This window comes from Bacillus sp. MN7755 (assembly GCF_054771475.1).
The window spans coordinates 1-57,231 of sequence record NZ_BTRL01000007.1 but is presented as its reverse complement, the minus strand read 5'-3'; the positions used below and the strand labels follow the sequence as shown (position 1 = coordinate 57,231).

General features: G+C 34.7%; 66 protein-coding genes and 3 pseudogenes (1 of these 69 only partly in view). 19 read left to right on the top strand and 50 right to left on the bottom strand.

The annotated features are described in order from the left end of the window. A protein-coding gene (gene hutP, locus ACYVEC_RS05530) for a hut operon transcriptional regulator HutP (RefSeq protein ID WP_000926516.1) crosses the window boundary here: on the bottom strand, positions 1-270 show its 5' portion. The gene continues 171 nt to the left of window position 1, outside the view; only the first 270 of its 441 coding nucleotides appear in the window; it begins with the start codon at positions 268-270; its stop codon lies beyond the left edge, outside the window. A gap of 194 nt (positions 271-464) precedes the next feature. Here hutP and ACYVEC_RS05525 point away from each other — a divergent pair, with 194 nt between their 5' ends. After that, on the top strand, positions 465-1,412 hold the full coding sequence (locus ACYVEC_RS05525; RefSeq protein ID WP_063221309.1) for a class I SAM-dependent methyltransferase: 948 nt from the start codon (positions 465-467) through the stop codon (positions 1,410-1,412). Between the two features lie 13 nt (positions 1,413-1,425). Here the strand turns inward: ACYVEC_RS05525 and ACYVEC_RS05520 are convergent, their stop codons facing one another. Together ACYVEC_RS05520 and ACYVEC_RS05515 are read right to left on the bottom strand one after the other, a co-directional pair. Next, positions 1,426-1,998: a DJ-1/PfpI family protein gene (locus ACYVEC_RS05520; RefSeq protein ID WP_063221310.1), complete on the bottom strand. Its 573-nt coding sequence runs from the start codon at positions 1,996-1,998 to the stop codon at positions 1,426-1,428. Next, positions 1,995-2,573: an AAA family ATPase gene (locus tag ACYVEC_RS05515; protein WP_063221311.1), complete on the bottom strand. Its 579-nt coding sequence runs from the start codon at positions 2,571-2,573 to the stop codon at positions 1,995-1,997. The genes ACYVEC_RS05520 and ACYVEC_RS05515 overlap by 4 nt, the downstream gene beginning before the upstream one ends. A gap of 254 nt (positions 2,574-2,827) precedes the next feature. On the opposite strand from ACYVEC_RS05515, the gene ACYVEC_RS05510 reads away from it, so the two are divergent. Then, positions 2,828-3,124, top strand: coding sequence for a hypothetical protein (locus ACYVEC_RS05510; protein WP_063221312.1), 297 nt, complete (start codon positions 2,828-2,830; stop codon positions 3,122-3,124). A gap of 103 nt (positions 3,125-3,227) precedes the next feature. Then, positions 3,228-3,659, top strand: a complete 432-nt coding sequence (locus ACYVEC_RS05505; RefSeq protein WP_000889382.1) for a DUF2621 domain-containing protein — start codon at positions 3,228-3,230, stop codon at positions 3,657-3,659. A 128-nt stretch (positions 3,660-3,787) separates the two neighbouring features. Here ACYVEC_RS05505 and ACYVEC_RS05500 read toward each other — a convergent pair whose 3' ends face one another. From ACYVEC_RS05500 to ACYVEC_RS05490, 3 genes and pseudogenes are all read right to left on the bottom strand, one after another. Next, positions 3,788-4,294, bottom strand: coding sequence for a CcdC family protein (locus ACYVEC_RS05500; RefSeq protein WP_001028639.1), 507 nt, complete (start codon positions 4,292-4,294; stop codon positions 3,788-3,790). Between the two features lie 90 nt (positions 4,295-4,384). Then, the gene (gene ccdA / locus ACYVEC_RS05495; protein ID WP_001152684.1) at positions 4,385-5,092 is read right to left on the bottom strand and encodes a cytochrome c-type biogenesis protein CcdA; all 708 of its coding nucleotides are present in this window, start codon (positions 5,090-5,092) and stop codon (positions 4,385-4,387) included. Between the two features lie 16 nt (positions 5,093-5,108). After that, a pseudogene (locus tag ACYVEC_RS05490) lies at positions 5,109-5,251 on the bottom strand (peptidase T). 326 nt (positions 5,252-5,577) lie between these two features. Here ACYVEC_RS05490 and ACYVEC_RS05485 point away from each other — a divergent pair. Both ACYVEC_RS05485 and ACYVEC_RS05480 read left to right on the top strand, forming a co-directional pair. After that, a complete protein-coding gene (locus ACYVEC_RS05485) occupies positions 5,578-6,486 on the top strand; it encodes an EamA family transporter (RefSeq protein WP_060631865.1) in 909 nt (302 codons plus the stop codon). Between the two features lie 87 nt (positions 6,487-6,573). Continuing rightward, the gene (locus ACYVEC_RS05480; RefSeq protein WP_063221313.1) at positions 6,574-7,719 is read left to right on the top strand and encodes a M20 peptidase aminoacylase family protein; all 1,146 of its coding nucleotides are present in this window, start codon (positions 6,574-6,576) and stop codon (positions 7,717-7,719) included. A 34-nt stretch (positions 7,720-7,753) separates the two neighbouring features. Here the strand turns inward: ACYVEC_RS05480 and ACYVEC_RS05475 are convergent, their stop codons facing one another. The 3 genes from ACYVEC_RS05475 to ACYVEC_RS05465 all read right to left on the bottom strand — a co-directional run bounded on the left by ACYVEC_RS05475 (position 7,754) and on the right by ACYVEC_RS05465 (position 10,268). Then, positions 7,754-8,698 (bottom strand): ABC transporter permease, encoded by a 945-nt coding sequence (locus ACYVEC_RS05475; RefSeq protein ID WP_063221314.1) that lies wholly within the window; start codon positions 8,696-8,698, stop codon positions 7,754-7,756. After that, positions 8,691-9,602, bottom strand: a complete 912-nt coding sequence (locus ACYVEC_RS05470; RefSeq protein ID WP_063221315.1) for an ABC transporter ATP-binding protein — start codon at positions 9,600-9,602, stop codon at positions 8,691-8,693. Before ACYVEC_RS05470 ends, ACYVEC_RS05475 begins: the two co-directional genes overlap by 8 nt. Before the next feature lie 90 nt (positions 9,603-9,692). Beyond that, on the bottom strand, positions 9,693-10,268 hold the full coding sequence (locus ACYVEC_RS05465; protein ID WP_063221316.1) for an FtsX-like permease family protein: 576 nt from the start codon (positions 10,266-10,268) through the stop codon (positions 9,693-9,695). Between the two features lie 176 nt (positions 10,269-10,444). On the opposite strand from ACYVEC_RS05465, the pseudogene ACYVEC_RS05460 reads away from it, so the two are divergent. Beyond that, positions 10,445-11,034: pseudogene (locus tag ACYVEC_RS05460) on the top strand (histidine kinase); the annotation flags it as partial. Positions 11,035-11,104: 70 nt separating this feature from the next. On the opposite strand, the gene alsR reads toward ACYVEC_RS05460, so the two are convergent. Next, complete coding sequence (gene alsR, locus ACYVEC_RS05455) at positions 11,105-12,010, bottom strand: acetoin biosynthesis transcriptional regulator AlsR (protein ID WP_063221317.1); 906 nt, start codon at positions 12,008-12,010, stop codon at positions 11,105-11,107. A gap of 152 nt (positions 12,011-12,162) precedes the next feature. On the opposite strand from alsR, the gene ACYVEC_RS05450 reads away from it, so the two are divergent. Together ACYVEC_RS05450 and ACYVEC_RS05445 are read left to right on the top strand one after the other, a co-directional pair. After that, positions 12,163-12,528, top strand: a complete 366-nt coding sequence (locus ACYVEC_RS05450) for a CidA/LrgA family holin-like protein (protein ID WP_000872364.1) — start codon at positions 12,163-12,165, stop codon at positions 12,526-12,528. Beyond that, positions 12,525-13,202 carry an LrgB family protein gene (locus ACYVEC_RS05445; protein WP_063221318.1) on the top strand — a complete coding sequence of 226 codons (678 nt, stop codon included), beginning with the start codon at positions 12,525-12,527 and terminating at the stop codon, positions 13,200-13,202. The genes ACYVEC_RS05450 and ACYVEC_RS05445 overlap by 4 nt, the downstream gene beginning before the upstream one ends. 11 nt (positions 13,203-13,213) lie before the next feature. On the opposite strand, the gene ACYVEC_RS05440 is transcribed toward ACYVEC_RS05445, so the two are convergent. Beyond that, entirely contained in the window at positions 13,214-13,627 is a 414-nt protein-coding gene (locus ACYVEC_RS05440; protein WP_063221319.1) for an NUDIX hydrolase, read from the bottom strand. 142 nt (positions 13,628-13,769) lie between these two features. Between ACYVEC_RS05440 and ACYVEC_RS05435 the strand changes: the two genes are divergently transcribed. Next, on the top strand, positions 13,770-13,970 hold the full coding sequence (locus ACYVEC_RS05435; RefSeq protein ID WP_063221320.1) for a DUF3903 domain-containing protein: 201 nt from the start codon (positions 13,770-13,772) through the stop codon (positions 13,968-13,970). Positions 13,971-14,285: 315 nt separating this feature from the next. Here the strand turns inward: ACYVEC_RS05435 and ACYVEC_RS05430 are convergent, their stop codons facing one another. The 14 genes from ACYVEC_RS05430 to ACYVEC_RS05365 all read right to left on the bottom strand — a co-directional run bounded on the left by ACYVEC_RS05430 (position 14,286) and on the right by ACYVEC_RS05365 (position 29,420). Then, the gene (locus ACYVEC_RS05430; protein ID WP_142332739.1) at positions 14,286-15,089 is read right to left on the bottom strand and encodes a sulfite exporter TauE/SafE family protein; all 804 of its coding nucleotides are present in this window, start codon (positions 15,087-15,089) and stop codon (positions 14,286-14,288) included. A gap of 60 nt (positions 15,090-15,149) precedes the next feature. Next, positions 15,150-15,296: a BC1881 family protein gene (locus tag ACYVEC_RS05425; RefSeq protein WP_000644411.1), complete on the bottom strand. Its 147-nt coding sequence runs from the start codon at positions 15,294-15,296 to the stop codon at positions 15,150-15,152. A gap of 238 nt (positions 15,297-15,534) precedes the next feature. Further along, positions 15,535-17,262, bottom strand: a complete 1,728-nt coding sequence (locus ACYVEC_RS05420; protein ID WP_063221344.1) for an S-layer homology domain-containing protein — start codon at positions 17,260-17,262, stop codon at positions 15,535-15,537. 215 nt (positions 17,263-17,477) lie between these two features. After that, positions 17,478-18,044 (bottom strand): hypothetical protein, encoded by a 567-nt coding sequence (locus tag ACYVEC_RS05415; protein ID WP_080468273.1) that lies wholly within the window; start codon positions 18,042-18,044, stop codon positions 17,478-17,480. Between the two features lie 7 nt (positions 18,045-18,051). Further along, positions 18,052-19,071, bottom strand: a complete 1,020-nt coding sequence (locus ACYVEC_RS05410) for a nuclease-related domain-containing protein (RefSeq protein ID WP_199677870.1) — start codon at positions 19,069-19,071, stop codon at positions 18,052-18,054. Between the two features lie 118 nt (positions 19,072-19,189). Next, positions 19,190-20,953: an ABC transporter ATP-binding protein gene (locus ACYVEC_RS05405; RefSeq protein WP_063221323.1), complete on the bottom strand. Its 1,764-nt coding sequence runs from the start codon at positions 20,951-20,953 to the stop codon at positions 19,190-19,192. After that, positions 20,953-22,704 carry an ABC transporter ATP-binding protein gene (locus tag ACYVEC_RS05400; protein WP_098555804.1) on the bottom strand — a complete coding sequence of 584 codons (1,752 nt, stop codon included), beginning with the start codon at positions 22,702-22,704 and terminating at the stop codon, positions 20,953-20,955. Before ACYVEC_RS05400 ends, ACYVEC_RS05405 begins: the two co-directional genes overlap by 1 nt. A gap of 123 nt (positions 22,705-22,827) precedes the next feature. After that, positions 22,828-23,049 (bottom strand): YneF family protein, encoded by a 222-nt coding sequence (locus ACYVEC_RS05395; RefSeq protein WP_001123317.1) that lies wholly within the window; start codon positions 23,047-23,049, stop codon positions 22,828-22,830. A gap of 78 nt (positions 23,050-23,127) precedes the next feature. Further along, positions 23,128-23,568, bottom strand: coding sequence for a sporulation inhibitor of replication protein SirA (gene sirA / locus ACYVEC_RS05390; protein ID WP_000860645.1), 441 nt, complete (start codon positions 23,566-23,568; stop codon positions 23,128-23,130). A gap of 156 nt (positions 23,569-23,724) precedes the next feature. Continuing rightward, a complete protein-coding gene (gene tkt, locus ACYVEC_RS05385; protein ID WP_063221325.1) occupies positions 23,725-25,725 on the bottom strand; it encodes a transketolase in 2,001 nt (666 codons plus the stop codon). 305 nt (positions 25,726-26,030) lie between these two features. Beyond that, on the bottom strand, positions 26,031-26,834 hold the full coding sequence (gene phnE, locus ACYVEC_RS05380) for a phosphonate ABC transporter, permease protein PhnE (protein ID WP_063221326.1): 804 nt from the start codon (positions 26,832-26,834) through the stop codon (positions 26,031-26,033). Next, positions 26,834-27,628 carry a phosphonate ABC transporter, permease protein PhnE gene (phnE, locus tag ACYVEC_RS05375; RefSeq protein WP_063221327.1) on the bottom strand — a complete coding sequence of 265 codons (795 nt, stop codon included), beginning with the start codon at positions 27,626-27,628 and terminating at the stop codon, positions 26,834-26,836. The genes phnE (ACYVEC_RS05380) and phnE (ACYVEC_RS05375) overlap by 1 nt, the downstream gene beginning before the upstream one ends. Further along, positions 27,625-28,398 carry a phosphonate ABC transporter ATP-binding protein gene (gene phnC, locus ACYVEC_RS05370; RefSeq protein ID WP_063221328.1) on the bottom strand — a complete coding sequence of 258 codons (774 nt, stop codon included), beginning with the start codon at positions 28,396-28,398 and terminating at the stop codon, positions 27,625-27,627. Before phnC ends, phnE (ACYVEC_RS05375) begins: the two co-directional genes overlap by 4 nt. Before the next feature lie 83 nt (positions 28,399-28,481). After that, the gene (locus tag ACYVEC_RS05365; protein ID WP_000915049.1) at positions 28,482-29,420 is read right to left on the bottom strand and encodes a phosphate/phosphite/phosphonate ABC transporter substrate-binding protein; all 939 of its coding nucleotides are present in this window, start codon (positions 29,418-29,420) and stop codon (positions 28,482-28,484) included. Positions 29,421-29,605: 185 nt separating this feature from the next. On the opposite strand from ACYVEC_RS05365, the gene ACYVEC_RS05360 reads away from it, so the two are divergent. Then, the gene (locus tag ACYVEC_RS05360; RefSeq protein WP_063221329.1) at positions 29,606-31,189 is read left to right on the top strand and encodes a bifunctional metallophosphatase/5'-nucleotidase; all 1,584 of its coding nucleotides are present in this window, start codon (positions 29,606-29,608) and stop codon (positions 31,187-31,189) included. Between the two features lie 40 nt (positions 31,190-31,229). Here the strand turns inward: ACYVEC_RS05360 and ACYVEC_RS05355 are convergent, their stop codons facing one another. Continuing rightward, positions 31,230-31,469, bottom strand: a complete 240-nt coding sequence (locus ACYVEC_RS05355; RefSeq protein WP_063221330.1) for a DUF896 domain-containing protein — start codon at positions 31,467-31,469, stop codon at positions 31,230-31,232. Between the two features lie 45 nt (positions 31,470-31,514). After that, on the bottom strand, positions 31,515-32,171 hold the full coding sequence (locus tag ACYVEC_RS05350; RefSeq protein ID WP_060631882.1) for a YneB family resolvase-like protein: 657 nt from the start codon (positions 32,169-32,171) through the stop codon (positions 31,515-31,517). A gap of 141 nt (positions 32,172-32,312) precedes the next feature. Here ACYVEC_RS05350 and lexA point away from each other — a divergent pair, with 141 nt between their 5' ends. Further along, a complete protein-coding gene (gene lexA / locus ACYVEC_RS05345; RefSeq protein ID WP_060631883.1) occupies positions 32,313-32,933 on the top strand; it encodes a transcriptional repressor LexA in 621 nt (206 codons plus the stop codon). 85 nt (positions 32,934-33,018) lie between these two features. Here the strand turns inward: lexA and ACYVEC_RS05340 are convergent, their stop codons facing one another. The 6 genes from ACYVEC_RS05340 to ACYVEC_RS05315 form a co-directional block, all read right to left on the bottom strand. Further along, complete coding sequence (locus ACYVEC_RS05340; protein WP_063221331.1) at positions 33,019-33,825, bottom strand: DUF4097 family beta strand repeat-containing protein; 807 nt, start codon at positions 33,823-33,825, stop codon at positions 33,019-33,021. Continuing rightward, a complete protein-coding gene (locus tag ACYVEC_RS05335; RefSeq protein WP_063221332.1) occupies positions 33,826-34,368 on the bottom strand; it encodes a DUF1700 domain-containing protein in 543 nt (180 codons plus the stop codon). Beyond that, the gene (locus ACYVEC_RS05330) at positions 34,361-34,684 is read right to left on the bottom strand and encodes a PadR family transcriptional regulator (protein WP_001102620.1); all 324 of its coding nucleotides are present in this window, start codon (positions 34,682-34,684) and stop codon (positions 34,361-34,363) included. The genes ACYVEC_RS05335 and ACYVEC_RS05330 overlap by 8 nt, the downstream gene beginning before the upstream one ends. Positions 34,685-35,419: 735 nt before the next feature. Beyond that, positions 35,420-35,569, bottom strand: a complete 150-nt coding sequence (locus ACYVEC_RS05325; protein WP_000721300.1) for a Phr family secreted Rap phosphatase inhibitor — start codon at positions 35,567-35,569, stop codon at positions 35,420-35,422. Next, a complete protein-coding gene (locus ACYVEC_RS05320) occupies positions 35,566-36,654 on the bottom strand; it encodes a response regulator aspartate phosphatase (protein ID WP_063221334.1) in 1,089 nt (362 codons plus the stop codon). Before ACYVEC_RS05320 ends, ACYVEC_RS05325 begins: the two co-directional genes overlap by 4 nt. A gap of 322 nt (positions 36,655-36,976) precedes the next feature. After that, the gene (locus tag ACYVEC_RS05315) at positions 36,977-37,204 is read right to left on the bottom strand and encodes a hypothetical protein (protein ID WP_063221335.1); all 228 of its coding nucleotides are present in this window, start codon (positions 37,202-37,204) and stop codon (positions 36,977-36,979) included. Between the two features lie 555 nt (positions 37,205-37,759). Here ACYVEC_RS05315 and ACYVEC_RS05310 point away from each other — a divergent pair. The 3 genes from ACYVEC_RS05310 to ACYVEC_RS05300 all read left to right on the top strand — a co-directional run bounded on the left by ACYVEC_RS05310 (position 37,760) and on the right by ACYVEC_RS05300 (position 40,317). Then, entirely contained in the window at positions 37,760-38,428 is a 669-nt protein-coding gene (locus ACYVEC_RS05310; protein ID WP_063221336.1) for a hypothetical protein, read from the top strand. A gap of 377 nt (positions 38,429-38,805) precedes the next feature. Then, positions 38,806-40,005, top strand: coding sequence for a WXG100 family type VII secretion target (locus ACYVEC_RS05305; RefSeq protein ID WP_063221337.1), 1,200 nt, complete (start codon positions 38,806-38,808; stop codon positions 40,003-40,005). 12 nt (positions 40,006-40,017) lie between these two features. Then, a complete protein-coding gene (locus ACYVEC_RS05300) occupies positions 40,018-40,317 on the top strand; it encodes a contact-dependent growth inhibition system immunity protein (RefSeq protein WP_063221338.1) in 300 nt (99 codons plus the stop codon). 374 nt (positions 40,318-40,691) lie between these two features. Here the strand turns inward: ACYVEC_RS05300 and ACYVEC_RS05295 are convergent. The 12 genes and pseudogenes from ACYVEC_RS05295 to ACYVEC_RS05240 all read right to left on the bottom strand — a co-directional run bounded on the left by ACYVEC_RS05295 (position 40,692) and on the right by ACYVEC_RS05240 (position 47,742). Then, positions 40,692-41,732, bottom strand: a pseudogene (locus ACYVEC_RS05295) (N-acetylmuramoyl-L-alanine amidase). Continuing rightward, a complete protein-coding gene (locus ACYVEC_RS05290; protein WP_063221339.1) occupies positions 41,729-41,968 on the bottom strand; it encodes a hypothetical protein in 240 nt (79 codons plus the stop codon). Before ACYVEC_RS05290 ends, ACYVEC_RS05295 begins: the two are co-directional and overlap by 4 nt. Then, a complete protein-coding gene (locus ACYVEC_RS05285; protein ID WP_063221340.1) occupies positions 41,968-42,204 on the bottom strand; it encodes a hemolysin XhlA family protein in 237 nt (78 codons plus the stop codon). The genes ACYVEC_RS05290 and ACYVEC_RS05285 overlap by 1 nt, the downstream gene beginning before the upstream one ends. A 69-nt stretch (positions 42,205-42,273) precedes the next feature. Next, on the bottom strand, positions 42,274-43,119 hold the full coding sequence (locus ACYVEC_RS05280) for a M23 family metallopeptidase (protein ID WP_275719112.1): 846 nt from the start codon (positions 43,117-43,119) through the stop codon (positions 42,274-42,276). A 167-nt stretch (positions 43,120-43,286) separates the two neighbouring features. Then, entirely contained in the window at positions 43,287-44,276 is a 990-nt protein-coding gene (locus ACYVEC_RS05275) for a lysozyme family protein (RefSeq protein ID WP_199678263.1), read from the bottom strand. A gap of 238 nt (positions 44,277-44,514) precedes the next feature. Further along, a complete protein-coding gene (locus ACYVEC_RS05270; protein WP_063221354.1) occupies positions 44,515-44,901 on the bottom strand; it encodes a DUF1492 domain-containing protein in 387 nt (128 codons plus the stop codon). Then, on the bottom strand, positions 44,894-45,022 hold the full coding sequence (locus ACYVEC_RS05265) for a hypothetical protein (RefSeq protein WP_257148981.1): 129 nt from the start codon (positions 45,020-45,022) through the stop codon (positions 44,894-44,896). The genes ACYVEC_RS05270 and ACYVEC_RS05265 overlap by 8 nt, the downstream gene beginning before the upstream one ends. 285 nt (positions 45,023-45,307) lie before the next feature. Then, positions 45,308-46,195 (bottom strand): DnaD domain protein, encoded by an 888-nt coding sequence (locus tag ACYVEC_RS05260; RefSeq protein ID WP_063221353.1) that lies wholly within the window; start codon positions 46,193-46,195, stop codon positions 45,308-45,310. A gap of 20 nt (positions 46,196-46,215) precedes the next feature. Then, complete coding sequence (locus ACYVEC_RS05255) at positions 46,216-46,371, bottom strand: hypothetical protein (protein ID WP_180230832.1); 156 nt, start codon at positions 46,369-46,371, stop codon at positions 46,216-46,218. Beyond that, positions 46,361-46,555, bottom strand: a complete 195-nt coding sequence (locus ACYVEC_RS05250) for a hypothetical protein (protein WP_063221352.1) — start codon at positions 46,553-46,555, stop codon at positions 46,361-46,363. The genes ACYVEC_RS05255 and ACYVEC_RS05250 overlap by 11 nt, the downstream gene beginning before the upstream one ends. A gap of 11 nt (positions 46,556-46,566) precedes the next feature. Then, positions 46,567-47,325: an ORF6C domain-containing protein gene (locus ACYVEC_RS05245; RefSeq protein WP_098557320.1), complete on the bottom strand. Its 759-nt coding sequence runs from the start codon at positions 47,323-47,325 to the stop codon at positions 46,567-46,569. A gap of 204 nt (positions 47,326-47,529) precedes the next feature. Then, positions 47,530-47,742: a hypothetical protein gene (locus ACYVEC_RS05240; RefSeq protein ID WP_000283430.1), complete on the bottom strand. Its 213-nt coding sequence runs from the start codon at positions 47,740-47,742 to the stop codon at positions 47,530-47,532. Positions 47,743-47,944: 202 nt separating this feature from the next. Between ACYVEC_RS05240 and ACYVEC_RS05235 the strand changes: the two genes are divergently transcribed. Then, positions 47,945-48,604 (top strand): LexA family protein, encoded by a 660-nt coding sequence (locus ACYVEC_RS05235; RefSeq protein WP_063221350.1) that lies wholly within the window; start codon positions 47,945-47,947, stop codon positions 48,602-48,604. Between the two features lie 329 nt (positions 48,605-48,933). Here ACYVEC_RS05235 and glnA read toward each other — a convergent pair whose 3' ends face one another. From glnA to hflX, 4 genes are all read right to left on the bottom strand, one after another. Then, entirely contained in the window at positions 48,934-50,268 is a 1,335-nt protein-coding gene (glnA, locus tag ACYVEC_RS05230; protein WP_063221349.1) for a type I glutamate--ammonia ligase, read from the bottom strand. 48 nt (positions 50,269-50,316) lie between these two features. Then, positions 50,317-50,706, bottom strand: a complete 390-nt coding sequence (gene glnR / locus ACYVEC_RS05225) for a transcriptional repressor GlnR (RefSeq protein WP_000656783.1) — start codon at positions 50,704-50,706, stop codon at positions 50,317-50,319. 176 nt (positions 50,707-50,882) lie between these two features. Continuing rightward, positions 50,883-52,154 carry a methionine gamma-lyase family protein gene (locus ACYVEC_RS05220; RefSeq protein WP_048525536.1) on the bottom strand — a complete coding sequence of 424 codons (1,272 nt, stop codon included), beginning with the start codon at positions 52,152-52,154 and terminating at the stop codon, positions 50,883-50,885. Continuing rightward, complete coding sequence (gene hflX / locus ACYVEC_RS05215) at positions 52,147-53,421, bottom strand: GTPase HflX (RefSeq protein WP_048525537.1); 1,275 nt, start codon at positions 53,419-53,421, stop codon at positions 52,147-52,149. The genes ACYVEC_RS05220 and hflX overlap by 8 nt, the downstream gene beginning before the upstream one ends. A 92-nt stretch (positions 53,422-53,513) precedes the next feature. Between hflX and ACYVEC_RS05210 the strand changes: the two genes are divergently transcribed. After that, complete coding sequence (locus ACYVEC_RS05210; RefSeq protein ID WP_000312265.1) at positions 53,514-54,137, top strand: trimeric intracellular cation channel family protein; 624 nt, start codon at positions 53,514-53,516, stop codon at positions 54,135-54,137. A 99-nt stretch (positions 54,138-54,236) separates the two neighbouring features. Continuing rightward, positions 54,237-54,371 carry a hypothetical protein gene (locus tag ACYVEC_RS05205; RefSeq protein ID WP_000181496.1) on the top strand — a complete coding sequence of 45 codons (135 nt, stop codon included), beginning with the start codon at positions 54,237-54,239 and terminating at the stop codon, positions 54,369-54,371. A gap of 35 nt (positions 54,372-54,406) precedes the next feature. Here the strand turns inward: ACYVEC_RS05205 and spoVK are convergent, their stop codons facing one another. Then, positions 54,407-55,363, bottom strand: coding sequence for a stage V sporulation protein K (spoVK, locus tag ACYVEC_RS05200; RefSeq protein WP_063221347.1), 957 nt, complete (start codon positions 55,361-55,363; stop codon positions 54,407-54,409). A 113-nt stretch (positions 55,364-55,476) separates the two neighbouring features. Between spoVK and ACYVEC_RS05195 the strand changes: the two genes are divergently transcribed. Together ACYVEC_RS05195 and ACYVEC_RS05190 are read left to right on the top strand one after the other, a co-directional pair. After that, complete coding sequence (locus tag ACYVEC_RS05195) at positions 55,477-56,442, top strand: tyrosine-type recombinase/integrase (RefSeq protein ID WP_063221346.1); 966 nt, start codon at positions 55,477-55,479, stop codon at positions 56,440-56,442. Between the two features lie 113 nt (positions 56,443-56,555). Then, positions 56,556-57,231 (top strand): collagen-like repeat preface domain-containing protein (locus ACYVEC_RS05190; RefSeq protein WP_460505838.1); only part of this gene is annotated, 676 nt, incomplete at its 3' end.

Here is a 57,231-nt window from a genome sequence, read left to right as displayed (position 1 = left end):
CTGAATTTGACCTCTCGTCACTCCGTACAAAGCTTCCATAATTGCATGATAAAGTGCATGTGTTTCTCTGTAAACGTCTGTTTCAATAACTTGGTTGCTCTTAGCCGCTGTTTCCATTGCTGCGACAACCTTTTGCGAATTCATCGAACCCACTTTCCCCGTACAATACTTCCAACCTTTTGGGATAGATAATACAGGGCTTTCATTCTCATCCGCAAGTGCCAACAGCATGGCCATACGACCAATTCGATGTGTCCCTTGAAGAAGCATGTGACTCTCTCATTTCTTTTAATTATTTGAATATTTCTTAATTTAAGAATATATGAAAACGGTTAAATCGTCAATAGTTTAAACTCACATTCAAACAATTTTTTCATCTCCTCCATTTGTGTACACAAATTATTTACACAAATTTTCCAGGCATGCTATAGTCTCACTAACAGATACAAAGGGGCGAGATTTCAATGACAAAGCGAAAAGATATTCATTTTCGAATTGAAGAAAAATTACTTGAAAGGTTTGAATCTGCACTCCATTACGAAGGTTTAAAGAAAACCGACGTATTAACACATGCAATTCAGCAATTTTGCACGAAGGTGGAATGTGAAAAAATGAATGATGTAAAACGCCAATACAACGTAAGTAACCATTTACAAACACGTATCGATACACATAAACATTACGAAGAAAAACAAGTGAATTTAGATAAAGTCGTCATGGAACATTTACAACTTCAAGGAGACGAAAAAATATTAGAGGTTGGGTGCGCTGATGGGAATTTTCTTTCCGTTTTACAAACTAGCGGTCATAAAGGACAACTAACCGGTTTTGATCAATCGAAAGCTATGCTTTCTGAAGCTGCAATAAAGAATAACATAATTGAATGGAGACTAGGTGATGCTGCTAAACTCCCTTTCGAAGTTAATTGCTATGACTGGATCGTCGCAAGACATATGTTATATCACATGAAAGATGTCGAAAAAACAATTCAAGGATTCCATAAAGTAATTCGTCCCGGTGGCTCACTTTTAGCTACAACAAATTCTAGCGTTACATTACCTCGTATAGTTGAAATGTGTAACCGCATGTTAGACGCATTTGATTTACCGAAAACAACATCATCAGTCACTCCATTTTGTTTAGAAAATGGTAAAGAGATATTACAGTCTGTTTTTCCAGCAGTTGAAGAAGAAGTTATTCATAATGCTCTCATTTTTCATCATGCTACTCCGATTTTAAACTATATTTCTAGCATGTTTCCGTCGCTAAATATACCTGATAATACATATCTTCAAGCGGAAATGAAAGAATGGCTAAAAGAAGAAGTAGAAAATGAATTATCACTTCATAACGGTATATGGCGCGATCCGAAAACGTTAGCCATTTATCGATGTCAAAAAGAAAAAAGCTAGCATTTGCTAGCTTTTATACATTCTCAGGCAAAAGCTCCTCCATCATCACATTCCCCTTACCGCTGTAAAAATTTATATTATGTTCGTTCGCTATCCCAAAATAAGAGGCAATCGCTATTCCAAATGGTACAAATGCATGCCCCTGTGCTGTAATAATATTTGAATGTTGCACAACTTGTTCATACACAAAATTTTCTACTGGAAAACAATCTAATTGTTTATAATCCATAGTCACTGTATACGATATTCCTTTGAGTAAGCCTGCTTTTGCTAGCGCATACGGTCCTGCACAAATAGCTGCTACTAATTTCTCTTTTTCGTGAAATTGACGAATGACTGAAAAGAGTCCTTCTGCATCCTCCATATGTATTGCATCTCCGCCTGGAATAATAATTCCCTCATATTCTTCTACATGCACTTCCCTTAATTCTATATGTGGTTGCACTTGCAAACCTGTTTCACTTATAATCATTTCTTTTGTTAAACCTGCTGTAATGATTTCATATTTGTTTTTCAGCAATGCCGTTGCTACTGTTATTTCAAACTCCGCAAATGTTGGGTATACAAATAAAATTATTTTTTTCATAGCCCTCTCTCCTTTAACCAGTCCATAAAATATACCTCTAAATCGTCTACTGTTAATCTATTCGTGTCCACATAAGTTACAGGAAATCGTTTATACCAGCCTTTTTCAGTTTCTACTAATTTAAATCGCTCCTCAAATGTACTTCTGTTTCTTGTTCTATCACTGTTTTTTCTATCATATACATTCTTTTTCGTAACATCTAAGTAAAAAATCGCATCCGAACGGCACTCTCTTAATTTATATAATTCACCTTTCAGTTCAGTTTCTATATCCCACGCTTCTCCTATAATCGTTGGGTAAAAAAGTGTATAAAACTCAATGTCTTCTGGTCCACGATCAAAAATTACGACTGAATCTTTCACATTTTGAAACTCCTTTATTTTAGCTTCTATAAACATTTTTTGATTTGCTATAAACCCTTCTTTTGAATTCATATCCAAATTTAATTCTTTTCGTTTTTCTACAATTGGATAAGGATTTTCATATATAACCGATAACCCATGTAGCTCTAGCCTTTTAGCTAAGGTGGTTTTTCCACTTGCCATCGGCCCTTGGAGTGAAATTACGTATACCATCTCTCTCATTCCCTTTTCCTATAATACATCGATAATATACAGAATTTTAAAAACTATCAACGAAATATATATCATCTTGTTTCTTATTCTTATCTAACTTATAATAAAAAATAGAGATTATGACGGACGCATCAATAATGTAAGCTTGGAAATCCAAGCTTACATTATTTTTTGCTTTCCCTTTTCTATTAAAAAGAGTATACTAGATTAGAACGTATGTTCTTAATAATTACATACAGTAAGGAGATAGAACAATGGTATACGACACAAAAGCAATTTCTTGGAATGAGTCTTTAAAACAACTTCAACGCCGCTATACAAACAAACAAGTTGACCGAAAAGAATTTGAGGATATTGAACTAATGGAATTCTTCAGCGATAACGACTACATTTCTTTACCTACACATATAAGCGGCCTATCAACAGCACGTTTTACTTCTTACTCTATTTTCACAACTGAAGATAAAGATCGTAAAGTTGGCACATTAATTATTGAATATGTAGAAGATGATAATAATAATTTATGTGTTGAACAACTATACTTCGTTTAAATGATAACGCTTGGTCAAAATGACCAAGCGTTCTTGCTTTCTATGAATCTCACTGTTTATAATATGAATAAAAGAAAACCGCAATCATTAAGGGGGGATACACTTGCTCGAAGGATGGTTCAGTTGGTTTATTGTGCTATGGACTGTTATTTTACTGGGACTTATGTCTATTGGTGGATACTTTATGTTCAGAAAATTTTTAAAACGATTACCAAAAGAAGATGGTATGTCTATTTTAGATTGGGAAGAGCACTATATTAATAAAACGAGGCATTTATGGGATGACGAACAAAAACAATTGTTAGAAGAGCTCGTAAGTCCTGTTCCTGAACTATTTCGCGATGTTGCTAAATCAAAAATTGCTGGTAAAATCGGAGAACTTGCATTACAAGAAAAAGCCTCTCAAATTACACAAGACTTAATTATTAAAGGATATATTATTGCTACACCAAAGCGTGATCATAAATTTTTAGTAAAAAAACTACAAGAAAAAGAAATTGATTATTCAAATTATAAAACTTTATTAGCAAAATAATCTTCATTTTTCAAACAAGTTAACCGCAAGACTAAACAATTTATAAGTTGAAATTGGAACAAAAAATTATTAATAATATCAAAAAAAACAGCGTCTTTGACGCTGTTTTTTCTGTACAGATATATACTTCAAGTTAGTTTCATATCTTTTTCATTATAAAAGCCATCTTCTTTTTCCATTTCCTTCTGTAATTTCGTAAAGGAACGGTACATCGCAATTCTCCATGACACAATCATCGCAAATGCCAGTAAGAAGAACATGCCACTAAGTTGTCCTAAATCAAGAGATTGGCTTAAGTATGTTTTAAATACAATACGCACGACAAGTAATCCAATTAAAATAAAGACAAATGCTTTTGAACGCTTCAAATAAATCTCTTGTCCTCTAATTTCAAATTTAGACGTTTTAATAAGAAAAATAGAGAAAAACAAACCAACTCCAATTGCTTCTAACATTTCTGCTGGAGTTAATCGAAATTCAGGAAAAACATACATCAATGCTCCCGTGCTCATAAAAAATGGCGGAAGTATAATTTTTTTCAATGTTGCAGGTTTCTTAGCTGCTTTTAAACGAATAAACATCGCACCAACAGCCATACAAACAGCAACGATACTGGATAAAACAACTATGTTCATATTTTCTCATCCTTTTTTGTGGCTATATGCAAAATATACTTTCATTATATGCTTTTCCGTTAGTATTTCCAACATTTTCACAGAATAATACTAAAAACCGGTAAAACCACCAAATAAACTTGAGAAATATACGATAATTTTCGTCATCCAGTTAAAATATAGGAAGATACCCATAACAATCATAACGTATCCCCCGATTTTCATGAACTTCATACTATTTCTTTTAATCCAAGACATTTTCGTAATAAAGAATGATAGCACAAAGAACGGGATAGCGAATCCAAGTATGTATGCAATCATATAAATCATTGCTGATTCTGGATTTGTTGCCGCTAATCCGATTACAGACACTAAAATAGGTCCTGTACAAGGCGTCCATCCTGCAGCAAATGCTAAACCAATTAAAACAGATCCAAAATAACCACTCGGACGATTTTTAAACGTAAATTTACGGTCTTGCATTAAAAACTTCGGCTTAAACACGCCGACAATAATAAGACCGAACACGATGATAAATATACCACCTAACTGTCTAATTAAATCTTTATAATTTGTAAAGATACCTCCAATAAAACTTGTACCAAATCCAATTGCAATAAATATAATTGAAAATCCAAGTAAGAAAAACGCTGTATGTATCATACTTCTTTTGCGAAGCATTGCATTTTCTTCTTTCAGCTCAGAAACCGACATACCTGTTATGTACGATAAAAATGCCGGATAAAGCGGTAAGCAACATGGGGAAATAAATGATAAAAACCCGGCGCCAAACGCTAAAAAAATACTAATATCTTGCATTATTCCACTCCTCTCCTTACATATTGTAGCAAAAACACGTAAAAATACTATGAACAATTCGTGAAATCACTTTTCCAACATGATAATAAGAAAAACTAACCTTTCACACAGTTTTTAAAAAACGTTTTCATTTCCTTCTATTATATAGAAAAATCTCAATTAAACTACAAAACCTCTCTAATGTTATCAACATAACAAAGGTACCCTAGTTTCTCAAATGATTAGCATGTTACTAGTACGTCTATATACATATTGATTAAAAAATATTTTTTTCAAATGCTGTCTTTATACAATACAAACCTGATTTTACAATACTTCTATTATTATTAATTTCAAGATTATGCATAAATATGATACTTTTATTATTATTCTATAAAATGTCACACTTTTCTTTTATTTGACCCTTTATTTTTAATTTTGTATACTTCCCTCTAGTTATATATGTCCGTTACGGAACAATTTCATATAGATGGGAGGAATTTTTCATGCTTCGTTATTCTCTTTTAGTTTTATTAGGAGCGTGTAGTTATGGGATTTTAGCTATTTTCGTTAAACTTGCATATGCAGAAGGATTTTCACTTGGAGAGGTAATTGGCAGCCAATATATGTTCGGTTGGATTATTTTGCTTGCTATTACACTTCTATTTTCTAGACACCGTGTCCCATTAAAACAAGCGTTAATTTTATTCGTTGCAGGAACATCTGCAAGCTTCACTGGAATTTTTTATTATGCATCATTAAAAACTGTACCAGCATCTATTGCAATTATACTTTTATTCCAATTCGTTTGGGTCGGAATTATTATTGAAGCAGTCTCAACAAAAACATTACCTTCAAGAGAAAAAGTTATTTCCGTTATTTTCTTACTTGCAGGTACATTTTTATCAAGTGGTTTACTAGAAAAATCAGCAGGTGATTTCGATACGACTGGAATCATACTAGGTTTATTATCTGCTGTTACATTTGCAACATACATTTTTGTGAGCGGAAAAGTTGCTGTTGAAGTACCTTCATTACCACGTGGTGTTCTCTTAATGGCTGGAGCTTTAACTTTAGTAATGATTGTATTCCCACCCACATTTATTTTTAACGGTGCAATTTCTGAAGGACTTTGGAAATACGGTTTAGGTTTAGGAACATTTAGTATCGTTATTCCTTCTATCGCCTTTACAATTGGTATTCCAAAGATTGGTTCTGGCTTAGCGACTATTCTTGGCGCAGCCGAACTACCAGTTACAACAATTATGTCTGTATTCGTTTTAAAAGAAGCTGTACTATCTTCACAATGGTTCGGTGTATCACTTATTTTAATTGGTATTGCAATCCCGCAAATTGCCTATGCAATGCGTGGACGTTATCGTAAACATCATACACACAAAAAACTGGCAGCATAAACGAGAGAGGATTTTCATTTGAGAATCCTCTCTTTTATTATTGTATACTTAATGTAAATACTTTATTTAAGAAAGAGGTCATTCTAAGTGGCAGCCAATCTAGAGCAATTAACTGAGACGCTGATTTCTATTCGTCGAAATTTACATGAGCATCCAGAATTATCATACGAAGAATTTGAAACGACGAAAGCTATAAAAAATTGGTTAGAAGAAAAAAACATCACGATTATAAATTCTAGTTTAGAAACAGGCGTTATTGCTGAGATTTCGGGGAATAATAGTGGACCACTTATAGCAATCCGTGCTGATATTGATGCCCTTCCTATTCAAGAGGAAACAAATTTGCCGTACGCTTCAAAAATTCACGGTAAAATGCATGCTTGTGGGCATGATTTTCATACAGCTTCTATTATAGGGGCCGCTTATTTATTGAAGGAAAAAGAATCTTCTCTTAACGGAACTGTACGCTTTATATTCCAGCCAGCTGAAGAAAGTAGCAATGGTGCTTGCAAAGTAATTGAAGTCGGACATTTACATGGCGTGCAAGCTATTTTCGGTATGCATAATAAACCTGATTTACCAGTAGGTACAATCGGTATTAAAGATGGTCCACTGATGGCCGGCGTTGATCGATTTGAAATTGAAATTCACGGAGTTGGTACACATGCAGCTGTACCAGACGCTGGGGTAGATCCTATTGTCGCGTCCTCTCAAATTGTTATGGCACTCCAAACAATTGTAAGCCGAAATATAAGTTCTTCTCATAATGCCGTAGTTAGCGTTACAAACATCCATTCAGGAAATACGTGGAACGTTATTCCTGAAAAAGCTACGTTGGAAGGAACCGTTCGTACTTTCCAAGCAGAAACACGCGAAAAGATTCCAGCTCTAATGAAACGTATTATTCAAGGAGTTTCTGATGCATTAGGTGTAAAAACAGAATTTCGCTTTTATCCAGGTCCTCCTGCTGTTCATAACGATACATCTCTAACAAATTTATCGACTCAAGTTGCAGAAAAAATGAATTTAAATATTATCTCCCCTACCCCGTCAATGGCTGGAGAAGATTTTTCTTTTTATCAACAAGAAATACCTGGTTCATTCGTCTTTATGGGAACGAGTGGTACACATGAATGGCATCATCCAGCTTTTACAGTAGACGAGCGAGCTTTACCTATAAGTGCAGAATTCTTCGCTTTGTTAGCTGAAAAAGCACTTAAACAATTTGCATAAAAAAGGAGCCGTTAAGACTTAACGGCTCCTTTTATTAAGTTAAATCACGTTTTAAAAATACTGTATAAGAAATGCTTAAAAATACAAATAAATACAGTAATAACATACATGAAGCAAACGGGAATGTTACTCCATCAATAAAACTTCCATTCTTTGAAATACTATATAAATCTGTATTTGCTGGCAATAAATATTTCGCCCAATCGTATCTAGTTGCTGCTAGTAATGCAATGTTTCCTGATAAAGCAAGAAATAGTGAAATACCAATTGCGCCTCCGCTAGATCTTGTTAACACAGAAATCATAAATGCAAACGCTGCGTACACAATAGTCGGCAACCACGATAAAATATAATACTTACTAGCTTCTACAAAAATATTTTGTTTTATAATATTTCCATCTTGGAATATAAACTCACTCCATGCAGGCTGCTGGAATTTATAAATAACAAGTCCACATAAAATGGAGAAAATCATATTAAATATAAACAATAACGCTGCAAATATCACGATTGCTAAAAATTTAGCTGTTAAAATTTTAAATCGACTCGCTGGTCGTATCGTTAAAAATTTATATGTTCCCCAGCTATATTCATTCGCAAAAATTGTACTTGCATACACAAGGATAAATGGAAGCAATATTGGAAATACGATAAAACCTGTATCTCTCATGAAAGAAAGCGGGGAACTACTTGCCGGTGCAGTATCTGTATCTAAATGCTTCATCTTAAGTTGATATTCATTTACAAGCTCGTCTCCAGATCGTTCTGCTAAAATAGCTTCTTTTTTCATGCCTAACTTTTTCTCTATTTCTACAGTTCGTTCTGTATAATCGGCTTTCCATCCTTTTGTTTCCGGTTCTAAATACTTGACCGTAACCCACCCTAATCCAATTATTAATACTGCAATAACTGCAAATGGAATAATCGTTCGCTTTCGCTTAAATATTTTATACAGTTCGTTATATACTAAATTAAACAATATCTTTTCCCCCTGTTAATTCTAAAAATTGCTCTTCTAACGTTTTTCTTTCTTCATATACACGATAAACTTGAATATTTTTCTCAAGCAATGTACGAATAACATTTGGGATTTCTTCATCTTTTACATTAATAAGTAGATCATTACCTTTTATTAAAACATCTTGTTCTAATATTTCTGCCGCTTTATTCGCATCATCTACTCGTATACGAATTGTCTCCATCTCTTCGCTTTGATTATGCTGAATATTTTGCGTCGCCACATATTCTCCGTGCTGAATAATGATAACTCTGTCACACATTAATTCAACTTCTGAAAGTAAATGACTAGATACAAGTACCGCTTTCCCTTGTTCATGTGCAATTTTCTTTATGTACATTCTCATTTCATGTATTCCACTAGGATCTAATCCATTCGTTGGTTCATCTAATATCAATACATCCGGATCGTGAATAAGGGCTTGAGCAATTCCTAATCGTTGTCTCATGCCGAGTGAATATGCTTTTACTTTGCGATCAATTACTTGTCCCATCCCTAACAATTTCACTACTTCATCGATACGTTCTTCTGTCACGTTACCATTCATTCGTCCGAAATATGTTAAATTTTCATAGCCGCTCAAAAAAGGATAAAATTCCGGTGTCTCAATTACTGCTCCAATTTTCGCAGCAGTATTTTCAAATTGCTGTTTGACAGATTGACCGTCAATCCAAACTTCGCCCTCTGTCATGCGAATCATGCCGACCATCATTCTCATTAAAGTCGTTTTTCCAGCACCATTTGGTCCGAGCAAACCAACTACTTCACCTTTTTTAACTTCGAAACTAATATTTTCTACAAGTGTCTTTGAACCGATTCGTTTCGTTAACCGCTCAACTTTTACAATTGATTGTTCTTTTGTCATTCTATACAACCTTTCCTTCCCATTCTTTGTCAGGTCTTTACACTGTAACATGATTATTTTTATGTGTAAAATAGAAAAAGGCATGATTTCTCATGCCTTTTCCTTGAAATGAAATGGATTTTTATCTTGTAAACTTTGAATAAATCGAAAACATTGCAGCATCGATAATAGGAAGATAACGATCATAATTATACTAACAACTACTATTGCATATATTGTAATCGGTGCACTATTTATCCCTTGTATTCCTGCTATTTTCATAAAGATAATCGTAAATAATTTCAAAAATAACATCCCATTAACTAACCCAAAAACAAATGCTGCTCCATAAATAAATAATTGCTCCTGACATAATAAACATAGTACGTCATTTCTCTTCCTATTCCTTGCTACATATGTTTGGAATTCCTCTCTCCTCACTAGCAGAAAAGAATACGTCATTTTATATATAATAAACATACATATTAAAATGACTACGATAAACAGCGTGTAAAAATACATTTGAAATAAAAGTGTAGTCCCTAATCCCACAGCAACTACTTCATTAAATTGTAGCGATATCATAAAAAATAAAATCATAGTACTCATAGCAATCCACATGAATTGCTTCATCCTTTTGGCAGCAAATGTTCTTATATTTTTTCTCACTAACCGACATACAGACATACATTCTTTCCCCTACCTTACTTCATAACAAACTCATTCTATACTACTAGTGTATAAAAATATGACATTATTAACATCGCACTACAATAGGAGTTTTTTCTAAGTCTTTAGTCCTAGAAAACAAAAGGGTAAATAGATCATATTTAGAATATAATTGTAAAAAAGGGGGGGATTGCATGCGTATAAAATTACTAGCAATCTTGTCTTTATTATTTCTTACAAGTTGTAGCCCACTAAAAAACAATGAAGTTTCCATTGTTGAGCCCTACAAATTAACAAAAGAACAATCTGCTATTTTACAAATAACTCCTTTTAAAGAAGGAAATAGCATGTCTTATTGTGTTACGCTTAAAAGTGAGAAAGATGAAATAAACGCTACGATTGATTATTATCAAAACGGTAAAAAAACAAACGAAATTGCCAATATAGCTACCTCACATTTTCAAAAAAGAAAGTAAAACTTTCTTTTTTACCACCACATTTCCAACTCGATAAAGATGTACAAAAGCAAAAACATTGGTATGTTAATATTGAAGGTAGTTCAATGCTCGTTCCTGAAGAATTGCCTCCAAGTGTAAACAGCTCTGCATCTACTACGATTCAATCTGCTATAAACTTAAAATACAATCAAAAAAAGCCTTTAGCCGCTATAATAAAAACAAATAAAGAAACCGTAAGAGTGCCAATGCTTGAAGAAAAAAAAGCTATTGATCAATTATTACAAGAAAATGAACATATTTATCTCTTTAGTATAGAGCTAAAAAAGCACAATAAAGCGGAAATGCGCTTCAGTGCATTTCCGCTTTATTGTTTAATGAGGTGTACTTTTAAATTAATTAATTATTCTCATCCTCAACTTCTATTCTTTTCTTCTCTCTTGCAATTTTTAAAAACTCCAAAAGCTCGGGATTGCTATTCATTTTTTTGTAAGCTACTGACATTTCTGCAACAAAATTAGAATCATATAGCTCTTTATATACAACTTCTGTTTTATATAATTTATTTGCCGATACGGGTATTACTGTAATTCCAATCCCTGCTGCTACAAGTCCCATAACTGTTTGATATTCCGTTGCTTCTTGCACAATACGCGGGCTAAATCCAACTTCTCTACAAAGGGATAAAATTGTATCATACAAAGCTGGCCATACTGGTCTCGTAATAAATACAAACGGTTCATCCCGTAAATCTTCTATATGTATTTCATCTTTCTCTGCAAGTGGATGAGCCTTCGGTAAACATAACGTACAAGATAGTTTTTGAATTGGCTCTAATTCTAATAATTGTGTTGGGATTGGTGGACGCAAAAATCCAATATCAATACGATTATCATGAAGTGCATGCACTTGATCTGGAGTAGATAATTCATGTAATGCAACAGATACCCTCGGAAATTTCTTTCTATACTCCCTTACGATAGATGGTAAAATATCATATATCGCCGCACCTACAAAACCAATTGAAAGTGAGCCCACTTCTCCCCTTTGGGCACTTTGTGCAATCTCTACCGCTTTTTCAATTTGTTCGAACGCTTTTTTTACTTCTTTCAAAAACATTTCTCCAGCTTCTGTTAATTCAACCTTTCTCTTCGTTCTTGAAAATAACATAACTCCCATTTCTTTTTCTAATTGCTGAATTTGTTGACTAAGCGGTGGTTGTGTCATTTGTAAACGAGCAGCTGCTCGTCCAAAGTGTAACTCCTCTGCCACTACAACAAAATATTGCAAATGCCGTAATTCCATTTTGGACACCCTTTTCCATTTCAATTAATACGTCTAATATATTAATAACATATAATTTATATATTAGACAAATTTTTTGAATGAACGTATAGTAGAAATTGTTAATTCTTTTTTACAATTTTTATGTAAAAAAAGAAAGAGGTGGTTACTGTATGAAATGGTGGAAATTAAGCGGACAAATTTTACTATTATTTTGTTTCGCTTGGACAGGTGAATGGATTGCAAAACAGGCACACCTCCCAGTTCCAGGAAGTATAATCGGTATTTTTCTATTGTTAATTTCGTTAAAATTTAACCTAGTGAAAAAAGAGTGGATACAGGACGGAGCAGACTTTTTATTAAAAGAACTTATTTTATTTTTCATTCCTTCTGCAGTCGCTGTTATACGCTACAAAGATACACTATCACAATATGGAATCGATCTCATTTTAATTATTATGATTAGTACACTTTGCGTCACTCTCGTTACAGGACTCTTAACAGAATTGCTACTAAAACGGAAAGGATCCGTGCAATGATTGGCTTCCTTTGTTTATTATTAACACTATTCACATATTGGATATCGAAGAAAATGTATCAACGCTGGAATTGGAGCTTACTTTCTCCTCTTCTCGTCTGTCCTATTATTTTAATTGCTTTATTACTCGGACTAGACACACCTTATGAAACATATGAAACTGGCGGCCAATGGTTAACAGAATTATTAAAGCCTGCAACAGTTGCTTTTGCATGGCCAATCTATAAATACTTTGATTTACTCAAGAAACATGGAATGGCTATTTTACTTAATGTCATTGTCGGTTCGTTTTTATCAGTTATTACTTCAGCACTACTAGCAAATTATTTTCAAATTGATTCATCGTTAGAACATAGTTTAGCGCCTCATATTGTAACAACACCAATTGCAATGGCCATTTCAGAAATGATTGGTGGTATGTCACAATTAACAGCTGTATTTGTTGTTTTAACTGCATTAACAGGAGCATTGCTCGGTCCTTCTCTCATACGTATATGTCGTATTAAAACAGCGCTCGCAAAAGGCATTATGTTAGGCACGAGCGCAAATGGCACCGGTACATCAAAAGCATTTGAAATCGGTCCTGTAGAAGGAACAATCGCCAGTTTATCCATGCTTTTAACAGCAGGAGCTAGTTTAGTTATCGTTCCGCTTTTCTTATCGTGGATACATTAAAAAGCAAGTATTTAAATACTTGCTTTTTTATTTATATATTGGTATATTAACTCGTAATCCTCCGGAAACGCTAATGATAATGTTTCAACTTCATGTATTCCTTTCCAAGCAATTTCATGTATTAACTCATCAGGATCTTGTATTTTCATATTACCGCCTACTTTTTCTACAAAGTAATAATGAACATACACGGGAATTCCATATGTAATACCTTCTTTTTCATATATTTTATTTATAATTTCCACATTGTAGCCTGTTTCTTCCCAAACCTCTCGGATACAACATTCTTCTAATGTTTCTCCTTTTTCAAGTCCTCCACTTGGGATAGACCACCTTTTTTCTTCTCCCTTTTGTCCTTGCAATACCATTAAGACTTCATTTCTTTCATTTACACATATAGCTGCTGCACCTATCCATCTCTCCATTGTAAATCCCTCCCCTACAAACATTCGCCTTCTTTATTATTTTCTCCTTGAAAAAAAAGGAAAAAAGTCAAACGATGACGAAAGTTTACATGAACTTCATAGACAATCCCTTCTTAGAAATTAAAAATGGAAGGATGAAAATATGATTTCTAAATATGTTGTGGAATGTGTCTTTTGTGAAGAAAATCGAAAACCTCGTCAAGCTATCGTCACAGTTCCCGCCACTACTCAGCTACTAGCCATTGAAAAAGTGCGTATGGAATGTAAACGTCGTTTCGGAAAAGCTTTATTATTACAAACAGAAATTAAAGAAGAAATAGTTTTTGAACAAAAAGAAAGCTGACCATAAATTGGTCAGCTTTCATATCCGATCATATTTTCACATGAAGATTAGGGGCATCCTCTTTAAGGATCGGGATTTTCCCATTATGTACGTTCCATAATGGTCATCGAACAATATATTTCTATGCAATTAAATATTGAATAGAATAGGGCAAAACTTGTTCGCATTTTTAGAAAAGGGATAGGGATATAATTCAAGTAGTACTTCGAATACTCGAACTTTACACTCATTATATTAAAGCAAATCCTTTTATATGGGAAATATGAATTACTTACATAATTCATTCGTAAAACATATTAGTTTGCTATATTATTTTCACTCTATCAATAACATACATCCCGCTAAAACTGGTGTCATAATCATTGAAAGCTTCAAAAGCATACGTGGTGCATAATTTGTAAACTTCGCCCCGATATACGCTCCTAACATCGTCCCAATTAATACTTGCAATAATAATATATAATCTAGGTACCCTTCTGAACTATATCCCAGCCCACCTCCAATCGCAATCGGCAATATAACAAGCATTGTTGTTCCTACAGATTGCTGAATCGTTAATCCTAATAGAACCATTAATCCAAGTTGAATAAATGGTGCAGAACCAATCCCAAATGAACCAGCCATAATTCCAGTGACTAATCCAAGGCATATACATTTCATTATGTTTTCTTTCGAAAAATCTTTAATTTCTGCTAAAAGTAATTCTTCCCTATTTTGAAACTTAATTAATTTAATACACATAAAAATTGCAGATAAAAATAACATCCCAGCTGTAAACCAATGAAGAAGATGCGGTGGTATAAGTGAACCAATTTTTGAACCGATATAAGAACCCAGTGCTCCACATCCACCAACAATCCCGCCTATAGTAAATACAACATTTCCTTCGCGATAATGACTTATAACCCCAGATAATGTCGTAAATGCCATGGCAGTTAAAGACGTTGCAAGCGCAACGTGAATAGGAATGTGGAATACTAAAGTGAGTATTGCGATAATAAAACCAGCTCCCCCTGCTCCAACAAATCCTAATAAAACTCCCATTACTAACATCGTTATAATAATTGCCACAAACTCTCCCTCCAGTAATCCAATTATCCACCATATTCTTCCTTGCATACAAATAAAAAGCACCCTGGACGGATGCTTTTCGTACTTTTCAAAATTGATAATATGTACTTAATCTTGATTAATCAAAATAACAGCGGGGCCAGCAACTACTACTCCAGCTACTTCTATCTTTTCAAATTCCTTTACTGTAATAGATATAACGCCTTCTCTTTCCATCAATTCTTTACTCAGGACATCAGTCGGTATTGCTTTCACCGTCTTACCTCCTTTTCATTTATACAATATGATAAAGTGAAACTTTAATCAGTAGAGATTGGGTCCATTTCACACTGATTATAATTAGGCTGTTCGTTAATACGCATTAAAAATAACCCAACGCATCTATATATATGCATCACCTCCGCTTTCATTCCTTATTCCACTCAAAACCTTCACTCCCTTCCGTAACATATTGAAAAATAAAAAAGCACTCGCCAAAGCGAATGCTATTTCATTATTTACTTTCTATTACTTTTAACATTCTATTAATAAATGCTGCCGATTCCCCACGCGTTGCAGAACCTTTCGGCATAAATTCATTATTTTCATTTCCTTTTACAATACCTAATCCATAAACACGTTGTACAGCTTGTTTATCATATGCTAAATCTTGATCCGAGAATGGTAGCGGAGCTAAGTTACCTTTAATTTTTTTATATTGCAGTGCACGGTCAATCATAATAACAGCTTCATCTCGTTTAATCGTATCATTTGGAGCAAATATACCATTTCCTCTACCACTTATTATTCCGGCACTTGCTGCACGATTAATACCATCTATTAGCGATGGATGTGCTGTATTTAAATCATTAAAATTCGATGTTCCTTCAGGCAACTGCAATGATCTTGAAATGAAGTTCGCAAATTCACCACGTGTTACGAGACGTTCTGGCCAATAAGAACCTTTTCCATCCCCAACCATAATGCCAAGTTTATCTAATTCACGAATGTCTGCTTCGTACCAGCCACCCGTTATATCATCTTTATGGTTCGCATCATAATAAACTTTTGTTCCTTGTAAGAATGGTTCCCACGCATTGTTTTTAATCATAATAGCAGGACAATTTTTACCACTCCAAAATTGATGCTTCTTCACATTTTCTAAAGGGATATTTAATTCCCCCATTAAATAAGCTGCTAGTTTACGAGCATTTTCAACAGCTTTATTATAATCACCATCTTCGTTTACAGCAATTTCAATCGCAATTGATTCTCGATTTCCAGTTCCTTCTGCTCCATCTCCTGCATGCCAAGCATTTTCGTTTAATGGAAGGTGTTGATAAATCTCTTTATCGTCTACCGTAAAATGCCAAGACGCTGAACGATCTTCCGTTCCCGTTGCTTGGTTATATAAATATAGCGCATGGTTTCTAGCATTTGCCCCAACACTGTAATTATCTGTCTCATGAATCGTAATATACTTCGGATTCATCGCATAACCTGGACGAATATTTTCATTTCCTTTCGGTACAATCATTTCTTTTAAAGGTACACCATAAATATCTGTTGTTTTCTCTTCTAATGGTGCAGCATACATAACTGCTGCACGTTTTGTACGTGTTGGTGCTGCGTCTTGAATAAGCGACGCTTTTGTGCCTTCAAATTTTGCTGAAGGTGAATGAATCCATTTTATCTCATTATTTATTTTTACTTGGAACCATTCTCCCGCCTGTCCAATTGCTTGAATAGTTTGTGGCTCCAGTACATTTTCTTCTTTGTATGATGCAAATGGTTCAGAGTATGTAGAGGTTTCTTCATTTACAACTAACTTTTCACTTAATAACGAATGAATTTCTTTAACTTCTACATTCCCCTCACTATTTTGTATCCATCCAGCTCCAGATGAAGTTTGAACATAGTAAGCGTTTCCTTTTCTCTTCTCAGCTTTTACGACTTGATTCGAAATACGAATCCCTGTCTCTTTTTGAAAATTACTAGAATCGTATAAAGGTACTTCTTTAACTATATGTACAAGAAACTCACCTTGCACTTCATTTCTTACTCCTTTATCTTCTCCTCTACCATCTTCATCTTTCATATGGTTTTCAATACTTTTTAAAGCTTGTTCTTCAGGTGACACTGTAACAGTTTTTTCAAACTCATTAGCATAGGAATAATTCGGAATCGTTACCATACTAAATACAATTGATGCAGCTAAAACATTATAAAATCCTTTTTTCATCATAATACTTAACACGCATATAATTAAATTCGTGTTAAATTTCCCCTCCTCAACCAAAATATAGGTTATCTACTAAACTATTAAGTAACATAACTATTTACAATATAACAGACTCATTCCGATTCGTATAGATAGGAATGACTACTATTTGCCTATATTTACTATATTGGAATATAAAAAAGAAGCTATAATATATAGCTTCTCTCTACGTTTCTTTAGTCCCTTTGCACCTTATATTCTGCAACTTTACCAGCTCTATCAAATTGTAAAACAAGCTGTTCACTATCTATCGAAATAAAACCACGTTCATTTCCAAGATAGTACAAAGTGATAACCCCGTCTTCTCCATTTCTTGTTTGAGTAGGCTCTCCTAATAATTTTATAATTTCCTCATTTGATTTCCCTGTTAATTTATATTTTTGTAGTAGATCATCTACCATATGTACCCGTTTTTCTTCAACATTTAACCACCGATCTTGATTAAACTTGGAAGTGTATGTATTCATACTTAATTGTGCAGTACACACTAACAATAGAATGCCACCTACTATCATTACACCTAGCATTTGCTTCTTTTCTGTATTACGATTTACAGAAGTACGTAAGACGAACTTTTGAATCACGACTAATAAAACAAATGGCATGACTACTACAAACATACCTTTTACACTTAATGACATGTGAATCGCATCAATCACAAAAATAAACGCAAAATACATTAGTATATACAAACAAATATAAACATACAAAATACCCCTTAATATTGCACTCAGAATGCCCACCCCTTTTTTAATTCATTCTATAATTCATCCGACTAATGATTTCTCGAAGTTTTTCTAATTCTTGACCTGTATATATTACTTTCCCCGTTAAGATTTCATTTCTGAAAAACGTTACAATTTGCTCTCTATCCTTTAATCTCGGCGTTTTTTCTTCAGAAAGATCTAGCACTTCTTTCCCACTCTCATTAGAAAAATATACAATCGGTTTTACGTTTTCCTTTACAATATCAACTTGCATTTCTTTCAAACAATTGTATAGAATATGAGATAGTTTCTTCGCTCTATATACTGGATTCCCTTCATTTTTCACTTGTATCGTTAATGAATCTTCACCTGTAATATATTCAAACGTCTCTTCTTTCTCTATCTCTTGTTGATACTTGCCAATTTCATCAATCATAAATGCATATATACTAGCATTTTCTTTCGTTAAGCCATGAATTAATTTCCCGGTCCATTCTTTCGTCTCAAGTAGATACATACCCGTTTTACTTAAGACAAGATGATGAATTCGAAATTCATTTCCTCTATGCTGATTTCTCATAAAAACATTCGGCATAATATGAAATTCATTATCTAGTATTATGCCTTGCTCTACGAAGCCACGCTTCATATAATGTAATGTTTCGTGTGTATTCACTTCAGCTCTATTTTTTGTATACTCTCGCAAATTTGCAATTAAATTTTGAAACATATGTATTTCATTACTATGTTTTTCTTGCATTTCACTACGTTCTTTACTATGCTGTACAGCTAATTGATTTTTCATCATACGCATATTTTCAAGTTCTCGAGCTGCACTTATTTGTAAATCACTGTATTTCTTCTGTTCCATATTTTTTAATGTATTTTGTTGTTCTTTATGCTCTGTAACCGTGGCTGCAATTTCATTTTCATACGTTTCAATTGCTTGTTTCTTTTCAAATTCTACTTGCTGACTCTCTGATTCTAACTGTTTATTTTTATAAAACAGCACGAATACTGCAGCTAATAATAATAAAATCACACCTATTAGCACATAATCCATATTTTTTCTCCTTTATTTCATTCCCTACTATTTTCCATTCACATTTCTACTACATTATACTATGTTATTCCTATATATTTTGTAAAAATTTCACACGCAGTCAAAAGACCTTGTAATTCTACAAGGCCTTTTGCAAACTTCCTTTATTTTGTAGTAAATACATATTATAATACAATCCTTGTTCACTCAGTAATTCTTGGTGTGTTCCTCTTTCTACTATCTCTCCATTATGCATAACGAAAATTTGATCTGCATCTTGAATTGTAGATAATCTGTGCGCAATGGCTATAGTCGTTCTTCCTTTTCGCATTTGCTGTAACGCTGTTTGGATCGCATCTTCAGTTTCTGTATCAATATTAGCTGTTGCTTCATCCAATACTAATATTTTCGGATTCGTTGCTATCGTTCTAGCAAAAGCAATTAATTGTCGTTGACCACTAGAAAATGCAGCTCCTCTTTCTACTACTTCCGTTTCATACTGCTCTGGTAATTTTTCAATAAACGTATTGGCTTGCACAAATTGTGCCGCTTCTTTTACTTCTTCATCCGTAATTTCTTCATTGTACATACGAATATTTTGTTTTACATTTCCTGCAAATAAAAATGCATCTTGCAATACGAGTCCTATTTTCTTTCTAATTTCTTGTTCTTCAAATTTCTCTAAATCTACACCGTCTATTACAATATTTCCGGACTTAATATTATAAAATCGCATTAACAAATTCATAATGGTACTTTTTCCGCTACCAGTATGCCCAACGAAAGCAACCGTTTGCCCTTGTTTCACGTGAAAAGATACATTTTTTAAAACATCACGTTTTCCATCATAAGAAAAAGTAACATTTTTAAATTCAATATCTCCATTAACGACTTGAGGATTTCCCCCCCCTTGTTGAACTGGTGCTAAATCTTTCTCATCCATTAAATGAAATACACGTGATGATGAAACAAGTGCTTGTTGGAAAAATGACAACTTCATCATCATCTCATTTACCGGCTGGAAGAAACGATGTATATAGTTAACAAACGCATATAAAACGCCTACTTCAACAGGACTTTTCAAAGCATCAATTCCAAATAAACCAAGTACTAACGCAATCGCTACAATATGTACTAAATCCGTAGCTGGACGTAAAAGCAATGCATCTAACTTTAACGTACGTCGCCCTGCACTATAATGTTTATTGTTCACTTCTTCAAACTCTCTTCTCATACGCTTTTCTTGTCTAAACACTTGAACAATATTCATCCCTTGAATGGACTCGTTTAACTTTGCATTTAACACGCTTAATTGATTACGCACTTCTAAATAAAAAGCTGCACTTTTCCGGCGATATAGCACCATAATCGCAAACATTATCGGAATTAATACGAGAGAAAATAGCGCTAATTTTACATTTAATAAAAACATCGCTACTAAAATACCTACTAAAAACACGATATTTTTAACAAATGTTGATAATACACTAACATAAAAATCTTTAATTGCTTCCGTATCATTCGTTATGCGCGATACGAGCGTACCAATCGGCGTACGATCAAAGAAACTTAATGACAACTTTTGAACATGCTCATATACTTCAACACGCATATCTTGAACAATTTTAAAAGCGATATTTTGAAAATATAATAAGTCTAAATAAGTAAATAATACTTTTAATAAGTGAGCAACAATATACACTACAAATAGAGTAACAAGTGCTGATTGATCAAAGTTACGTGGTACTAAATGTTCATCAAGAAATTGTTTAATTAAAAAAGGCCCCATCATTTCAGTTACAGTTGCACCAACTAAAAAGATAAATGCTAAAGATAACAACCCTTTATATGGTTTCATATAAGAAAGCAATCTACTTAAATCACTCCGTTTTTTCTCAGCCATCATACGCCTCCTTTCTCGACTAATGCTTCTAACTGCTGGCTCTCATACATTTCTTTATACCAACCATGTTCTTCCATTAATTGTTCATGTGTACCTCGTTGCACAATTCTGCCTTCATCCACAACAAGAATGAGGTTGGCATGCTGAATTGCACTTAAACGATGAGCAGTAATAATCGTTGTTTTCCCTGCTCTTTCCCTCTTCAAAGCATTTAAAATTGTTTCTTCTGTTTTTGCATCTACTGCTGATAAACAATCATCTAAAATTAAAATTTCAGCATTCGTTAATAAAGCACGTGCAATAGAAATTCTCTGTTTTTGACCTCCAGATAAAGAAACACCTCTTTCCCCAACTACTGTTTCATACCCTTCTGAAAATTGAAGGATGTCATTGTGAATACAAGCAATCTCTGCAGCACGGGTAATTTCATTATATGTAGCATCCGCCTTTCCAAAGGCAATATTCTCCCCAATACTCGCTGAAAATAAAAAATGGTCTTGCGGCACATATGAAATGGCAGAACGAACACCGTAGAGTGTTACATCTCGAATATCCCGCTCTCCAACTTTTAATTCACCATTAAAATGATCATACTCACGGATTAAACATTTTAATAAAGTCGTTTTCCCTGCACCTGTACGTCCTACAACCCCAAGCGTTTCTCCCTTCTTCAAATCAAAGTGAATATCTGTTAAATGTAACAGTTCATTTTTCTTATACGAAAACGAATCGACCGCAAATGAAACATCACCGCTCGCTATTGTGTGCACAGCATTTTCTCTATTTACTACATCTGATTTTTGCGAGAGGATTTTTTCTACACGGTCATATGAAGCACGCCCACGCTCCATAATATTAAACAACCATCCAAACGCTAACATTGGCCAAACGAGGGTACCTAAATACGTCGTAAATGTAACGAGATCACCTACTGTTAATTCACCTCTCACAACTAATACTGACCCATAACATACTGCGATTAAAAATGAAAATCCTACGATAAGAGCGATTGTTGGATCAAATAATGCATCAATACGTGCGACTAACATATTTTTATGTACGACATCTTCTGATTTTTTTCGAAACGCTTGTAAATCTTCTTTCTCCTGTCCAAGCGATCGAATTACCTTCATCCCACTCATACTCTCTTGCACTTTATCATTGATTTCCGAAAACGATTGCTGCGCTTTATGAAACCTTTTATGTAATAAAGTGCCGTAATAATTTGTCGATATTGCTACAATCGGCATCGGAATTAAGCTTAACAATGTTAACTTCCAACTAATTGTAAAGCCCATCGCTACGAGTACACATCCCCCAACAGCTAAAGAGTCAACCAGTGTTAAAACACCTGCTCCAGCAGTTTGCTGAATCGCTTGAATATCATTGGTCGCATGTGCCATTAAATCACCTGTGCGATTTGACTGATAAAACGATGGACTCATCTTTGTAAAATGTTCATACAAATTTTTCCGTAATTGGCGAGCCAACTTTAACGAAGACCCAAAAATCATAATACGCCATACGTAACGTAATATGTACATCGTAATACCTACAATTACTAAGAGTACAACCCATTTTAGTAAATTATCAGTCGTTAATGTTCCATCATTAATTTCATCTACAACAATCCCAATCACTTTTGGTGCTACAAGTTCTAAAAGTGCAACGCCAAATAATAAAATAATTCCGATTATGTACGCTCGTTTTTCTTGTTTAAAAAACCACGCTAAATTCATAAACACTTTCATTTTTTTCCTCCTCCCTTAAAATGAGCGATGTTTTCAGTTTATCAAAAATACAGAATTTTTAAAAGTTTTAAACACTGTAACTAACAAAAAGAAAAGACACTCTTAGCGAGTGTCTTTTAGCGCTTATTTCATTTGTTGCTTGTTCATCGCGCTCATCATTTGATTGATTTTCTTTTGGGAAGGTTTTTGTCCCATTTGCATCATCATCATTTTTAACATTTGTTCGTTAATTGGTGGATTTTTTTGTAAGTAATTCATCATGTATTTGCGGGCAATGAAAAATCCTAACGCCACGCCTGCTACTAGTGCTACTACGCCCACTAGAATACCTAACCAAATTGGCATATATTTTCCTCCTTCATGTTGTCTACCTTACAGTGTACTAAAACCTTTTCAATAAGACAAGATACAATTCGACATTTTTTACACATATGTTCGTACTTGTTTTAGAGGATTCAGCCATCCGTACTTTGTATTTTCATAATCCATAGCTAAAAATGTTAATTCACACTTTCTCAACACCTCAAAGAAAGTCGTTTCCATAGAAACATTTCCAGAGGTATTCATACGAATATAGTGTGGTTTCACCATTATTTCGCCATATTCCGCCCCTGTATAAAGTGTATGTGTATGATGTGTTCGATCATATTTACCAAGAACGCGCAAAGCTTGTTCTAATTTATGATGAATTTTCATTACTTGTAATGGCATCGTTATATACATCATTTGTTTATATAACACTTTTTTCTCCGAAAGGGACCCAGATTCTGAAAATCGAGCAAATAAATCAAAAAACAAATATTCACGACCAAAGTAAGCTTTCGCAATATCCTCTTGAATTAAATACAATTCATACGTTTTCATCTTTCGCCTCCCAATCTGGACAACCTTTTCTCTTCATTATATAGAAGAAAATTTGCAATGATTGTCTGACTGCGGAGAGATAAAAAACTTTTTCTGTCGAAAAAACTCATTTACATAGAAAAACCTCTCCATGCCGGAGAGATTTTTCTAAAATCATTAAAGCATTTCTTTTACTTTACGAACAACGTTCTCTACAGTAAATCCATACTCTTCCATAATCTTCTCACCAGGAGCAGAAGCACCGAATGTATCGATACCTAACACATCTCCTTCAAGACCTACGTAACGGTGCCATCCGAATGTAGCACCCATTTCAATCGCGAAACGTTTTGTTACTGCTTTTGGTAATACAGATTCTTTGTACTCAGCTGTTTGAGCTTCAAAGCGATCCATAGATGGCATGCTGACAACAGCTGCGTCAACGCCGTCTACTGCTAGAGCTTTTTGTGCTTCAACAGCTAGACTTACTTCAGATCCAGATGCAAGTAAAATTACATCAGCTGTTTCTTTCTTGCTTGCAGAAACTACATATGCACCTTTTGCTACTTTTTCATACGTATCGTCTTTTGCACCTTCTAATGTTGGAAGGTCTTGACGAGTTAATACTAAAGCAGTTGGTGTTTTTGTAGATTCTAAAGCTAATCTCCAAGCCGCAACAGATTCGTTACCATCAGCCGGACGAATAACAGATACATTTGGCATTGCACGAAGCGCTGCTAATTGCTCAACTGGTTCATGCGTTGGACCGTCTTCACCAACAGCGATACTGTCGTGTGTGAATACATACGTTACTGGCAATTGCATTAATGCTGCAAGACGAATTGCTGGACGTAAGTAGTCAGAGAATACGAAGAACGTACCACCGTAAGTTTTTAAACCACCATGTAGTGCAATACCGTTCATTGCTGCACCCATTGCGAACTCACGTACACCGTACCAAATGTTTTTACCGCTGTAATCATCTCTTGTAAAGTCTTTTTCGTTATTCATGTATGTTTTGTTAGAACCAGCAAGGTCAGCAGATCCACCGAAGAATGATGGTACAGACTCTGCAATTGCATTAATTACAGCACCTGAAGAATTACGAGTTGCTGCTTTAGATCCTAATTCATAAGTTGGTAAGTTTTGCTCCCAACCTTCTGGAAGTTGACCGTTCATTGCTGCTTGCAATTCGTTTGCTAATTCTGGATATGCTTGCGCATATTCGCCTAACATTGTATTCCAAGCTGCTTGCGCAGTTTCACCAACATCTTGTACTGTTTTGCGGAAGTTGTCATATACTTCTTCTGCAACATGGAAGTCTTGCTCAGCAGTCCAAGCATATGCTTCTTTTGTTAATTTCGTTTCGTCTACACCAAGTGGAGAACCATGTGAAGCTGATTTTCCTGATTTGTTTGGAGAACCGAAACCAATTGTCGTTCTTACTTCAATTAGCGTTGGGCGTTTTTCGTCAGCTTTCGCTTCTTCAATTGCTTTCGCGATTGCTTCAATATCGTTTCCATCCTCAACACGGATTACTTGCCATCCGTATGCTTTGTAACGATCTTCTACACTTTCAGAGAATGAACGATTTAAATCGCCATCTAATGAAATATCGTTTGAATCGTATAACACAACAAGACGACCTAATTGTAAATGAGCAGCTAATGAAGATGCTTCAGCTGAAACGCCTTCCATTAAATCTCCATCACCACAAATAGCGTATGTATGATGATCTACTACATTATACGCATCACGGTTATATTTAGCAGCTAAATGTCTTTCAGCCATCGCCATACCTACCGCAGTTGCAATACCTTGTCCAAGTGGACCAGTAGTTGCATCTACACCAGCTGTATGACCGTACTCAGGATGTCCTGGAGTTTTGCTTCCCCATTGACGGAAGTTCTTTAAGTCATCCATTGTTACATCATAACCAGATAGGTGAAGTAGGCTGTATAATAACATTGAACCATGACCTGCAGATAATACGAAACGATCACGGTTAAACCACGTTGGGTTATTTGGATTGTGTTTCATAAATTGAGTCCATAATGTATAAGCCATTGGTGCTGCACCCATTGGCATTCCTGGGTGACCAGAGTTTGCTTTTTCAATCGCATCGATGGATAATGTGCGAATCGTGTTGATAGAAAGTTGTTCGATTGAATGTGACATGCTATTCTTCCCTTCGCTTATATTAGTAAACGTTTTATACATTTATATGATAGCTTCCCACGCAAGATTATACAACATGTATCGACAAATATGTTGATGTTTTTTTGGTTTTTTATAAAAAAATCAATGATTTCGGGAATGTATGGGTATTCAATATGACATACTTTTTCATTATTTTTATTTTAAAAAGAAAGGGAATTATCTGTATATTTATACATGTATACAAATTTCTTCTATACTTACTTTTTTCAATACATTTTAAAAAAACACAAAAAAGCATCTAACTTCGATGCTTTTCAAATAAGTTAAACAATCCGTTTCCGAATCGAACTTGAAATCAAATCAATTATAATTACCATTAAAATGATACCTAACAAAATAATTCCAACACGAGACCAATTCCGTGAACTCAGCGCAAAAATTAACGGTGTACCAATCCCTCCTGCTCCAATAACACCTAATATCGCAGCGGATCGTACATTAATTTCAAATCTGTATAACGTATACGATAGAAAATCCGGTAACACTTGTGGTAACACTGCATACCAAAGTATTTGAAATCGATTTGCCCCTGTTGCTATTAACGCTTCTGTCGGTCCCTTATCTATATTTTCGATTCCTTCTGAATATAGTTTTCCTAACATCCCAATTGAGTGTAATCCTAAAGCTAGAACTCCGGCAAAAGAGCCTGGTCCAACAGCTTTTATAAATAAAAGGGCCATAACTAATTCAGGAAATGTACGAACAAAACTAAGTACAAATTTCCCAGTTCCTGAAGTTAATCTTCCACTGCTCATATTCGTTGCCGCCCAAAAAGCGAATGGAACAGATAAAAAGGCAGAAATAAATGTACCTAATATTGCAATTGCCAACGTATCAATTAAACCATGTAATAAATCTTCACCATCTGGCAAAGATACATACGCCCAATCTGGATTCAATATACCTGTCATAATTGCTTTTGTAATTTCTCCTGCTGTATCCTTGATTCCCTCTAGTGGTACTCCTGAAAAAGCCCATACATAAACAAATGTAAGTGCTATAAAAATAAACCAGCGATATACACTCGATTTCTTCGGTTTTGGTACGATTATCGTCGTTTTACTCATTATAATTTCTCCCGCAACAATGTACTTACATAATCAATTAACAATACAACAACAAGGGTATAGATAATAATAGATGCAGTTTGTTGATATTGTAAAAAACCAAGTGTACGGTCATAATATAATCCAATACCACCTGCTCCTACTAAACCTAAAACAGCTGCTGCACGTACGTTCACCTCAAATGTATAAAGAACATAGGAGACAAAATGTGCTTTCACTTGCGGAATTACCCCATAAACAATCCATTGCACTTTATTTGCTCCTACTGCTGTCATCGCCTCTAATGGACCTGGGTCAATCGATTCAATTGACTCATACAACAATTTCGCCACGAGCCCAATTGAGAAAAAAGTAAGAGCCAAAATACCTGGAAGTGGTCCTATTCCAAAAATCGCTACGAAAATAGCCGCCAATAATAAATCTGGTATCGTTCGGATAAAATTTAAAATCATTCGAGCTAGACTGTATAAAAATGTGTTAGTAAACACATTACTTGCTGCAAATAATGCAAGTGGAATGGCTAAAATCGCTCCTAAAGTCGTCCCAATAATCGCCATACGTATTGTATCTAACATCGCTGTTGTAATAACTTGAAAATAACTCCAATCTGGCGGTACCATCTCTTTCAACAAATCCAGCATATTAGGAAAACCAACTACTAGTTTTGAAAATGATGCATCGACCTGTACACTACTTCCCCACAACAGTAAAATGACTAGAATTAACGTTAACATATGTTTTAACTTACTCGGCGGCTTCGGTATCGATTTCGAATGTATCATCACGTCATTCATTTAACTGCCACCTCCAACAATTCACTTTGCTGCGCTACGTCACCATAAATTTCAGCAAATTTTTCGTCCGTTGCCTCTTCTACTAGACCATCAAAAACAATTTCGCCTGCATGTAATCCAATAATGCGTGTCGCATATTGCCTAGCTAAATCAATAGAATGTAAGTTTACAATTGTTGTAATTCCAAAATCTTCATTAATTTTTTTCAAATCATCTAATACTTGCTTTGTTGTTAGCGGATCTAACGACGCAACAGGTTCATCTGCCAATATAATTTTCGCTTCTTGCGCCAACGCTCTAGCAATCGATACACGTTGCTGTTGTCCTCCTGATAATTCATCAGCTCGCGCATATGCTTTTTCTAAAATATTTACCCTTTTTAACGATTGAAAGGCAAGCTCCAAATCCTCCTTTGGAAATAGACCTAACGTTGTACGCAATGTCGAATGATACCCAACACGGCCAGCTAATACGTTCTTCAATACCGTTGATCTCTTTACAAGGTTAAAACTTTGAAAAATCATACCAATATCCCGGCGCATGCGGCGTAATCCTTTTCCATTCGCAGCAGTAATAGACTCACCTTCAATCATGATTTCGCCTTCTGTAATCTCATGAAGACGATTTACCGATCTGAGAAGTGTGGACTTTCCAGCCCCGGACAGCCCCACCATTACAACAAATTCACCTTTTTCAATTTTCAAGTTTATATTATTCAATCCTTTTGTACCATTCGGATATACTTTGGAAACATTTCGAAACTCTATCACACATCTTACCTACCTTCTATGAATTCAAAACGGCAAACTAACTGAAAACATACCTTTCCAGTTAGCTGCCATTTCCATATGTATTATTGCGTTTTTACTTTCTTCCCATATTCACGAACGATATCAAATTTACTATCATCAGATTTAACATATCCTTCATGTGAATATACTTCTTTTATGATTTTGTGACCTTCCTCATTCTTTCCTATTTCAATGAAAGCATCCTGTAATTTCTTGCTCCACTCTTCATCTAAATCAGAGCGTACCGAAATCGTATCGTTTGGAATTTTCTCCGTAAATTTCACTATTTTCGTTTGATCGAATATATTCGGATAATCTTTTTTTACAATATTACGAGCATCTTGGAATACAACAGCTGCATCTACATCACCATTTAAAAGAGCAATAAGCGACTGATCGTGACCTTTTAATGTAACAGGTTTCACATCTTTTAACGGATCAACACCCTCTTTTAATAGTACAGCCGCAGGCCATACATATCCCGCTGATGACGTTACATCTTGATAACCAATTTTTTTACCTTTTAAATCTTTTACACTATTAATATTTGAATCTTTCTTAACAACAAACTCAGATTTATAAAAGTCTACTAAATCCTTTGTAGGAGCTCCCGTTTCATCGTCCACTCCAAAACGTTGTGCTTGTAAAATTACGTTTGCAGCCTTTTTCTCATGCGCTAGCACATAAGCTGTTGGGGGTAAAAATCCTACATCTACTTGCTTAGATGCCATCGCTTCTACAATTGTATTGTAATTCGTTGAAATACTAACTTTTACTGGAATATTTAATTTATCACTTAATAGCTTTTCCAATGGTTTTGCCTTCGCCTCTAACGTATCTGCATTTTGAGAAGGAACAAATTGAACATTTAAAGTCTTCGGTACATACCCTTTTTTCGTATCTGCATTTTTACTTGCGCTTGATTCCTTCGTTCCACAGCCACTTAATAATCCCGCTGCTAGTACAACTGTTGTGCTCATTGCAAAAACTTTTTTCAACATGTTAATGCCTCCATTTTTCATTGTTATAAAATAACCTTTCATAAACATGAAGAAATATATCACACATTTTTACAAATAATTGATTATTTACAGAATCTTTACACATTCTATACACTCACATTAAAATTCTCTTCATATATTTGATATGCTTAATTTGTAGATAACAATAGAAAAGGTGAATAATATTGAATCCAAATCAAATTGTAACTTTAAACATCCTATTAACAAGTGATATACATGGTACTGTTTATCCAATTCACTACCAAGATAATTCTCAATCGGAAATTGGTTTAGCTAAAGTTTCTACTCTTATAAAAAAAGAACGTTCCGAAAATACAAACGTTCTTTTAATTGATAACGGTGACTTCATACAAGGAACACCATTTACTTACCATTACGCTACATACGAAAAAGATAAGGAAAATCCAATGTCTTTATTAGCGAACTATTTACGTTATGATGCTGCAGTTATCGGGAATCATGAATTTAATTATGGAATGGATGTATTAAACAATGCTATTTCTACTGCAAACTTCCCGTATCTATCAGCAAATATTTTAAATAAAAACAGTAAAGAACCTTATTTCGGGAAACCATATATAATAAAACACATTGAATCAAATATAAAAATTGCTATTTTAGGGGTGACAACGCATTACATTCCCAATTGGGAACAACCCCATCACATTAAAGACTTACAATTTGAAGATGCATTAGAAACTACAAAAAATTGGGTTTCTTACATTCGCGAACATGAGAAACCAGATTTACTAGTCGTAGCGTATCATGGGGGATTTGAACGCGATTTACAAACCGGGGTACCGACTGAAGTTTTAACAGGTGAAAACCAAGGATATGCAATGTGCCATGAAATTGAAGGCATAGATATTTTACTAACAGGCCACCAACACCGTGAAATTGCTCAAGCCGCAATAAATGGTGTAACAGTTTTACAAACCGGATGCAATGGACACTTCATTGGAAAAGTAACAATAACATTAGAAAAAACAAAACAAAAATGGGTAAAAAAAGAGAGTTGTTCACAATTATTGCCCGTGCGAGGAATTGCGACGGACCAGGATATTCTTTCCTTGGTTACCGATTATGAAGAAAAAACACAAAATTGGCTCGATCAACCTATTGGACTAATCTATGGGGACATGCGAATTTCAGATGCTATGCAAACTCGTTTGCAAGACCATCCTTTTATTGAATTCATAAATAAAATACAGATGGATATAGCTAATGTTTCCATTTCTTGTACAAGCTTATTCCATAATACATCTCCAGGTTTCCCTAATCGTGTAACAATGCGTGACATCGTTTCTAATTATATTTATCCAAATACATTAAAAGTACTTAGAATAACTGGAGCGGATATAAAAGATGCTCTCGAACTCTCTGCTTCTTATTTCATATTAAAAGCAGATGGAACCATCATCGTAAACCCTAGCTACATAGAACCAAAACCGCAACACTATAATTACGATATGTGGGAAGGAATTTCGTACGTATTAAACATTTCCAAACCAATTGGCGAGAGAGTAGAATCTTTACAGTATAAAGGCACTCCTCTTAATATGGATGAAGAATATGACGTCGTTATGAATAGTTATCGTGCAAGCGGCGGAGGGAACTTCTTTATGTTTCAAAAAAAGCCTGTAATAAAAGACATACCAACAGATATGTCTGAACTTATTGCTGACTATATATTGAAGCACAAAAAAATAGAAGCAACAATCAATAACAACTGGAAAGTTATTAACTAACGAATATAATAAATAAAAAAAGATGGGCTTTGCCCATCTTTTAGTTTAATTTTGCATTATCTTGCTCTTTTAAAGCTTTTAATTTCGCCGGTGTAACATCAGTACCTTGTTCGTTAACGACTTTAATTCCTTTAAGTTCGTTTAACATATTTTGACGAAATCCTTTTAAATATTGTTCACGTAGCGATTGACGCTCACGTTGTTCTTCTTCAGTTAAACCTTCAGCTTTTGCTTTTTTCGCTAAGAAGTTAATGCGTTCAACGAGTTCGTGACTAAGCATCTCGAATCCCCCTTCTAATCAAAACTGATTATTATCATACAATAGTTACTCTTCTTTATCAAGCAATTGCTTTGTATACTCTACATATCTACGATGTACCGTCGCTTTTGAAACATTATGACCAAAGCCGCGAAGCGTTGCTGCAATTTCTTCGAAAGTAAGTTCATTCTTGCGCAAACGCACAATTTCCTCAATCGGCACTTCTTTCTTCTCTCGTCCTACGCTTAAATGACGATTCTTTAAATTATTTTCTGGGCGATAGCCCTTTTCTACCGCGCGTTGCATACCACGTTTAATTTTCAAATTATGAATCTTTCTTTGATACTCTTCAACAATACCAATAATATCTAATACCATCGAATCCGAATCCGACAATTGTAATTCTCCATTATGCGTATGCGTGTATACTTTTATTCCCTCTTTATGTAAACAGTGCATTAATGCAATCTTTGCATTTCCCCTACCAAGGCGCGTTTCATCTTGTATGAGTAGCACATCAATTTGTTCGTCTCGAATTGTATCTAGCACTTCTAATATTCCATCACGTTCAATTGTATAACCACTAGCCTGCTCTTCAATCACCTTAGTAACATTCATTTGATAGCGCTCCGCTAAATGCAATAATTCATCTTTTTGACGTAATAATGATGTTTCTTGCGCTTCTTTTGTTGTACTCACACGTGCATAAATAATTGCATTCATTATGAACCCCTCTTTCTCACTATTATTTCCCTTCAGTGTAACATAAATTCGCCTTTTGTTCGAACTTATGTTTGTAGAATGTTTTTTCACATGTTATACTTATTAATAAGAAAAATGAAAGAAAACGAGGTGTTAGAAAACATGGAAAAGTTAACGAAACGCCAGCAAGACATTCTCGACTTTATTAAGCTAAAAGTACAAGAAAAAGGATATCCACCTTCCGTACGTGAAATCGGTCAAGCAGTCGGCCTCGCTTCTAGTTCTACAGTGCACGGACATTTATCAAGATTAGAAGAAAAAGGATACATTCGACGCGATCCAACAAAACCACGAGCAATCGAAATTTTAGGTGATGACCGAATGGATACAGAAACACAATCTGTTATTCAAGTTCCAATCATCGGAAAAGTTACTGCTGGATTACCAATTACAGCAGTTGAAAGTGTAGAAGATCACTTCCCACTTCCAGCTAGCATTGTTGCTGGAGCAGATCAAGTGTTTATGTTACGCATTTCTGGAGATAGTATGATTGAAGCTGGTATTTTCGATGGAGATCTAGTTGTTGTTCGCCAACAACAGTCTGCATATAATGGTGAAATTGTAGTCGCTTTAACAGAAGATAACGAGGCAACTGTTAAACGTTTCTATAAAGAAAAAGACCATTTCCGTCTACAACCGGAAAACTCTTCATTAGAACCTATCATTTTAAAACAAGTGTCAGTTATCGGTAAAGTAATTGGCGTATATCGTGATTTACATTAAGAATATAAAAGAAGATAATTACCTTATTTATATACGGTAATTATCTTCTTTTTGTATTTTGATAGATTTTCATACATTCTATTTCTTATGAACGCGTTTCAATCGTCACATCTCCCGCAGCAGTTTTACCGCTAATCTTTGTACTCCCATTACCAATTGTTACGTTTTTATTTTCTTCATTAAAAATTGTTACATCTCCCGCAGCACTTTGCCCGGTGATTACAGCATCTTGTGGTTTTTCCGATAAAACAATATCTACATCTCCCGCAGTTGAACTTGCTTCTAGATTATACTTAGAATCATGATCTAGAATATTTATTTCCCCACTGGTCGTTTTTGCAGTCACTTTCCCTATTACTTTTTTAAAGTTCAGCTCACCAGCTTTTGTAGATCCCTCCACATTCTTAGCCGTTACACGTTTCAAATCCACTTCACCAGCAAGTGTCTCAACACTTACACGGTCACTTTTCACATCACTTATTTCGATTTGTCCAGCAGATGAATTTACTTTTACATCTTGGTAAGAGCGTTCAGGCACAAGGAGAGTCAATGTAGACGTTTGAAACCTAAAATCGTAAAAGGAAAAATCAAATGAAGCACCTTTTTCTCTTTCCCCAATGATTTTTAATGTGTCACCATCTTCAGCAATACGAACCTCTTGTTTACGTGTATCTCCTGATTGCTTTACATAAAAAGAAGAGTCAGGCGATTTTTGGACAACAATATCCCCAGCATCTAACTTAACTTCTATATTTTTTAGTGTTTCGTTTTTGATTATATCTTCTTTGTTTCCTTTTTCTGCAGTTTGTACTGCTTTTTTATATGTTTGTGAAATCCCAATTACTCCAATAATGATACAAGCGATTGCTACTAACAATATTTTTTTCATCATCTACTCCCCTTTTATCATTTTGAAGTTCCATATTACATAACGTACGCATAGCCTTTTAAACCACTTCGTACTATAATAAGCGATAATACATAACAACAAACCTACGCCAACAAACGTTATACTAACGAATAAATCCAACCATATAAAAGTACCCATAAATACTTTTCCAATAACGAAAAATGGTGTTACTACACTAGCAATTCCACCGACCCAAAAGGAAGATATAAAAGCGATAATTGCAACTAACGGGCCTAACACAATAATAAAATTAAATAAACTAAGTCCAATCGCTGCCATGACAGCTCTTGTCACATTTGAAGTTGATGGGTCTTTTTTCATTTCATCGAAGCGATACATCGCAAGTAATTCTTTTGCAATTACTTTCGGAGAGCCAAGCCCCTTTATTATTTCCGATTCAGTTTTCCCCTCTTCTATCCCAAACTGAAAATGCTCTTCATAATCAAATAAAATATCTTTCCGCTCTTCGTCCGGTAAATTTCTAAGATGACTTGATAATTCTTTAAGAAACTGTTCTTTACTCATCCCATTCCACCCCTTCAATAATTTCTTGTACGCCTTTTGCAAAATCACGCCACTCTGTTACTAACAAATTCAGTTGCGTTTCCCCTTGCTCAGTTAGTTGATAATATTTACGAGGCGGCCCCTCCGTAGATTCTTTTAAATATGTTTGAAAATATCCTTCTTTCGTTAAACGACGTAATAAAGGGTACACTGACCCTTCCGATATTAAAAATTTATTTGAGATTTGCTGAACAAGTTCATAACCGTAGCAATCCTTACGTTTCACAAGTGCCAAAACACACAGTTCTAACACACCTTTTTTAAACTGAACGTTCAAGGATAGTCCCCCTTTCTCATTTCAGTACTGTTCAATACACGGTACCTTTCTTATCCATAATATACCACTTAGTACTATTTATTGCAAGGTACTGTATGTTCCAATACTTAATTTTAGCATTACATACATCCGCATCATGACACACTGAGCACAGCATACTATTACAATTTTCACATTTATATTCATAGCTAGCGCGCTTTTTAAATAATCCCCCTGATTTTTCCAGGCATTTTGCGAGCACTTTTTTCAGGCATTTCACTAACCTCTATGTTTTCTACAAATAAAAAAAGCCCTGATACCGTAGTATCAAGGCCTTTTAGCTCTTAGTATAGAGACATATATTGATCGCGTTCCCATTGGTGAACTTGCGTTCTAAATATATCCTCTAAATTCATCAAGTTTTAGATTGCGCCAAAAACGTTGATCTATCAAGGTTTTACAAAAGTGATGTTTCATACTGATTCATCACTTTTTTTAATTTTGTGGGTGAATTGTGGGTGAGATTGTGGGTGCCCCCACAAAATGAAACAAACCTAAATAGCTTAGGCTTGTTTCATTTTTTTATCTGTTCTTTCCTATTTAAAATAACCTCTCAAAAATCCGTTAAAGTTCAATATTTTTTCACAATTGAACAAAGCAAGATGTTGTCATCATCTTGCTTTGTTTATTTTTCTATTTTACTGCTTAGTAATTATTTATTTCTTTAATAACTGATGGGGGTAATTTTCTTATTTATTAAATTCCTGTACCATGTTCTGAATATGAAATAATATTTTCTTGTTTCAGTGTAGGTGCTGCACTTTTTTCAATACTAGGACTATTTAAACCAAACGATAATACTGCAATACCGATTAAACCCATTAATGTAATTTTAATCTTTTTCATTTTAAACGCCCCTTTTCTTTTAATAAAGTTCTCGCTTCATGACCTAAATGATAATACTCACACGCCTTTTCCTTTGCACCCACATTATACCATTTCCCTGCTAGTAGTTCGGTATAAATTTGAATGTCTTTCCACAATTCTTGTTCTTTAAAATACGAAAGTGATTCATTTACAATTTCCTCTAACTTCTCTATAGATTCATTATTATTTATACACTCCAAAATATTTAAGTGATAACTATATTCTTGATTACAATCCTTCAAACCCTCTTTAATATAAAAAGTTGCATTATTATGCTGTTTTAATTTAATATGTTCCCGAGCTAATAGGAATAATACCCTTCTTTGATAATGCAATTTTGTATGTTGACACGCTTTATATACTTCTTCTAAATGACGTATAGCTGAATCTGATAAATTTTGTTCGGCATACAGTACTCCTAAATTACTACGAACTTTTAAAACTAGCGATTGTTCATCAAGTTTTTGAAACATATTTAAAGCAGAAATTAGATATTCCTCTGCTAATTCAAATTGTTCTAAAGTAATACAAGCCATACCTAATGTATTTTCACACGCTCCTTTTTTAGTCTCATAGCCTTCATGGCTTGAAAAATAATCGAGAGCCTTTGTAGCATAATTAATAGCTAAAGTAGGTTGTGAAATATAATATTTATATAGCGCAACACGATAATTGTACTCTGCTTTTTCTTTTTCATCGGACATCATATCTAATAAATCACTTGCAGATTCAAGATGTTTTTCTGCACTATTGTAGTTACCAACTTCTGTTGCATAAATAAATTTAAAGAAGTGATAGTAATATTTTAGTAAACCATCTGGCATACCTTTTATGTATTCTAGCCCTTCTAGCCCTTTTTCAAAATTCCCCTTTAACATTTGATACCTGAATCTTAACAGAGAGTAATAAATAAAAGAGTCTGTATTTTCTTTAACCTTATTAAATATATTATCTGCTTCAATTTTTAAAATACTTGCCTTCTCTATATGCTGAGCAAGCATTTCATGATACCATTCTTCTAATAGTTCATAACCCTTGCTAGTAATAGAAATTTTTGTCTCCATATAAATCCCCCTTTTCTAAGAGTATTATCTAAATATTATAACAAATCACCCTATCAAATCGTATATCATAACAATTACTATTTATTGATAAAAAAATATCAGATTATTCAGTCTAGTTTTAGTTATAACAACACCATTCACTTTGAAAATACAATGTTTACATCCTTGATATGATTTATTTAGTTTAAGTGGACGATAATATGAAGGTTATAAAATCTATATTTAACGAATTTCGTTTATTAAGTAAAATCATAAATCCTATATTAAAAACATTGTCTAAAAGTAAATTCTAAACATCTTAACAATAAGAAAAGCCGAATCTTTAATTAGAATCGGCTTTTCTTTTCATTTGCTTTTTGTTTTCCAGAATATCTTCTTTAAAATATAGTCGATCTCGTACCATTTCTTTGATTGGCTTCACTTTCTCTTTCTGTACCATTACATTTAAATTTTGACGTGAACAACCTAAAATTTCTAGAGCCTCTGAAGTGTTTACAATTTCCTCTTGAATAAAGCGCATTAATTCTTCTTTAGTTTCAAATTTATACATTCTTTTTCTCCTTGATACATAAAATAATCATATTTATTACCATTAAAATTATCGCTAGTATGGTACCAATGATACAGATATAACCCCAAGCGTTTAAATTATCATAATCAAGAATTGATAAAATGAACCCTAAAACAATGACTACAGGTAGATTCGTCCAGATAAATTTTTTCATAATAATATGGAATGTGATATAATCTTAAATGCAAGGGAGGTTTCCCTCCCCTGTGTGCTTATTCTGAGTCGTTTCCTTGGTCGGGGCGACTCTTTTGTTTTTCCTCTTTCACCTTGTAGTATGTATCTACGATGTTTTTAACACCTGCGGTTACTTGAGAGAAAACCGTTGCTGTTGTAGCTATAGCACCTAAGATTATTATCCAATCCAATCCAATCCAATTTGTTCACCTCCTGTTCTTTATACTCTTATTATACACCATAAGTTGACTTGAGTCAACTATATTTAAGAATATTTTTCCTGTAAATCTAATTTTATCCTATGAAACCAACATATATCTGTTATACTTAATATCGCAATATATTTTAGGAGGAACTAATTTGAAAAAGTATCTATTATTACTTGTCTCTGTATTTTTCTCCCTAGCACTTGTGGCTTGTGGCTCAGAAGAAAAAACAGAAGAAAAGAGTGCACCTACTGCCTCAAACCAAAAAGGTATTAAAGAAAGCAATTCGAAAACTAACGAAAAAACATTATTAACTAAAGTTGGAGAAAAGCAAAAATACAATGCTCAAGGCGGAGTTATTGAGCTAATGAAAATTAAAGAAATTAATCAAACTATTGATGTAGCTCCAATGAAAATGACTGTTCAAAACATCAAGCTGTTTGAACTATCTGACCTTCCAGAACAAATGTTAACTGCGGCTAAAGAAGTTTATCAAGCAACACCTACTAACGATGGAAAACTAAATTATATTCAAGTTATTTACACAGTGGAAAATACCTCAGATGAAAATATTAACTTCCTTAATTTTGATAAGGTAGTACTAAATAATGGTGAACAGTTAGAAGCAAATCGCAATTTCATTACTGAAAAAAACACTTCCTTTGAATACTTTGGAAAAGTTAAACAAGAACGTGTCCTAGGTTTATTCTTCAATGGAGATCCAAAAGATATTACTAATGTCAAATTCATTACAAGTTCAACATACCAGCAAAAGTCGTATGATACGATTACTGATGGTCAACAAGTTCAATTTGATTTATAAAATAGCAAAGCCCTCTCATTCGAGAAGGGTTTTTTTACTACTTATTTTTTAATACGTTTACATTATTTCAATCTGTATTAAAAGAATTTGGTATAATTAGCTTAATTTAAGGGAGGGAACTAGTTTGAAGGTTGTTCAATCTATATTTAGGGGATTTCGTTTATTAAGTAAAATCATTAATCCTATATTAAAGGCATTATCTAAAAGTAAATTTTAAATATCGTAGCAAAAAGCCGACTCAAGAGAGTGGGCTTTAAATTTATTCATATGATTAAAATTATCCTCTTAAATGCCTCTTAATACAGTAATACGAATTTTCTATATTTACATTTTTTTCTTCTTGCCTCATAATTTTAATCGGGAGCGTGAGGAAGAAAATGGTTCAAATAAAAATTACACCTGAAGAATTAGAACAAGTTGCAAAACGGGCTAATGATACTAAGCATGCATTAGAATCCATACATAATAATTTATGCAATCAAATTGATTACATGTGTTTTCAATGGACAGGTGCATCGAATCAAAACTTCGTTCAAATGTTTAACAATGCCAGACCATCCGCATTCACAGCTATCAATGCACTTGTGCATGTCGAAGAAGAATTAAAGAGAATTGCTGAAAAATTCCGCGTTGCAGATAGTGAAGATGTAACATCCCAAAAAACAACTAAGTCTAGTAAAGCACCTGAAAAATCTTTCTTAGGAAAAGTATGGGATGGTATAGTAGATGGTGCGGGAGATGCTGTTGGAGATACAATCGACGGTATAAAAGCATTAGGTGACTGGGAAACTTGGAAAGGCATGGGCTACACTGTCACCCATTTAGATGAAGCTTTACCTGCTATGTGGGATGCGTTATCCGACTCTTATAATAAAGATGTTATAAATGGGGATGCAGAAACACGTGCAAGATGGGGATCGTATGCTTTAACACAAATTGGATTAGGTCTTCTTGGAGATAAAGGGGTCAGTAAGGCTGCAAAGCTAGCACAAGGTGCTAAATTCTCTCAAGGCATCTCAAAAGCTGGACAATTATTTAATAAAGGCGATAATTTGGCTTTCGCAGGCGGTAATAGTGTTACATCTGCATTTGATAGTGCTACTTTTAGACAAGCCGAAGAAAAACTTTCAACCTACCAGTTTGCTAAAGGTGAAAATACTACTACTGTGAAACCTGGTGATAGTAGTTCACTTGCCCCTGGAGGGGGCCTAGCTGCACACGAGGCTAGAGGTGGACATTTAATAGAAAGACATATAGGAAAAACAGATGAAGAACTATTGCAAAGATTAGAAAGTAATTCTACAATAACAGGTGCGTCCACCTTTGCCGATAGAGCTACGGCTGAAAAAATAGCAAATGAAGTTTTAAGCAACCCGCAAAATACGGAAAAAATAAACAGATGGTTAAATAACCCTGACAGCAAGCCAACCTTACCCTTAAGATACCAAGGTACAGATATTACTGGTAGGCATGTTCCTAGAGGATCAGAAATTATCTCAGAAGTAACAAATGCAAGAATTGTTTTAAAAAAAGACAGAGATGGTAGTTTTATTATTACAGGATATCCAGAAAGATAGAGGAGAGTTTATATGAAAGATAAATACATACAATATGAAGAATTAGGTGATTTTTTAGGAGGAACTTTCCATCAAGATATTGAATCAATCGAATTCGCCATAAACGAATTTATCAATGAAGTTACTAATATATGTTTAGAAAATACTATTGAAGACATTACATCATTCCTACAAAGTGATTTAACTGTTCATGAAAAAGAAGAATTCATTAAATATAATGCCGAAATTTATTTTCCTGCTTTAAACCTTACCCCTATAGAATGGCTAGAGCAAATAGTCGAACTCTTCAAAAGAGCATTAAAAAATAAATAGTAAGAACGGTTTTCGACCACCCTTTACAGGTGGTCTTTTACTTTTTTCTACTTTACATACACAAAAGCTTCATTTGTCGTAACATAGTATATTTCCCTCTTTTCTATTGTTTACTTTATAAGGTCGAAAATTTGGTATTACTGCTGGAGATGGGAGCGCCGACTCAGTCATTATCGGAACGACCTACAAATCAGAATCAGATGAATTAGATATGAAAAATGTTAACAAATCAGAATACGAAATGTCTGTAAACTTAAACGATGTTGAGGTAATTGAAGAAAAAAGCCTATATGGGGGTTTACACTAACTAGCTAAAGGAAATTAATTACAAAAAATAAAAACAGAACCTTATGAGGGTTCTGCTTTTATAATTTTCATCTCACATACACATAGGCAGGATTAGTAGTTACATAGTATGTTTTGCCTTTACTGTTGTGTACTTTGTATTGATATGAACCATTCACAATTACTTTTGTCTCAATAACAAACCCTAAACCCATATCTACTACTCCAGCAACATCTTTATCCTGCCAAGACGGAGAATCATAGAAACGTAAATTGTCCACTTTAGAAATAACCCTTTTACCAGTTATATTAGAAGCATCCGTCCCATTGTAACGGATGTATGAGGAGTCATAATAAATCCATTGGTTACCACCAAGATTTAACCAGTTTCCTAATTTACCCCATACTTTATAAGCCTCTCCTTTTTGTAGTTTACGAATAACACTATTATCTGTTGATGGTCCAAAACGAAGATTTACATTGTATCCCTCAATATACGCAACACCATTCACCTGTACTGTGCCAGGTATTTCATTTGGTTTCTGTGGTTTTGCATCCACTGTAACAGAGTTCCCGTTATAAGCCTTTAACACGTCTGCTCGGAATTTCGCCTCTGATACACCATGACTACGAAGATAATCAAGTGGGTCTTCATGGTCTGTGCCACCTAATTTATAAGTAATATCCTTATGTGTCCACAACCCTTTTGAAGGATGAATATTTCGTTCACGTAAGATTTCCCTAATCAACTCTACATATCGTTCTTAAGAACGTTTAAATTTCATCGGATCACTTGTTTCACACAATTCAACATAAACAAATCTAGCATTCGCTGCTGGACCTGCACCCCATGCACGATATTTAGTAGATGCAATTTGAATCTTTTCATTCCAGTCAACTGCATAGTGAACAAACGCTGAACGCCATGTACGAGACTCATATTTTTGGATATTTGGGGTAGCTGTAGAATGTGCTACAACACCTTCATAAGCGCCAACTCCATTACGATATGATTGTTTTGGTAAATCAGGAATAATCAAAACCCTATCAGCAAATACGTTTGTTCCAATTGATAATACTAAAATCATAGCGACAACTATAGATGAAATATGTTTCCATTTCTTTTTCATTTTACATCGGCATCCTTTTTTATAATTTTTGTGTGGTCAAATAATCCACTTGCTGACAGTCCAATAATGATTCCTTGAAATATATTTGTTTTGATATCTTGAGACAAAAATAAAACGCCTAGCATTATGCCAAGCGTTAAATTTAGTAACGGAACATATTTTGTTTGCATCCCAACTGTTTTTGCAATTTGTGATAATCCTACAACAACACCAATCATTACCGTAATTTCAAACATTACATACCTCCTCCTTTCAAAAAGAAGGTAAGAGCCGCTCCAATTAGTCCACCAATAATAAGGCGTAGGATCCAAGTTGTATTAGCACTGATTTTGTCTAATTGCTTATTAATATTAATAATGTCCTTTTCATTACCTGTCGTCCGCATTTCTAAACTTCTAATCTCTAATCGTATATCCTTAATATCTTGCCTTATTTCCTGAACATTACTTTGCACCTCTTGTAAACCATCCATTTTTCCACCTCTTTCCCATTTCTTACTTGATTAAAAATAAAAAGCCACTCGGAGAGTGGCTTTTTATTCTCATCGAACATTAAAATGTTCTTCTTGCACCCATGCGTTCGGTCCAATAGCGATATAACCATCTTTTCTTGCATAAATTTCATAAGCAACAGATCCATCCACATTACCAGTCCATTCACCATTTGGTCCATTATATGTGTTAATACCATAACCTGCCGGATATTTTGAGTAAGCATAGAACCATTGTACATCGAAGTGCTCTTGCTTCACCCATGCCTGCCAACCTAAACACAACCTATTTTCATTACCACCATACCAAGCAGCATCTATAATTAAATATGGAGTCTTGGTATCGATTATTCGGCCAGTGGCATGAGCATCTTTATCACCACTAATATATAAATTGATACCAGCACCTTCTGGATATTTAGACGTAGCAATTCCAACACCTTTTGGTTGTACCGGTTTATTTTCGGAAGGATCAGTTGTGCCACCACCATCACCTTTTCCCAGGTAGTCTAATGGATTCACAGCATTGCTCTTATTAATGTTCCAAGATCCTTTATGCAATTCAAAATGTAGATGCTGACCAGTAACTTGTCCCGTGCTCCCCATAACTCCAATGGTTTGTCCTTGCGTAACATAATCACCTTCTTTAACCGTTCGAGAACCACTACGCATGTGAGCATATACAGTTTCCCATGTAGCTCCATCAATAGTATGCACAATCATAATACACTCACCATAACTAGATGAAACATAAGAACGACTAACTCGCCCACTAGCCGCTGCATAAATTGGATGATAACCCGATTCAGCAAGGTCTATCCCATGATGATCTGCTCTACTCCCTCTAAAACCACTTGTTACTCTTGTTGTATCTGTTGGATAAATAAATTTTGCCATATTAATCTTCCTTTCTATTTTTACGTAATATAAAAAGACACTTAAATGAGTGCCTTAGTTCATTGTCTATAATCATTATCATTTCGACGTATTATAGATTTTCAATATTAGATTCTCATTCTTTTGATTACATGAGTATAATCAAAAGAATGAGAAATCCTCCGTTGTTACCTTACATTAAAATGTTCTTCTTTCACCCATGCGTTTGGTCCAATAGCAATATAACCATCTTTTCTTGCATAAATTTCATAAGCAACAGATCCATCCACATTACCAGTCCATTCACCATTTGGTCCATTATATGTGTTAATACCATAACCTGCCGGATATTTTGAATAAGCATAGAACCATTGTACATCGAAGTGCTCTTGCTTCACCCATGCCTGCCAACCTAAGCACAACCTATTTTCATTACCACCATACCAAGCAGCATCTATAATTAAATATGGAGTCTTGGTATCGATTATTCGACCAGTGGCATGAGCATCTTTATCACCACTAATATATAAATTGATACCAGCACCTTCTGGATATTTAGACGTAGCAATTCCAACACCTTTTGGTTGTACCGGTTTATTGTCACCACCGCCACCAGTTCCTCCATCAAAATCAACATATTGCTTAACAATTTCAGAGTAGAAGAAATTCCCCCCATTTTTATATCGATAGCCACCATTGTAGGCAACAGCGATAGGGTGACTATACTTAACCATAGCACCAGTTTTATTTCCAAGTGATGGCGCAACAACGGTTTTAGAATACAAATCTGCCACTGGTAATGAATGTTGTTTACTATTAGAAGCTAACCAACGAAGATAAGCTCGTCCAAAATTATACGATTGAACAATAGCACTTAAATCTGTAATACCATTTTTCTTTGCATCATCAAAAGCACCCTTTAAATGCTTCACTCCGTAATAAATTGAATCTTTAGGATTTTTAATTGTATTCATTGCCCATCCTTGCGATTCACTTGACTGCATAATATCAGGTGTTGCTTCCGAATTCCCTCCACTTTCCACCATAATAACTCCAAGCACGTAAGGAACTAACTCTGACACACCTTGTGCAGAACATTCACTTTCTACCATTGATTGCCAACGTAACACCTGTTGTGGCAGATTCTTTGTTTTGACTGAAGCAGCTAATAAACTCATCATTAAACATCTCCTTATTTTTCTATTATTTTCGCCTTTAAAACTACTACTTTACTAAATATAACTGGAAGCCAAATACTCATTAATCTATAAAATCAATTCATGTTTCTCACCTTCTTTCACAACAAAAAGAGCAACCGTAAAAATAGTTGCCCTTTCGTCGAGATCTTATATTACTACTATAAATCACTTTTTCAATACTTTCTGTACACTGCATGTATCCTACAAAAAGGTAACATTAAAACCCATCTAAAAACTTGAAAATCTTTCTTATTTCAGCATGTTTTCGGCGGATATAGCCTGTACTATAATGTAATTCAAACGCTATTTGTTCTAAAGTCATTCCATCAATATATTTCATTTTAAGTATTTGATGATCCAATCCTGTAAACTTATTAATCAAAAGCTTTAAATCATACTCTTCATTCATCTTATAAGCTAATTCATATTCAATTGCTTCAATCCGCCCTTCTACCTTAGCCCCTTCCGATTCAGCGGTTAATCGTACATTTTGCAAATCACCACTAATCCAACGCTTCAATTCAGCTTTTGATTTATCTAAGTTGTATTCTAAATAAGCAATGTCTTCTTCTAACTTCTTATAATCTTTGAGCCATTCAAACACTTGATGATTCACCTACTTCCTTTTTTACAAATCCGCATAATACTAATTTAATAGAATGAATATGCTTATTAGCTTTTTCAATCATCATTACTTGTAAACTACCTTTCATTATTATAAACACAACCATTTCCTAACATTTTTTATCCTCTATTGATAAGTTCATTACACCTTTAGAATTCCAATATTATAATTAACTCCTGAATCCTATTGAAAAAATTTCTAACAGTCCCCATAGAATATTAAGAAATAAACTGAAAATATAAATTGTTCATACTTGATTCAAACATTCACCAATATCTTTATAATAATGTTCACTATGCATCGGGAATCTTTGAAAATATAAATATATTATCTTTTTATTAAAATAATATATTTTAAAGCGAAAAAATCATCTAGCATTTTTTTCTTATGACCTATATTTATTTAACACTTCTTGTAATCTCTCACGCTCTTCATCAATAGACTGCACAGTTTTTCTTTCCTCTTCTAGATTTGTTGATTCATCATCTTTATATAACCAATCGGGTACAATCTCTTTTCTATTTGAACACTTCCTACCTGCCCCATTATATTTCTTTTTCTTGCTTATTTCGAAACGTCTGTCTAGTGTGGCCACATCAGCCAACGTTTTAACTTCTTGCTCCTTCCAATTCCTCAATATAGCCTTAATGTAGTTCCATCTTGGTGCATTCTCATCAACAGCTTTATTAATTGCATGCTGAATTAACTCACTACTAAACAAATTACAAAAATCCCCCAACTCCGCAATTGCAATTTCACTTAACGGAATGCCCATCCCCTTAATAAAGTTGCAACTTACTTTAACCCTCTCATTGATGGATACACGAGAGTCTAATTTATCCATATCATCATAATGATTAGTATTTTGTATATTAGTATTTCGTTTATTAGTAGTTAGTCTATTAGTATTTAGTAGTGTCTGATTTTCCTCATATGGCTTTACCATATCTTGGTTTTCCACTTGTGGTATTGCCTTTTGTGGTGTTTCGTAAATTTCCGTATCCCACCTTGTAATTTTTTTCGTATTCCCATCACGAACAGGATAACGTTTTACATAACCTAATTCTTTTAATTCCTTAAAACCTGTACGGAGCGAATCTTCTCCATCCTTAGCATGTCGAGCTAATTCACTAATATGAAAAGTCCAATCATCTGGTAATGTAAGCGCATAGGCTAAGATTCCTTTCGCTTTCCATGACAACCTTTCATCTTTTAAACCAGTATTATTTATAACAGAATAATTACTATCTTTTTTCACTCGAATAATCCCCATACTAGCCACCCCATAAATTCTCAAAAACGGTATTCAATGTTATACTTACCTAGAGATTTTTTTCTTATAGAATCCGCTGTAACGGATTCTTTTTTGTACATCCATTCAAAGCTTTCAGCAAACGCATTTACATCGCTTGTGACATTCTTTTCTCCTAAATCGTTCTTATTCTTCAAATTCAACATCCACTTGAATTTCGATATTCATAGGAATTTCTTGTGTTATACGAATCACACTTTGACTCATTCCTTTTTGAATAAGCTTTCTAACCTGCTCTTTTGCATCTTCTTTTGTTTTAAATTCACTGACAGTTGGTAATCCTGCTAAACTGCTAGTAATGACTAAAATCTTTCTTTGCACGTTTCTTCCTCCTACTGAATGGCTGCCATATTTATTTGTGAGTTTTTAACTATAATTTCTTCATTTAAAACAGTTGGAATTGAATATTCTTCATTAATCATTTGTATCGCTCTATCCAAATGATGACGTTTAATAGCTTTATAACTATTCACACCAAATTCTCGATGTAATTGACTATAAATATCTCTATATAACTTCCTTCTAAGGCCGATATCCTGATAAGAATTTGAATTTTTACCTCCCAACAAAATCACACCTAACCTTTTTACAGCCCTTGTTATTTCGTCACACTCGATAGCATAAAGCCGCGCATTTTCTCGCAATCCCTTCACCTCAGACTTAATCTCTTGTATCTCCTGGCTATGCCCTTCTAACGCAGCAAATGTTAACTTTAAAACTCCCATTGGATCCTTTGGCACCTTTTGTTGATTTTGTAAATACTGCTTCATTCGTTTGAACTCTTTAATAATTTCAATTTTCATTCGAACCGCTTCTCTAGTCGTATACCCCATAGCAAGTAACGTGAATGCTTCTTCTGTTAAATCATATTTAGGCATTCGCTTGTTCTTTAAATTCATATAAGTGGATTCGTGAAAATTTTCTCCGCCAAACTCTTCACCTGCATATACAATTTGTTTTCGAATTTCCTTCAAAACGTCAAAGTGATCTTTTTTGAATATCTTCGCAATTACCAAACTATCCGTCACTACTTCGCCATTAACTGCAAATACTAATGAACTATGTACTGATGAGTTAGTTAATTGCCCCATCCTCATCCCCTCCTCACTACTAATTTTGGACTATCTTTATTGCATTGAGATAATTTCGCACTACGTATAATTCGTTACTTGCTTTTTTTACAGATTAACCAATTATTGAAATTTAAATTAGATACTTTTATATGAACCCTTTCCTTCAGTCATTGTTCAATAATTCGGTTATCGCATTACATTTTAAGCAAATCTCCTCAGATTTCAATTCGCTTCGTTTTCTTCAAATTCAAAAAGATATTCCAAATTATGTTCTGGAAAAAAAGTTTTCTTAATTTCAAAAGCTTCATCATAATAAAAACGAAATTTACCATTTATTTTGTCGCTCACTGTTGCGTGGCGAAGTTTCAGATGCGAAGAAATTTGTGTAATCATAATTCTTTTTCTCGCCATCTCTGCACGCAAATTCGGATACATCGACTCACCACCTACCCTTTGTACGATATTGCGTTCATTTCCATTTAAATATAAACTCAATTTCGTATTAAGTCAACAAAAAAACGTATTAAAATACTCAATTTCGTATATTTTTCTATTTACTAACAAATTCGGTTAGGTTATGATATATACAGAAATACGCAATATCGTATACATTTTAATAAGAAAGATGGTGAAAGTAATGAAAAAAGCAGAGGTTGTAACACGCTTAATAAAGGAAGCTGGCTATAGCAAAAGAGCCTTCGCCGAAAAAATAGGACTCCCTCCCACAACACTGCAATCCATGTTATCAAGAGGGATTGGTAAAGCATCTGTTGATAATGTAATAAAAGTTTGTAAGGGATTAGGAATCACTACTGATGATTTAGAAGGGCTCGCAACTCAAGAGGACAATACTGTTAAAGAAGAAGTTTCTATTTATGAAACCATCCAAAAAGACCAATCAAACATTATTCATATTCCTATCATTGGTTCTGTAGCAGCTGGCACACCTATATTCGCTGAAGAAAATATCGAAGGCTATTTACCGATGCTAAGCACATTTTTAAACAAACGTAAAAAGTATTTTTATCTTACTGTAAAAGGCACTAGCATGAATCTCGAATTCCCCGATGGTTCTTATGTTTTAGTAGAGGAAACTCCTTATGTTGAAAACGGACAAATTGCCGTTATAAAAGTCAATGGTTATGATGCTACCGTGAAAAAGATTTCAAAATCTGGAAACATCATTACGTTAATACCATTGAGTAATGATCCGATTCATGAGCCACAAACTTATAACCTTGCAGATGAGGACGTAAAAATCATCGGTCGCGTCGTACAGGCAGTAAAGAATTATTAATTTATAGCACAAGTAATTTTATAAAAAAAATAAGATCGATTCTTTTGAAAAAATTTTCTTAGTAAAATGATTCAAGAAAATCAAAAACAATCCATTATCTAGTAGTTAATATATCCAATAACTTCACTTAAAAAAGCCCTGATACCGTAGTATCAAGGCTTTTTTATTTCACAAATCATATAAAACTTACGTTTATCTGATAATGTTTTTCTGTGATATCACTACTTGTTATTAATTTGTGGCTGTTTTTCATTTTGCAACCACATAAAATTATAATAAGAGGGAAATAAAAAACCCTTGATACCAATTGTATCAAGGGTTCAAGCCTCTTAGTATAGAGACATATATTGATCGCGTTCCCATTGGTGAACTTGCGTTCTAAAGATATCCCACTCAATCTCTTTCGCTTCGATGAAGTGCTCAAGTAAATGCTCACCTAGTGCACCACATACTACTTCGTTAGATTGTAATGTAACTAATGCTTGCGCTAATGTTGCTGGTAAGTCAACGATACCTGCTTCTTCACGCTCTTCTTTTGTCATTACATAGATGTTACGGTCTACTGCAGCTGGTGGAGTTAATTTGTTTTTAATTCCGTCAAGACCTGCTGCTAATAATGTAGCCATTACTAAATATGGGTTTGCAGCTGGGTCAACACTACGTACTTCTACGCGTGTACTAATACCACGAGATGCAGGGATACGTACTAATGGGCTACGGTTTTGTGCAGACCATGCTACGTAACAAGGAGCTTCGTATCCAGGTACTAAACGCTTGTAAGAGTTTACAGTTGGATTTGCTACCGCTGTAAATGCTGGTGCGTGTTTTAAAATACCTGCGATGAAGTGACGAGCATCATCACTTAATTGTAAGTCACCATTTTGATCGAAGAATACGTTCTCACCATTTTTAAATAGTGATAAGTTACAGTGCATACCTGAACCGTTCACACCGTATAATGGTTTCGGCATAAATGTTGCGTGTAAACCGTGTTTACGAGCAATTGTTTTTACAACAAGTTTGAATGTTTGAATGTCATCACATGAGCGAATTGCACTTGCATATTTAAAGTCAATTTCGTGTTGACCTGGTGCAACTTCATGGTGAGACGCTTCAATTTCAAAGCCCATCTCTTCTAGTTCAAGAACGATATCACGACGACAGTTTTCCCCTAGATCCATCGGCGCAAGGTCGAAGTATCCACCGTTATCGTTTAATTCTAATGTTGGATTTCCTTTTTCATCTACTTTAAATAGGAAGAATTCCGGCTCTGGTCCAAGATTGAAATCTGAGAATCCTAAAGCTTCCATTTCTTTTAACACACGTTTTAAATTGTTACGTGGGTCTCCATCAAATGGAGTGCCATCCGCATTGTAAATGTCACAAATTAGACGAGCAACTTTACCTTTTTCGGCAGTCCATGGGAAAATTACCCAAGTGTCTAAGTCAGGATATAAATACATATCAGATTCTTCAATACGTACGAAACCTTCAATCGAAGATCCATCAAACATCATTTTGTTGTCAAGAGCTTTCGTTAATTGTCTCACTGGAATCTCTACGTTTTTAATTACTCCTAAAAGGTCTGTAAATTGTAAACGGACATACTTTACATTCTCTTCTTCCGCCAAACGGAAAATATCTTCTTTTGTGTACCTAGCCATTATAAATTCCTCCTTAGTCCCTCTAAACACCTTCAGAATCAGTTCTCTTTAGTGAAAAAACCTTGAAATATCACCTTGTCGCAATGAAGTTCGATTAAATCTACCTGTATGTTGTAGTTCGTCTCGAAGTATTTTGCGAAGCTCAGTTTTTGAAATTTCTTTCGTTTCTTCTTTTACTTTCACTGCTTCTGTTTGATTTTCTTTCATTAGTAACACTTGTTTAATACCAGCCATATTCAAGCCTTGATCTAATAAATCTTTAATCTCTAACAACTTATCTACATCGTTAAATGAAAATAATCTACGATTCCCCTTTGTACGGGTTGGAGAAACAAGATTATGCTCTTCATAGTAGCGAATTTGACGTGCAGATAATTGTGTTAAATCCATAACAATACCAATAGGAAACAGCGGAGCAGAACGTCTATCTTCTTTCATTGTTTCAGTTCCTCCTTCGCCTTAACTGCTTCTCATTCTATACCATGTTATGTTTAGTGTCAATAGATGTTAGCTTTTCTTACATGATTTTTTTATAAATTTTTTCATTCTTTTTTTCTAATGAAACAAATCATTACTTTCACGCGAAAAAAGCTGTCGAAATCGACAGCTTCCCTTTAAGAAATTGTTAATAATTCCTTTTCAATTAATGCATCAATTGCAGAACAAATCGCAATCTTCACATGTGAATAAGTTAACCCACCTTGCACGTAAGCAACATAAGGCGGACGAATTGGACCATCGGCCGACAATTCAATACTCGCACCTTGAATAAACGTTCCCGCAGCCATAATGACATCATCTTCATAACCCGGCATATAGTTGGCATATGGAGTGAAGTGAGAATTAATTGGAGATGCATATTGAATTGCTTGGCAAAACGCAATCATACGATCTTTATCATCAAATTGAACAGACTGAATTAAATCTGTTCTTGGTGCATTCCATGCTGGTGATGTATTCATTCCTAATTTTTCTAAAAATGCAGCTGTAAAAATCGCACCTTTTAGTGCTTGTCCCGCTACATGCGGCGCTAAGAAGAAACCTTGATACATTTCTTGCAGACTGTATAAAGATGCACCTGCTTCCGCACCGATTCCTGGAGATGTCAAACGATATGCACACGCTTCAACATACTGTTCTTTACCAACAATATAGCCACCAGTTTTAACAATTCCACCACCTGGGTTTTTAATAAGCGAACCTGCCATTAAATCTGCACCAACATGACACGGCTCTTGCTCTTCAATAAACTCGCCATAACAGTTATCTACAAACACAACAACATCCGGTTTAATTTCTTTAACAAACGCTATCATCTCTTTAATTTGAGAAATAGTAAACGACGGACGAGTAGCATAACCTTTTGAGCGCTGAATACCGATCATTTTCGTATTACTTTGAATTGCAGCCGCAACAGCTCCAAAATCAACAAGCCCCTCTTCGGTAAGCGGAACTGCATTATAACCAATATTATATTCTTTAAATGAACCTACACCTTTTCCGCGTACACCAACGATTTCTTCTAACGTATCATACGGCTTGCCAGTGATGTACAATAACTCATCTCCTGGACGTAAAATACCGAATAACGCTGTAGAAATAGCGTGCGTACCTGAAATAATTTGAGGACGAACAAGACCTGCTTCCGCTCCAAATACATCCGCATACACTTTTTCTAACGTATCACGACCAATATCATCATAACCGTAACCTGTCGTTGGAATAAAGTGCGAATCACTAATTTTATGTTTACGAAAACTTTCTAATACACGAAACTGATTACTTTCAATCACTTCATCCGCACGTTTATGTACTTCTGTAATTTGGCTTTCTACTTCTTTTACGATTGGAGCAATTTTTTCTCCATTTTTCAAACGATCAAACATTTTTATTTTCTCCTTCTTCCACTAAAAATCTCTTTAATTGCACATTAAGCGATGAATGAGCAAAAATATACCCTGCGCAATCATATACAAATTTATCTTCCAAAAACTCCATCTTTGTTAATAGTGTCTCCGTCTTTAATAGCGTTAACAACTTACCTTCACTCGGAGGAATTTCCACTTGATAACGATTCATTTCTTCCTTCATTTTCGTTTCTATTGCTTCTTTTATATGTAATAGATCTTTTTCTTCAAAAGCACTAGTCATTAAGAAATCACTTTTCGGAAACGGAATAAAGTTTTGATGTAATTCATCTTTTTTATTATATAACGTAATAATAGGAATATGATTAATTTCAAGTTCTGACAATAATTGTTTTACTGTTTTCTCATGCCCTACATAATTCGGATCTGCAGAATCAACTACATGTAAAATAACGTCTGCTTCACCAGCTTCTTCTAATGTCGAACGAAAAGCAGCAATTAATGACGTAGGTAAATCTTGTATAAAACCAACTGTATCAGTTAGTAATACTGTATATCCAGAAGGTAACGGCATCTTCCTTGTCGTCGGGTCTAACGTTGCAAACAACAAGTTTTCTTCAAACGTATCAGCTTCCGTTAATCTATTAAACAGTGTAGATTTCCCCGCATTCGTATACCCTATTAATGAAACTTGAAATACTTTATTATCTTTTCTTCTTTCACGATATCTTTTTCGATGTTCCACAACAACTGCAAGTTGCTTCTTTATTTCATCAATGCGCGATCGAATATGACGACGATCCGTCTCAAGTTTCGTCTCACCCGGCCCTCTCGTTCCAATACCACCACCAAGACGTGATAAAGACAATCCTTGTCCCATAAGACGTGGCATTGTATATTGCAACTGAGCTAATTCTACTTGAAGCTTACCTTCCCTCGACTTCGCACGTTGCGCAAAAATATCTAATATAAGTTGCGTTCGATCAATTACCCTCGCATCTAATACTGAGGATAAATTCCGAATTTGACTCGGCGTTAATTCGTTATTAAATACGATAACATCCGGTGCTAATTCTTCAGTTAACATTGTAAGCTCTTCTAATTTACCTTTACCTATATAAGTCGCCGGATGAAACTTCGGTCGTTTTTGTGTTGTAGACACTAACAATTCTGCTCGTGCAGTCTTCGCTAGTGATGCAAGTTCTTTCATGGAATGCATAAATTTTTCATCATCATCTTGCGGCAATTGACAGCCCACTAATATGACTTTTTCTTTTTCTTCCATCAAATATGTTCACTCATCCTTTTCGAAATTTAAACCTTCTAATATAATAGCAGAGGAAGCACATTTCATCTAGTTAGCGGGGGAGAGAATTCATGGCATGGGAGATTTTTAGCATCATAGGCACAATTGCTTTCGCGCTAAGCGGAGCCATTGTTGCAATGGAAGAGGATTATGATATTTTCGGGGTGTATATTTTAGGAATGGCAACCGCATTTGGGGGAGGTGCCCTTCGTAATTTATTAATCGGTTATCCGATTGTCGCGTTTTGGCAACAAGACATGTTATTCCAAATCGCACTTTTATCAATGACAATTATTTTTCTTTTTCCAAATAAATTAATTAGACACTGGAAAAAGTGGGAAAATATCACTGATGCTATCGGCTTATCAGCATTTGCCGTACAAGGAGCACTATATGCTCAGAAATTAAATTTACCAATTAGCGCCACAATCGTAGCAGCTGTTTTAACTGGCATTGGCGGTGGTATCATCCGCGATCTTTTAGCCCGCAGAAAACCTCTCGTTCTTCGAGCTGATGTATATGCTTTTTGGACGATTTTAGCAGGTTTCTTAATTGGCGCTCAAATTATTGTTAGCGATTGGGCTCTATACACCTTATTCATTTTAATTGTTTGCTTCCGCATGGTTTCTATTCATTACAAATGGCACTTACCGCATAGGCGCATCGACACAAACGAACGTTCAATGCACAAATAGCAATCCAACCTCTTTACATATGGTAAAGGGGTTTTTCTTTTCTAATGAGTTTTTCCCTACATAATGTTTATACTAATTCTCAAAGCGAGGTGAATACAAATGACAAACCATGTGAATAAAGGTGCTCAAAAAAGCTCAGTAGGTCAAATTGGACACGATCCTAATTCTGCACACGAAAAAAGCGCTAAAATGGAACGATTCCATAAATCTTATCAAGAAAAAGCAAAAAAATAGTAAAAGCACTTATACAGAAAAAACAGACGCACAGTTTACGTACTGTGCGTCTCCTCTTCAAGCATCAAATCGCTACTTGATATCCCTATTAAATCATATTTATCATACGTATCCTCTTGTAACAGCCGCATAGCCTGTGTACGAATCGATTTTTCAACTATATTCCGTACATATCGTCCATTACTAAACGATGTAATTTGCGACGAGTACTTTACAGCATGTAAATGATCTCTAAATTTCCATTCAGCCTCTTTCGATAACTGGTATTCACGCTCTTCATACATCCTCTTCCCAATTTCTAACAGCTGATTTACTGAGTAATCCGCAAATTCAATTATAAACGGAAAACGGGATTGTAGTCCTGGATTTAATGAAAGAAAGTGATTCATCTCTCTTGAATATCCAGCTAAAATCAATACAAAACCGTGTTGTTTATCTTCCATATGTTTTACGAGCGTATCAATTGCCTCTTTCCCAAAATCTTTTTCTCCCCCTCGGGCTAATGAATACGCCTCATCAATAAACAAAATACCTCCCATTGCTTTTTTTATTAAATCCCTTGTTTTTTGAGCTGTATGACCGATGTACTCTCCTACAAGATCCGCACGTTCAGCTTCAACTAAGTGCCCTTTTGATAGAATATTCATCTCAAACAATAATTTCCCTATCATTCTAGCAACAGTTGTCTTCCCTGTACCTGGATTCCCTTTAAACAACATATGGAGTACTTGCTTCTCAGACTTCAACCCTATTTCTTGTCTTTTTTTATTGACATAAATCCAAGCATATATTTCTTTTATTATCTTTTTTATATCATCCATCCCAACGAGCTTCCCCATCTCTTCTTCAATTCTTTGCAGCATCTCATGTTTCGTAGTAGTTTCATTTGAAATTACTGTTTTATTTTCTGCGGGCGGTAAAGAAATTTTCTTTCGATGATTTAACACAATGTTAATTTGATTATTATTTTTCTTTCGCATCGATTGTTCCATACAATCACCTCATTTTATCCACTCACCAAATATTATTATTCCTGCCTCCCTTACAAATGACTATTTTCAGAAAAGTTTGCTATAATATAAGAAATAATGAAGGTGGTGGGACTATGGAGACAACGGAATTCCATGATACAATACAAGCCTTTTCTATTTTTTTATTGAATAAAGGCCGAAAACCTTCAACCATTAAACGTTACGTTTATGACATTGAAGATTTCGGACATTGGTTAGAAAAAAACAAAAAGCTCCCTTCCAGTAATATATGGGCTACACTTTGTACAAAAGACTACGAAGATTACTTTTCCGACTTAAAAAAGAATCGACATTACTCAGAGAAAACGATGCACCGTGTATTTATTGTATTGAATAGAATGCATCACTTTCTAAACATCCCTAACCCATTAAAGAACATGGAAATTTCTATTCAACCAGATCGCACACTTCGCAATGAAGATTTCATTTCATCTGATGAAGAAAAAAGATTAAAACATATAGTCACTTCATTAGAAGGACTTTCAGAAAAACAACGTCCTGTGCGCCCTTTATTGATGGATCGTAATATCGCTATTTTAAACTTATTAATTGACTATGGATTATCCTTACAGGAACTTACAGCATTAACTATGAATCACGTCCACTTTGAAACTAACACATTATCTATCCCAGCAACCGCAGGGGTAGAAAGAACAATTACATTAACCAGCGAAGACAAAAAACAACTATATACTTATTACAAAAGTATCCCTGAACCCGTTCGTCCAAAATACCATAGTAATGATCCATTATTTATCGCATTTGATTTTAATCGCGGAACATACAGATGGGTATACGAAAATGATGCACCAAAGGGATTAACAGAAATCGCTATCCAAAAAATGATTCGCCTTGAGGTATCTAGAGCTAATTTACGCAAAGGAATATCAGGACAACACTTTCGTAACACCTATATTTTAAACTTAATAAAAAAAGAAACTCCGGAGTCAGAAATTATAAAACTAGTTGGGTTCAAATCAAAAATTTCACTAAAACGATATTATCAATACGCAGAAAATAGAAAAAACGCCTTATCATGAGGCGTTTTTTCTATTTTTTCTTCAAACAAACGATTTTACTATGACCATTTAACTAATTTTTGCATCTACTATGATGAGTTTCATTTACATTCTCATTAGAAAGGAGAGATTTAATGTCTCGTTATGACGACAGTCAAAACAAATTCTCCAAACCATGCTTTCCAAGTAGCGCCGGACGAATCCCAAATACCCCATCAATCCCAGTTACTAAGGCACAACTTAGAACGTTTCGCGCAATCATTATCGACTTAACAAAAATAATCCCAAAACTTTTCGCAAATCCATCTCCCCAAAACATTGAAGATTTAATTGATACATTGAACCTACTAAGTAAATTTATTTGTTCGCTAGACGCTACTTCCTCCCTGAAAGCGCAAGGATTAGCTATTATAAAAAACTTAATAACTATATTAAGAAACCCAACCTTCATAGCAAGTGCTGTATTTGTTGAACTCCAAATTTTAATTAATTATTTACTTTACATCACAAAGTTATTCCGAATCGATCATTGTACACTCCAAGAACTCCTTAAATTAATTGCAGAGTTACAAACTACTCTAGTTAATTCGGCTTCGTTCGGCAGAGGGCCTACTGGACCTACTGGTCCTACTGGACCTCGAGGTAACACGGGCGCTACCGGTGCGACTGGACCTACTGGACCTCGAGGTAACACGGGCGCTACCGGTGCGACTGGACCTACTGGACCTCGAGGTAACACGGGCGCTACCGGTGCGACTGGACCTACTGGACCTCGAGGAGATCGGAAGAGCACACGTCTGAACTCCAGTC

Coding starts and splice junctions, on each gene's coding strand:
- ACYVEC_RS05525 (WP_063221309.1), top strand. CDS start 465: ATGACAAAGCGAAAAGATATTCATTTTCGAATTGAAGAAAAATTACTT.
- ACYVEC_RS05520 (WP_063221310.1), bottom strand. CDS start 1,998: ATGAAAAAAATAATTTTATTTGTATACCCAACATTTGCGGAGTTTGAA.
- ACYVEC_RS05515 (WP_063221311.1), bottom strand. CDS start 2,573: ATGGTATACGTAATTTCACTCCAAGGGCCGATGGCAAGTGGAAAAACC.
- ACYVEC_RS05510 (WP_063221312.1), top strand. CDS start 2,828: ATGGTATACGACACAAAAGCAATTTCTTGGAATGAGTCTTTAAAACAA.
- ACYVEC_RS05500 (WP_001028639.1), bottom strand. CDS start 4,294: ATGAACATAGTTGTTTTATCCAGTATCGTTGCTGTTTGTATGGCTGTT.
- ccdA (WP_001152684.1), bottom strand. CDS start 5,092: ATGCAAGATATTAGTATTTTTTTAGCGTTTGGCGCCGGGTTTTTATCA.
- ACYVEC_RS05485 (WP_060631865.1), top strand. CDS start 5,578: ATGCTTCGTTATTCTCTTTTAGTTTTATTAGGAGCGTGTAGTTATGGG.
- ACYVEC_RS05470 (WP_063221315.1), bottom strand. CDS start 9,602: ATGACAAAAGAACAATCAATTGTAAAAGTTGAGCGGTTAACGAAACGA.
- ACYVEC_RS05465 (WP_063221316.1), bottom strand. CDS start 10,268: ATGTCTGTATGTCGGTTAGTGAGAAAAAATATAAGAACATTTGCTGCC.
- alsR (WP_063221317.1), bottom strand. CDS start 12,010: ATGGAATTACGGCATTTGCAATATTTTGTTGTAGTGGCAGAGGAGTTA.
- ACYVEC_RS05450 (WP_000872364.1), top strand. CDS start 12,163: ATGAAATGGTGGAAATTAAGCGGACAAATTTTACTATTATTTTGTTTC.
- ACYVEC_RS05445 (WP_063221318.1), top strand. CDS start 12,525: ATGATTGGCTTCCTTTGTTTATTATTAACACTATTCACATATTGGATA.
- ACYVEC_RS05440 (WP_063221319.1), bottom strand. CDS start 13,627: ATGGAGAGATGGATAGGTGCAGCAGCTATATGTGTAAATGAAAGAAAT.
- ACYVEC_RS05435 (WP_063221320.1), top strand. CDS start 13,770: ATGATTTCTAAATATGTTGTGGAATGTGTCTTTTGTGAAGAAAATCGA.
- ACYVEC_RS05430 (WP_142332739.1), bottom strand. CDS start 15,089: ATGCAAGGAAGAATATGGTGGATAATTGGATTACTGGAGGGAGAGTTT.
- ACYVEC_RS05420 (WP_063221344.1), bottom strand. CDS start 17,262: ATGAAAAAAGGATTTTATAATGTTTTAGCTGCATCAATTGTATTTAGT.
- ACYVEC_RS05410 (WP_199677870.1), bottom strand. CDS start 19,071: ATGGATTATGTGCTAATAGGTGTGATTTTATTATTATTAGCTGCAGTA.
- ACYVEC_RS05405 (WP_063221323.1), bottom strand. CDS start 20,953: ATGGCTGAGAAAAAACGGAGTGATTTAAGTAGATTGCTTTCTTATATG.
- ACYVEC_RS05400 (WP_098555804.1), bottom strand. CDS start 22,704: ATGAAAGTGTTTATGAATTTAGCGTGGTTTTTTAAACAAGAAAAACGA.
- ACYVEC_RS05395 (WP_001123317.1), bottom strand. CDS start 23,049: ATGCCAATTTGGTTAGGTATTCTAGTGGGCGTAGTAGCACTAGTAGCA.
- sirA (WP_000860645.1), bottom strand. CDS start 23,568: ATGAAAACGTATGAATTGTATTTAATTCAAGAGGATATTGCGAAAGCT.
- tkt (WP_063221325.1), bottom strand. CDS start 25,725: ATGTCACATTCAATCGAACAACTTTCTATCAACACGATTCGCACATTA.
- phnE (WP_063221326.1), bottom strand. CDS start 26,834: ATGAGTAAAACGACGATAATCGTACCAAAACCGAAGAAATCGAGTGTA.
- phnE (WP_063221327.1), bottom strand. CDS start 27,628: ATGAATGACGTGATGATACATTCGAAATCGATACCGAAGCCGCCGAGT.
- ACYVEC_RS05365 (WP_000915049.1), bottom strand. CDS start 29,420: ATGTTGAAAAAAGTTTTTGCAATGAGCACAACAGTTGTACTAGCAGCG.
- ACYVEC_RS05355 (WP_063221330.1), bottom strand. CDS start 31,469: ATGCTTAGTCACGAACTCGTTGAACGCATTAACTTCTTAGCGAAAAAA.
- ACYVEC_RS05350 (WP_060631882.1), bottom strand. CDS start 32,171: ATGAATGCAATTATTTATGCACGTGTGAGTACAACAAAAGAAGCGCAA.
- lexA (WP_060631883.1), top strand. CDS start 32,313: ATGGAAAAGTTAACGAAACGCCAGCAAGACATTCTCGACTTTATTAAG.
- ACYVEC_RS05340 (WP_063221331.1), bottom strand. CDS start 33,825: ATGATGAAAAAAATATTGTTAGTAGCAATCGCTTGTATCATTATTGGA.
- ACYVEC_RS05335 (WP_063221332.1), bottom strand. CDS start 34,368: ATGAGTAAAGAACAGTTTCTTAAAGAATTATCAAGTCATCTTAGAAAT.
- ACYVEC_RS05325 (WP_000721300.1), bottom strand. CDS start 35,569: ATGAAAAAGATTAAAATTACATTAATGGGTTTAATCGGTATTGCAGTA.
- ACYVEC_RS05320 (WP_063221334.1), bottom strand. CDS start 36,654: ATGGAGACAAAAATTTCTATTACTAGCAAGGGTTATGAACTATTAGAA.
- ACYVEC_RS05315 (WP_063221335.1), bottom strand. CDS start 37,204: ATGTATAAATTTGAAACTAAAGAAGAATTAATGCGCTTTATTCAAGAG.
- ACYVEC_RS05305 (WP_063221337.1), top strand. CDS start 38,806: ATGGTTCAAATAAAAATTACACCTGAAGAATTAGAACAAGTTGCAAAA.
- ACYVEC_RS05300 (WP_063221338.1), top strand. CDS start 40,018: ATGAAAGATAAATACATACAATATGAAGAATTAGGTGATTTTTTAGGA.
- ACYVEC_RS05290 (WP_063221339.1), bottom strand. CDS start 41,968: ATGTTTGAAATTACGGTAATGATTGGTGTTGTTGTAGGATTATCACAA.
- ACYVEC_RS05285 (WP_063221340.1), bottom strand. CDS start 42,204: ATGGATGGTTTACAAGAGGTGCAAAGTAATGTTCAGGAAATAAGGCAA.
- ACYVEC_RS05280 (WP_275719112.1), bottom strand. CDS start 43,119: ATGGCAAAATTTATTTATCCAACAGATACAACAAGAGTAACAAGTGGT.
- ACYVEC_RS05275 (WP_199678263.1), bottom strand. CDS start 44,276: ATGAGTTTATTAGCTGCTTCAGTCAAAACAAAGAATCTGCCACAACAG.
- ACYVEC_RS05260 (WP_063221353.1), bottom strand. CDS start 46,195: ATGGGGATTATTCGAGTGAAAAAAGATAGTAATTATTCTGTTATAAAT.
- ACYVEC_RS05245 (WP_098557320.1), bottom strand. CDS start 47,325: ATGGGGCAATTAACTAACTCATCAGTACATAGTTCATTAGTATTTGCA.
- ACYVEC_RS05240 (WP_000283430.1), bottom strand. CDS start 47,742: ATGTATCCGAATTTGCGTGCAGAGATGGCGAGAAAAAGAATTATGATT.
- ACYVEC_RS05235 (WP_063221350.1), top strand. CDS start 47,945: ATGAAAAAAGCAGAGGTTGTAACACGCTTAATAAAGGAAGCTGGCTAT.
- glnA (WP_063221349.1), bottom strand. CDS start 50,268: ATGGCTAGGTACACAAAAGAAGATATTTTCCGTTTGGCGGAAGAAGAG.
- glnR (WP_000656783.1), bottom strand. CDS start 50,706: ATGAAAGAAGATAGACGTTCTGCTCCGCTGTTTCCTATTGGTATTGTT.
- ACYVEC_RS05220 (WP_048525536.1), bottom strand. CDS start 52,154: ATGTTTGATCGTTTGAAAAATGGAGAAAAAATTGCTCCAATCGTAAAA.
- hflX (WP_048525537.1), bottom strand. CDS start 53,421: ATGGAAGAAAAAGAAAAAGTCATATTAGTGGGCTGTCAATTGCCGCAA.
- ACYVEC_RS05210 (WP_000312265.1), top strand. CDS start 53,514: ATGGCATGGGAGATTTTTAGCATCATAGGCACAATTGCTTTCGCGCTA.
- ACYVEC_RS05205 (WP_000181496.1), top strand. CDS start 54,237: ATGACAAACCATGTGAATAAAGGTGCTCAAAAAAGCTCAGTAGGTCAA.
- spoVK (WP_063221347.1), bottom strand. CDS start 55,363: ATGGAACAATCGATGCGAAAGAAAAATAATAATCAAATTAACATTGTG.
- ACYVEC_RS05195 (WP_063221346.1), top strand. CDS start 55,477: ATGGAGACAACGGAATTCCATGATACAATACAAGCCTTTTCTATTTTT.